A 57,671-nucleotide genomic window follows, 5' to 3' on the forward strand; every position below is an offset into this window, starting at 1 on the left:
CGTGGCTGCGTCTAAGGCACACAACGTTAAGCGCTGGCGGAATGGCCAGCAGGCGTTGCAGTGGGTTGGGGCGGGGCTAATGGAAGCAGAAGGGAAATTCCATCGCATCCGTGGGTATAAGCTTCTGGGCATGCTTCAGGCTGCGATTCGCAAGGAGGTGGGAATGTCAGGGGAGATAGAGGTACCAGCGGAGCCTGACGTCGCTAGAACGTGAAATAATGCGTCCGGGAGCGCTAGCGAAATTCTACGAAGAGTGGGACAAGCTCCAGATCCCTGGCCATAGCCGCAACCTCTATGCTCTTTTCCTCTGACGCTAGGATGAGTAGTGGCGCAAGCGCCCTAAGTTCCCCGCTGATTATATCCTCCACATGATCCCATAGTTTGATAACCCGGTAACTAAATGCATTGTATCCTCTCCCGCCAAATCTCGCCACATACTCTGCGGGAAGTCTCCTGTAATGTCGCCTCTCAAGATATAATACTGCTGAAATTGTAGGAAGATCATAAGTCACTGAATAAAATGCATTATACGCAAATACTCTCCTTGGTATAGCCTTAAGGTGCGCGAGCTGGAACTCTGCATGTAATATGGCCCTTTCCTCCCCCCGCTTGATCACCCAGATAAAATCTCCTCTTCTTTGCGGTATATTAACCTCTGGGTTCTCGATGATCTCCGCGGTAATTCCTTCGCTATCTCCCAGCAAGAGTCCTGCAAAATCTCTTGGATAGCGCCTTGCCAGCACCTTCACGCTACGGTCTATCGCGTCCTTTTCCAAACTGTCCTCCACCCCCAATGGTAATGTGCATGGATGATAAGATAGAGGTACCATGGACAAAATCATCCCCATCCTTGGGGAATGATGTGGAAAGGCATTTATCATTGTAGGGCATATACACTTCTGCCTGATGCCTTCCTGAGCCATATTATCCTATATTAACCATGGGATCAAATGCCATAGATCAGTGACAGAGCTGCTCCAGGATTTGTAATAGGTATTTGGGTGGTGGAATCTGGGATATACTGGTTGATGGTCCAAATATCGCCTTCGATCTAATGCGGGGCCATAGGGGGTTGCTATGATATAAGGAATGGACTGGCGCGAAGATTTGGCCACTTTCCGACCAAACATGGCGAATCTTTCGGCACCTCAGACCATGGGTGGCGACTGCTTAGGCAGGTCTTACGTGAAGGTGACGAGGATCTTGTCAGTCTCCCTGCCAAGGTGCCGAAACAGTCGTCAGATTGGGTCCATTTTGGCAAGTTCTGGATCAGTCTCACCAGCAGGTGGCAGAGATTTAGGCGTGTCTTGCTGAGAAGTGGCGGCAGCATCGCCAGTCTTCGCCTTCAGGTGGCAAAATTCCAGTCACCTCATCCTGCAATTGGAATGTCCTAGGAGACGATTATCCAAAATAATGAAGTTTATGGTATATAATGGGTCAGGGTGGCGATATTTCGGCCAGTCTGAGCATGAAGGTGGCGATAGCCTAGTCAGCCTTCGCGCCAAGGTGACGAGAAATCCACCAGCTGCCTCACCCCCTGGCAGTACTTGGAACATCGCCTCCTGTGGCATTCTCTTCCCATCGAGCCATTAGCACGATCTGAAAAGGGAAGGAGCCAGAAGAGGCAAAGCGAAGGCTACATACAACATCATAGGGGCGCGGCCTCATCAAAAATCTATTCCTAAATAAGAAGGAGAATAAGATGGCCATGCGAATTTATCAAACAGTGCGCTTTTCCAGCAGTGCGCTTTCCCAGGACATCATAGAAATGTCCCAGGCGCGAATATCTCCCGCTCTTAGTCTTTCTCTGAATTCGCCTGCAGGATTCTGGGCTGGGAAAGGCTTTTAGACGAGCCTGGGACCGGGAATCCTATGCTTTCTCGCGGAGTGCCATCAGTATTTCATATCTGGGGGGATGGAACTTGGAAAGGGTAAAGACCGCCTTTGTAGGCTGCGGCGGCATAGCCGGAGCTCATGTGAGAGGACTCAAGATTCTATGGGATGCTGGCATCAAGACTTTTGAGGTGATTGCAACCTGTGACGTAGACCTGCAGCGCGCCATCAACATGTCGCAGGACATAGCGGCGTTTCAGGGCGCTAAACCCCGTGCATACGCGGATCTTGAGGAGATGTTGGCAAGAGAGCCAGAGCTCGAGGCCGTAGATATCTGCGCTCTCCACCGGATCCATCATAATCTGGCTATCACATGCCTCAATGCTGGTAAGCATGTAACCATTGAAAAACCCCTTGGCCTCACCATGCGAGCGGGGCGCGCGATCATTGATGCTGCCCAGCAAAACGGGAGAATACTCCAAGTGGCGGAAAACTACCGGCGGGCGCCTTCCGAGCGGGCTATAAATTGGGCAATAAGGAATGGACGAATCGGCAGACTCCGGATGCTTTACTGGATCGACGTGTCAGAACGTCTCTGGCATTGGGGATGGCGGGATCATAAAGATCAGGCAGGTGGCGGCTGGACTCTGGACGGTGGCGTTCACTTTGCGGATCTCTTCCGGTATCATATCGGCGAGGTGGAGGAACTCTATGCAATCTCCAAGACCTACAACCCCATTCGTTTTAAAGACCGTGAGCGCCTTCAGGATCCTGTGGAGATAACAGTAGAAGATACCACTATGGCCACCATCAAATTTGCGAATGGAGTGACCGGCACATGGGTCGCCACCAACTCTGCGCCTGGCAAGGGCGGCAACTTCCGCGCCATATATGGCGACAAAGGCTGCATCAGGTGGAATGAAGGACTCTTTACCAGGGATGAAAACATCCCGATAGAGCAACTCGAAAAAGAATTCATGGATTCTCTTTCTGAACAGGAAAGGGAACGCCTTTTCCCGCGTGGAGTAACCGACACTATTGCGACCGAGCTCAAGGAGTTCTGTGATGCGGTTCGCGGAAAGGGAACTGTGGAGATAACAGGGCTCGAAGGTTTCAAGGACGAAGCCATATGCATGGCGGTCTATGAATCTGCGTGGCTGGACGCGCCAGTAAGGATCGAGGACATCGAAGGGCTCAAGATCGAAAACTACCAGGCCGAATTGAATGAGGATGTAAGGCTTATGTGAAAGGATGACTCATGGGTTCTTTTTATATCTTTGAGATGCATACCAGCCCGAAATGGATTTCGGGGATTTTGCCTGGATTCTGTGCAAGCATGGCATGGGGGGAAGCTTATGAAAAAGGTATTGATCGTCCGAGGTGGATGGGAAGGCCACCAGCCTGTGGAGGTTTCGGAGGTTTTCCGGAAGATCTTGGTTGATTGCGGTTTTGACGTCGAGATATCCGAAACCCTGGATGCTTTCTTGGATGCAGAGAAGCTCAGATCCCTTAAACTCATAATACCTGTCTGGACAATGGGCAAGATAACGGGGGAACAGGTCAAACCCGTCCTGGAGGCTGTAGCTGGCGGGGTGGGTATAGCAGGGTGTCACGGCGGGATGTGTGATGCGTTCCGGGATAATGTCGACTGGCAATTCATGACCGGCGGCCAATGGGTGGCACACCCCGGCGGGGCTGATGTTGAATACATGGTGAATATCAGGAGGAGCTCAAGCCCGATAGTAGAGGGCATCGAGGATTTCTCTGTAAAAAGCGAACAATACTACATGCAAGTCGACCCGGCAATTGAGGTCTTGGCTACTACCCGCTTCCCGACAGCGGATGGCCCCCATTCCTCCAATGGTCAGGTGGATGTGCCTGTAGTCTGGACCAAGAGATGGGGTAAGGGTCGTGTATTCTACTGCTCGTTGGGCCACCAAGCTGATATCCTGGAGATGGAGCCTGTGCGCACCCTGATGCGGCGTGGCCTGCTCTGGGCAGCGGGTGAGGAGGAGGTCAAATAGGGGTTTCCTCTGACAGCATCGCCCCGGCTATAGCTGGGGCTATCTTAGTCTCGGAGAGGGGGATTCAAATAAGATGAAGGGAATACTTGCTTGTCGTACCGCTATCTATGGAAAGTATCAAGATGGCGCATTCGAGCACCTGAGTAGATTGGGAGTGAAGGGCGTGGAGATCGCATGTCCGCCGCCAGATGAGGCCGGTCGGGTAATGGATGAAATAGCCTCTCATGGATTGCAGGTAACTAGTGTCACGCTGAGCTTAAACTGGAAAGAGATGGACATACCTGGATTTGTCTCGGGCCTGGAAGCCATAAAACAACTAGGCGCAAAGGTGATCTTCACTAGTATCAACACCGGAGGATTTGACCGCCAGGAAGTCTACCGCCGGCTCCGCCAGTTCGGTGACAAGGCGGCAGAATACGGGGTCGTTATAGCCATGGAAACCCATCCAGACCTTGTCACAAATGGCGATGTAGCAGTAGAGACTATGAAAGGCATAGACCATCCAAATGTGCGCATCAATTTCGATACCGCTAACGTCTATTTTTACAACCATGATGTGGATGCGGTTTCCGAACTTAGAAAGGTAATCCCTTATGTAGCCAGCATACACCTCAAGGATACCAATGGTGAATATCAGGCCTTTCACTTCGGGGCTCTGGGAGAAGGAGTAGTAGATTTCCCAGGGATACTAAAAATCCTTGAGGATAATAACTTCGCAGGGCCGCTGACTATGGAGATGGAGGGCATTGCTGGCGAAGAATTGTCGAGGGAAGAGATGTATAAGCGGGTTGAAGATTCAGTCGCATATCTGAAGCGGATAGGTCTTGCTTAGACTGCCCTGTCGGGGGTGCCATAAAGCCAGCCCTCTGGCGGAAGACACGATCACAGCCAGTCAGCTATCCCACGGCCAAAGCCGGGAGCCTGGGATGACGAGACCCAATTGGCAATGCTGGGGTGCGGCAGCATGGCCGCATCCCAACTCAGACAAAACCGGCCTCGGTCCGATTCAAATGGAGCCGCCGGCGGCTCGCCACGATCATCTCTCGAGCCTCTAGCATGATCCATGCGTCGGCGCTGGCTCGCTACAGGACCATTTGTCATTATCTCTTTACAAAAAATTCACATCTCCCCCATTGCATTTCCTCAAATACCGATGTATAAATAAATTGGATGGGACATAAAAAGGCCATGTGGGACAAAATAAGTCCCAGGCCTTCTTCAACCCCACCCAACGATCAAAACCAAATTGTCAGGAGGTGAAAATGATGATTACATTGAAGATCGGCCCCGGGTCGCGCGGTAAGATACGCTCCTTTGAGGAAGAACGAAAGCGATATGGACAGTTGAATCAGTGGCCGGTAGGGGTAAAGCCCATCGAGGTTGACAAGATCATAGGGAGCGTAGGGCGTTCGGCAGACTTCGATGATCATTTCCGGTGGAAGAGAACATCAAAGGATGACCGGACAAAGGCCATCGAGCGTGCCATTGAAAGGGGTGAGGCACTCCCCCCTATCGATGTGTATGAACTAGATGGAAAATATTACGTCATAGACGGCCATCACAGAGTAGATGCAGCAAAAAGACAGAAGATCGCGTTTCTGGACGCCGATGTCATCAAGTTGATCCCAGGCTCACGCCCTTCTTCCCAGCCAGCTAAAGCGTAGATCTGCTGACCGGAGCCAAAGATCCGGCCCGCAGGTCTCGCTCACGCCGGCGAGCCCTCCGTTGGCCCCCGATATACGGCAATTCGACCGAACCCTCTTTCTGGCCAAAATATAAGCTAGACTCAGCAGCAGGAATTCATCTGCAAATAGGGAATAAAAGGATTATCATGACATGCAGGAAAAGTCAGGATGCAGATGGAGACTCAATCTCGTGCCCCAGCCAGATCTCATATGTCATCTAGCCCATATGGGAGTTGATTTCGATGAGGAGATCAGTGCATTTCGGTGCAGGAAAGATCGGGAGAGGTCTCATAGGGCGGCTTCTGCTTGCAGGAGGATACAAAGTAGCGTTCGTGGATGCCAACATCGAACTTGTAAATCTCCTCCGCGAAGAAGGAAGCTATCTGGTCAAGACTATCGGAGAGGAAAGGCGAACCCACACTGTCACGGGGTTTGAGGTGTTCCACGTCTCTGATGAAGATGAAATCGTAGCCCGCATAGTAGAGTGCGATCTTATTACCACATCAGTGGGTCCGAGAGCGTTTCACGCTGTTGCGCCCACCATCAGGCGAGGGCTTGAAGCTCGGGTGGACGCCGGGAATCTTGAGCCAGTGGACATAGTAGCCTGTGAGAATATGGCCGGAGCTTCAAATCACCTAAGAAGCCTCATTTTAGATGGCTCTTCCCCGAAATGTAGGAGATTTGTGGAAGAAAAGGTGGGATTTCCAGAATCACAGATAGGTACCATTGCCCCGACCTCCTACGAGAATCTCCCGACAGAACACCCCTTGACGGTGTTCACCGAATCCAACGAAGAATTCTATATAGACCGGAAGGCTCTCCGCGGCAATTACGAGAAAGTGCCGGGGATACAATTCGTAGACAATATTGCCGCCTTTGTGGATAGAAAAGTATTTACTGTGAATACAGGCCATGCAGTAGGAGGCTACATTGGATATCTTCATGGTTATACATACATTCATGAAGTGATGGCTGACCCTAACATAAGAGGGGTGGTGGTGGGAGCGCTAGATGAAATAGACTATGTACTCGTGAAAGAGCATGGCTTTGATCCCAATGAGCAAGGGCTCTACACCCGCCGGGTGATAAGACGATTTGAGAACCCCGAGATGAAAGATCCTATTTCACGCGTCGCGCGAGATCCTGCCCGCAAACTCGGCCCACAGGACAGGCTAATAAGACCGGCAAGGCTCGCCATAAAGCACGGGCTGACGCCGGCGAACATAATTCTCGGGATCGCAGCTGCATTCTTCTACGATGCCCCAGAGGGTCCTCAAGCCGTCAAGTTCTCTGAGAGGGTGAGGAACAACGGCCCTGAAGCAATATTACGAGAGATCTGCGGTCTTTCCCGGGATGAAGAGCTGTGGTCGCTGATCATGGCAGCCTACGAAAGAATCAGGCGCGAAAAGAAAACATGGAGGTCAAGCCCATAGCTCCCTGAGGATCAATTCCTTCACCCTGGCACGCGCATCAGTCTTGGACGGGAATTGATCGAGGTCGACCCAGATGATGCCGGGCTCTCGCTTGAACCATGTTATCTGTCTTTTTGCATAGCGCTGGTTATTGCGTTTCATGAGACGAATGGCTTCTTCAAGCGTGGATTTGCCATATAAGAAATCTACAGATTCCTTGTAGCAGATGGCCTGGCTCGATGTGAGGCGCCTCTCGTATCCCATCCGCAGAAGGTGCCTTGTCTCGTCTATGAGCCCGGCTGCGATCTGGTCCTCCACGCGATCCTGTATGCGTTTATAGAGGCTTGGCCTGGGCCGGATGAACCCGATAAGGGCAAGATGGTAAATCGCCTTTTCTCCTGTATGGTCGCGCTGGAGTTCGGAGATTGGCATTCCTGTGAGATGATAGACCTCAAGGGCCCGGATGAGCCGCCTTGTGTCATTCGGATGAAGGCGGCTGGCCGATGCTGGGTCAATTTCCATTAGCCGGGCAAAAAGATACCCTGGCCCATTTTCTCGAGCTTTCTGCTCCAACTCTTTGCGAAATTCCCAGTCGGCTCGAGGGGCTGGAAATAGATAATCCCTCACGGCAGCCCTGAGATAGAGCCCTGTCCCGCCAACCAGCATAGGAAGCTTTCCCCTCGAATGGATTTCCGCAATGGTGGCCCGGGCCAGCTCTTGATATCTCGCCACATGGAAATCCTCTGAAGGGTCAACGATATCGATAAGATGGTGAGGGATCCTGGCCCTCTCTTCAGCTGATGGTTTGGCAGTTCCTATATCCATGTGCCGGTAGATCTGCATCGAGTCGCAAGATATGATCTCAGCGCCCAGCTCTTCAGCAAGGAGTATCGAGAGCTCGGTCTTGCCGACTGCAGTAGGGCCCACTATCGCGGCGACTTTTGGCCCTTCCTGGGACTTCAACCTTTCTTGGGACGTCTGAACCACCCCTCGATCTCACGAAGGTCTATATGCACCAGTGTTGGCCTGCCATGGGGACACAAAAGAGGCTCGTCGGTCTTGAAAAGATCCGAGAGCAGCCGCTCCATCTCTGGATGACTGAGTTTCTCGCCTGCCTTAATAGCGCCCTTGCAGGCAAGGACAGCCGCAAGGCCATGAAGATCAAGCCTCAATCCGTCGCCGCCGCGCTCTGTAGTTTGGGTTATTGCATCCAATAATAGATCCTCCGGAGAGATCTTTGGCCTTTCCGCAATTATGGCAGGAATGGCCCTCACCAAAAAGGTGTCTTTCCCAAAAGGCTCTATCTCAAATCCAATTCCCTCAAAGAGGTAGAGCTTACCTTCCATTTCTGCCGCGAATCTTGGCCCTGGTTGAATGGTAACGGGCGCCAGAAGCTTCTGTTTGATTTGTGCCTTGCTATTGAATGACCTTATGAGGTTTTCATAGAGAATCCTCTCATGGGCCGCATGCTGGTCGAGCAGATAAAGACATTCCTCTGCCTCAAGGATCAGGTAGGTATCATGAAACTGGCCGATCACAGTAAAATCCCGGGATAATGTGGGGATCTGCGCCTGCGGCGGCTCAGCTGACGGCTTAACTGCTTCTGCAGATTCATAGTCATCTGGCGCCTCGCCCGGCCTGTCAATACTGAGTGCCGCCGGCCCGTCAATACTGGCTGCCGCTGGCCGCGTCACATATGACTCGAATAGCATGTTCCCGCGAGCTGCATATGAGGCGCGCGATAGATTCTCTCGAGCTATATATGGCATAGACGATCTATTCACATGGGCCATATATGATGTAGCTGATGTCTCACTCACATCCGGCGGTTTTGCGCCCGGCAATTGTCTCAAGGCTTGCTTTGCCGCATCAAAAGTCAGTTTATAGATGGTGTCCTCTCTGGCAAACCTTACTTCCCGTTTCGTAGGATGCACGTTTACATCAAGAGTCTCCGGGTCCATAGAAAACCAGATAAATGCTACAGGATGCTTACCCCGGGGTATCGAGCCTCCAAAAGCATTCTCTAGCGCCGCATACATGGTCCTGTTTTGTACAACACGCCCATTGACGAAGAAGCGCTCACCATCACGCCCTGTTCTGCTTAAATCAGGTTTTCCTATCAGCCCAAGCAGGCTGATGCCTTCAAGGGCCATGGATACCGAGATAAGTTCCCTGGATACTGAAGGGCCGTAAATGCCTGAAACCGCCCCCGAATAATCGCCGCTCCCGTCAGTGGAAATCACCAGCCTGTCATCCCTGTAGAGAAGGAATGAGATCTCTGGATGGGAGAGGCTGATGGCGCCGACTATGTCATAGATATGCCCACATTCCGTATTGACACTCCTGAGATATTTACGACGAGCCGGAGTATTATAGAATAGATCCCGCACGATGACACTGGTGCCTTCGGGGCCGCCGGATTCCCCAACTGAGAGGACCTGACCGCCCTTCAGTTCGATCTTGGTGGCGACTCCCCCACCCTTTGGCCTGGTTATCATTGTAACGGACGACACCGCCGCTATGCTGGGTAGAGCTTCCCCACGAAAACCCAGAGAATCGATCCTGAATATATCTTCTGCAGAATGAATCTTGCTTGTGGCATGTCGCTCAAAAGCAAGAGGAACGTCCTCTGGCTCGATTCCGAAGCCATCATCAGTCACCTGTATATACTCTACAGGATCTCTCCCTATCTGGATGACGATCCTCTTGGCCCCGGCATCTATGGCGTTTTCAACTAGCTCCTTGACCACAGAGGCCGGCCTCTCTATCACTTCGCCTGCGGCTATCTTATTGATGACTTCCTCCGTGAGGACAGCGATCTTCCCCGGCTGTCGATCCGGATCGCCCTTTTTAATCATTTTTATCATTTCGCGCCTTCACCAAGCTTCTGTCGTGGCGTAACCCTGACCCCAAGCTCACGCTCTCTGAGTCTATCCTGAAATTCCTTCAATTTCATCAGCGCGTCAAGAGGAGTCAATCTCTCTATATCAAGCTCCTCCAGTTCCCGTAAAATCGTGTCTTCCACTGGCACAAACAAGGCAAGCTGATTTGTGGCAAGGTTTGCGGCGTTACCCCCGACAATGCCCCTGCGCCCCGACTTCTGAATGCCACCAGGCTCTCCAGGCAGGCTATCCTTCAGTTCCTGCAATATCTCCCTTGCCCTTTCTATGACTTGGGATGGCAGGCCGGCAAGCCGGGCCACGTCTATGCCATAGCTCTCTGAGGTGCCACCGCGCTCGATCTTATGGAGGAACACGATATCCTGTCCCTCTTGCTTTGCAGTCATGCAATAATTCTTTACCCTGGGCAAGGTCTTCTCTAACCGGGTCAACTGGTGGAAATGTGTGGCAAACAAAGTCTTGGCCCCTACCCTACGCTTGTCGTGAATGTATTCGATTGTTGCGGTAGCTATACTGAGACCATCCAATGTCCCTGTCCCGCGGCCAATTTCATCGAGGAGGATCAGGCTGCGCCTCCCTGCGTTGGCCAGGATGCGTGAAAGCTCCAGCATCTCAACCATGAATGTTGAAAGGCCAAGAGCTACATCATCTGTAGCGCCTATCCTCGTCATTATCCTGTCCACAAGACCGATCCTGGCTTTTCTGGCAGCAACAAAGCTCCCCATCTGCGCCATTATGACAGCCAGAGCCACTGAACGCATGTAAGTAGATTTACCGGCCATATTAGGCCCTGTTATTATGGCTATCTGGTTTTCCGCTGTATCGAGCATCACATCGTTGGGGACATATACAGAATCCTTTAAGAAATGCTCCACAACAGGATGTCTTGCGCCGCATATTACGATCTCATCGCCATCGGTAACATCGGGCCTTGTGTAATCGTTGACGCGTGCAACCTCTGCCAGAGATGACACCACATCGATCTCCGCCACTATACCAGCGGTCTCCTGCAAACGAGGCGCCTGTGACGCGACCTCATCTCTGAGCGTGGAGAAAAGCTCAGATTCCAGTTTGAGCTCCTGTTCCTCGGCATTGGTTATCGAGACCTCTATCTCTTTGAGCTCTGGGGTAATGAAACGCTCAGCCGAGGATAGCGTCTGCTTACGTATATAATTCTCTGGGACGAGGTGGAGATTGGGCTTGGTGACCTCGATATAGTAACCAAAGACCTGATTATATCCGACCTTCAGAGATTTGATGCCCGTCCTCTCCTTCTCGCTAGCCTCCAGCCTGGCAATCCATGATTTGCCTTGGGTCCTGGCATCCCTAAACTGATCGAGTCTCTCATTGAACCCAGGCCGGATAATGCCGCCTTCGTTCAAGCTGGCTGGGGGATCATCCACCAGACATTGTCGTATCTTGTCAGCCACATCCTCAAGGCAGTCAAATCTTATGGAAACATCTGCTAGGAGACGCGCAAGCTCGGGCAACCTCCCAAGAGATGCGCCAAGGAACCAGAGCTCACGAGGGTTAGCGAGCCCGGCAGATGCCCTGGCAGTGAGACGCTCCAGGTCATAGATCCCCTTGAGAATTTCTCTCACATTATTCCTCAGCGCCTGGTCGTCAAAGAAGATCTGAACCAGGTCTTGCCGCCTCTTGATCTCATCCAGGTCAAGCGATGGCTCTTGCAACCATCTTCTCATCAGCCGACCGCCCATGGCTGTCACGGTACGGTCCAGCACACCTAGAAGGCTTCCCTTCTTGGATCCACCTCTCAGGGCGCTGTAGAGCTCCAGGTTGCGTCCGGTATCCTGGTCGAGGATCATGGACTTCTGGATGGAATATGTCTGCAACCGGTTTATATAACTGAGACGGGATTTCTGGGTTTCAAACAGATAATTCAGACATGCCCCGGCGGCGCTCAAGGCAAGGGGCATTTCCTCGCATCCGAACACATTCAGAGAAACGACCTTGAAATGCGAGAGTAATTCCTTCCTGGCCCTGGACACCTCGAAAGACCCCGTATCCCGGTATGTCAGCGTTATTTGTCCGGCTGCCATGATAGCTCTAACGATCGGATGGTCAGCCTCCATATCTACAGGCACAAGACATTCCCTGGCCCCTTTTTTCAATATCTCAGACACTGCCTGTTCATAGGCGCGATCCCCGCGGATCTCTGTCACGAGGAATTCTCCCGTAGAGGGGTCGCAAAAGGCCAAGCCTGCCGCCAGCGCTTTGCCAGATCTTTGCTCACATGAGACAGCTGCAAGATAATTATTAGATTTTTCATCTAAGAGGGAAGGCTCGAGGACTGTCCCCGGCGTCACGACACGGATGACCTCTCTCCGGACAAGCCCCTTTGCAAGCCTCGGGTCCTCCACCTGCTCACATATGGCGACTTTATAACCCCTTGACACCAGGCGCCCAATGTATGTGTCGGCAGCATGGTATGGAACCCCGCACATGGGAATGCGGCCAGCCTTCCCGGCATCTCTGGATGTCAGAGTAATCTCCAGTTCCCTTGCAGCAATCTCCGCGTCTTGGCCGAAAAGCTCATAAAAATCCCCTAGACGGAACAAAAGCAGCTTGTCCTGATGTTCCGCCTTGATGTATTCATATTGCTGCAGCATTGGAGTCAATGAGGTATCTGGCATTATATCACCTGGTCCTGGATGCGACTACTTCTCCCTGGAGAGTCCATGTCCTCGCCTCGGTGATCCTGACATCCACCAGCTTACCGGCAAGATCCGCTGTATTTCCTGGGATATGGACCAGCTTATTTGTGCGAGTCCGGCCCTCAAGGAAGTCTGGGTCAGTCTCACTCTGCCCCTCTACCAACACCTCTTGAACGCTGCCCAACAATGCCTGATTCTTCTTCAGACTTATGGCGTTCTGAGCTTCGATGAGGCGATAGATTCTCTCGTGCTTGACATCCTCGGGCACCTGTTCCGGCAGGCTCGCGGCCTTCGTCCCTCTGCGGGGCGAAAAGATAAAAGTGAAGGCTGAATCGAACTCTATCTCCCGCACCGCGTCTAGCGTCGCCTCGAAATCAGTGTCAGTCTCACTAGGGAAACCCACAATCAGGTCTGTCGTGATGGCTGAATGAGGAATCCTGCTGCGAATCTTGTTCACCAATGTCTTGTAGCCATCAATGGTATAACCCCTTCCCATGAGCTTCAGGATCCTATCAGAGCCCGCCTGGAGCGGCAGGTGGAAATTCTCGCAGACCTTGTCAGCTGTCGCTACCACATCAATGAGTCTATCAGAAAAATCTCTGGGGTGGCTTGTGGTATACCGGATCCTCGCTATGCCTTCCACATCGTTCAACATAAGCAAGAGGTCCGGGAAATCCACCCGGGGGGAAAGCCCTTTCCCATAGGAATTCACGTTCTGGCCCAGGAGGGTCACTTCCTTATAGCCTTCCTGGGCTAGTTCCTTCACTTCCGTCAAGATATCCTCCGGCCGCCTTGAACGCTCCCTGCCCCGGACATACGGAACGATGCAGTATGAGCAAAAGTTATTGCAACCATACATGATAGTGACCCAGGCCTTGAGCCTGCCCTGCCGTCTCACTGGCAGGCCTTCGATGATCTCCTGCTCCTTTTCCCATATTTCAAACGCCCGGCGGCCGGCCTGCACCTCCTTGAGAAGATCGGGCAAGCGGTGAATGTTGTGAGGCCCAAACACCAGATCCACGTGAGGCAGCTTTTTTCGAATTTCCTCCGCCTCGCCGGGCTGCTGGACCATACAGCCGGCAATGCCAATTATGACGTCAGGATTCTTCTTCTTGAGTGCCTTAAGGTCTCCAACCTGTCCATAGACCTTTCGCTCGGGGTTCTCCCGGACACAACAGGTGTTATATAGTATAACATCTGCAGAGTGAGGATCATCAACAGGCCTGTACCCTTCCTTTTCAAGAAGCCCTGCCATGACCTCGGAATCATGCTCGTTCATCTGGCACCCGAAGGTTACTATATGGTAATATTTCTGGGTTCCATTATTCATAAAAGTGCCGCAAAACCCCCGTAAGTCCTTCAATGAAGGAGGACGAAGGAAATTGCGGCTTCTCTCCCTCTCATATGTGTCATCAATAACCATTCTACCGTCGAACGAGGGACATGTCAATCGTTGTAGACCGCGGCGCACCACTTGCGATATCTTGCCACTCTTCCATGCACCACGTCATTATACAGCTCCTGAAGCTTTCTCGTGATAGGCCCTACCTCTCCAGTTCCCACCGGGCGGTGGTCCACTTCTATGACGGGCGATATCTGAGCTCCTGTGCCGCAGAGGAAACACTCGTCCGTTGTGTATAACTCTGTCCTGTCGATCCGGCGTTCCACGGTCTCGATGCCGAGCTCATCTTTTGCAAGCTCTATGATGGTGTTACGAGTGATGCCCTCCAGAATGTCTTCTGTAGAAGGCGTGGTAACAAGCTTCCCACATTTGACCAGGAAGAGATTCTCAGCGCTCCCCTCGGAGAGATGCCCGTCTCCTGACAGGAATATGGCCTCATCATAGCCATTCTGCAAAGCTTCGGATTTGGCGAGGGCAGCGTTCACATATGCTCCATTGACTTTGGCCCGGGGCGGGATTATATTGTCTTCCAAGTGCCTCCAGGTGGAGACCTGTACCCTTATGCCTTTATTTACGTCGAGATAATCACCAAAAGGCACTCCAAATACCAGGAAATCATCGTCCAGCCCCACGAGTTTCACGCCGATGGCCTTCGAACTCTTGTAAGCGATCGGCCTTATATAGACGTCTTCACGGAATTCGCTCCGCCGGAGAGCCTCCAGGGTGACCTCACACATCCCGTCAACTGACAGGACCGGTTTGATTTGAAGGATCTTACACGAATTTACCAGCCTCTCATAGTGTTCTTTCATACGGAATACAAAAAGCTGGTTTTCTTCCGGCGAATAGTAGGCCCTGATGCCCTCGAAACAGGCAGTCCCGTACATAAATGCATGGGTCATTACACTGATCTTTGCATCTTCTAGCGGCACATAGTTGCCTTCAAAGTAAGCATATGACTTTGGCATAACCACTCCATCTCCTTATATCTCATGAAATTCATCTTAGAAGCAGCCTGATGGCACTTTCACGCTCCTGATTGTGCCACCTAGGCTTCCATAGAGGCACATCCCTTGGGTCTTACAGGCGGCGACTCATAGCCCTATGATTCTATGCCTTTGAGGATAGCGCCTTTGCTTCCGGACTCCACTGATATTGAATATCTGGCTAGGTATCCTTCGCGGACTTTTGGAGCCGGTGGCTTCCATTCACTCAGCCTGCGTTCTATTTCATCATTGGATACCATCAACTCGAGACGCCTTCCTGGTATGTCTATTACTATTTCGTCGCCATCCCGCACCGCGGCGATGGGCCCGCCGACCGCGGCCTCAGGTGAAACATGGCCTATGGCAGCCCCTCTTGTGGCCCCAGAGAATCTCCCATCTGTAATGAGACCGACCTTACTATCCAGCCCCATTCCCGCAAGAGCGGATGTAGGAGTGAGCATTTCTCTCATGCCCGGTCCGCCTCGAGGTCCCTCGTATCGAATTACGACAACATCCCCTGGCTTGATAGCCCCAGTAAAGATAGCAGATGTGGCCTCATCCTCAGAGTCAAAAACTCTGGCCTTGCCCGTATATTTCATCATCTCGGGAAGCACTGCGGACTGTTTGACAACGGCCCCACCCGGGGCTAGATTGCCTTTTAGAATCGCAAGCCCTCCCTGGGCGTGATATGGTCGATCTAGCGGGCGAATGACCTCTTCGTCAAGAATGCGGGCGCCCATTATGTTTTCCTTCGCCAATCGGCCGGTGCATGTGAGATGGTCCCCTTCCAGAAGCCCTCCATCCAGCAGGATCTTCATGACCGCCTGAATGCCTCCTGCATAGAAAAGATCCTGAATATGATAGGGCCCGCCTGGGCTCATGTTGCAAATATGGGGCGTCCGCCGGCTGATATCATCGAAGGTCTCCAAACTCAAATCAACTCCGGCCTCGTGGGCGACTGCAGTGAGATGCAGCACCGTATTTGTGGATCCACCTAGGGCGACGTCAACTGTTATGGCACTCCTGAAGGCCGCCTCGGTCATTATATCACGGGGTCTGATATCTTTCCGGAGAAGATCCATCACCTGCCGCCCGGCCTGGCGAGCAAGGGCTATCCTCGCTCCCATGACTGCAGGTATCGTACCGTTTCCTGGCAATCCCATGCCCAAGGCTTCAACAAGGCAATTCATGGTGTTCGCCGTGAACATGCCTGCACATGAGCCGCATCCAGGACAGGCGGAGTTTTCTATCTCAAGGAGTTCTTCCTGAGACATTCGACCAGACTTGACTGCGCCAACGGCTTCGAAGACCGTGTTCAAGTCTATATCCCTTCCGGCTAGCTTCCCTGTAAGCATAGGCCCGCCACTTACAATGATGCTCGGGATATTCAATCTGGCAGCTGCCATCAGCATTGCAGGCACCGTCTTATCACAATTGCATATCATAACCAGCGCATCAAATTGATGGGCCTTTGCCATGAGCTCTATACTGTCGGTTATGAGCTCCCTGCTCGGCAGCGAATACTTCATTCCCTCATGGTTCATGGCTATTCCATCGCACACGCCTATTGTGGAGAAAACAACGGGGGTGCCCCCTTCGGAAGCGACGCCAAGCCTTGCAGCGTCCACCAACCTCCCCAGGTGGACATGCCCGGGAATGATCTCATTTTCAGTGCTCACTATACCCACCCAGGGCCTAGATATATCACTATCACCATAGCCTATGGCCTTCAACAAAGATCTATGGGGGGCTCTCTCTACCCCTTCCTTTGCAGCTTCACTTGGCACTCTTCTCACCTTCTCTGCTCTTCTCTATCAGTCCTCGGGTCCGCAGTAGATCGACTTTATGAATGGGCTCATTGCTTCGCCCGGGTGATGCCTGCAAGTCTATGGGCAGTATAAGGCACAAGGCCCCCGGCCCGAATGATCTCCTCCATAAATGGCGGGAAGCCCACAAACCTGTAGGTCTCGCCCGTGGTCTCATTCCTTATGATGCCGGCCGCTTCATCTACCTCGACTAGATCTCCTTCCCGGATCTTCTCCGACGCCTCCTGTGACTCAAAGACAGGCAAGCCGATGTTTATTGCATTTCTAAAGAAGATCCGCGCAAATGATGCGGCTATGACACAGGAGACTCCGCATGCCTTTATGGCGATAGGAGCATGTTCACGGGAACTCCCGCAGCCAAAGTTGCTCCCGGCGACAATTATATCGCCGGGCTTGACCTTGCCCGAAAACCCAGGATCCGCATCTTCCATACAGTGCCCGGCTAGTTCTGCGGGATCCGAGGTATTGAGGTAGCGAGCGGGTATAATAAGATCGGTGTCTATATTGTTGCCAAACTTCCAGACTCTCCCGGTTATCATTATGGTTGCACCCCCAGTTCTTCCGGACTCCCAATCCTGCCCAGGACAGCAGATGCCGCGGCTATTGCAGGATTTGCCAGGTAGACTTCGCTCTTCGGATGACCCATACGTCCTACAAAATTACGGTTGGTTGTAGAGATCGCTCGTTCACCTTCGGCAAGTATTCCCATATGCCCACCGAGACATGGCCCACATGTTGGAGTGCTGACAGCCGCCCCCGCCTCTATGAAAACCATTATGATGCCTTCTTGAAGAGCCTTTGCATAGATCTCTTGCGTCCCAGGGATCACGATGAGCCTTACATCAGGATGTACCTTTTTCCCCTGCAGGACCTTGGCAGCAATCCTCAGGTCCTCCAGGCGCCCGTTTGTGCAGGATCCTATTACGGCCTGATCAATGGGGATGTTCCCGACCTCGCTTATGGGCTTTGAATTCTCTGGAAGGTGAGGGAAAGCGACCTGAGGCTCAATAGTTCCCACATCGAATTCAAATATGTCAGCATAACTGGCATCAGGATCTGATCTTACGATCTCAAATTCCCTTTTGAGGCGACCTTTCAGGTATTCCAGGGTCTTTTCGTCAGGCTCGAAGATACCATTTTTTGCCCCGGCCTCGATGGCCATATTTGCCATGGTGAAACGGTCGCTCATCTGGAGGTCTGCTACAGCCTCTCCGGTGAACTCCATAGCCTTGTACAGAGCGCCATCAACGCCTATGTGGGCTATTGTGCGAAGGATCAGATCCTTGCCGCTGACCCAGGGGCGGCGTTTTCCAAAATAAATGAATTTGAGGGTTTCTGGAACCCTGAGCCAAACCTCCCCTGTAGCCATGGCACAAGCCATATCAGTACTCCCCACGCCGGTGGCGAAAGCTCCAAGCGCCCCATAGGTGCATGTATGGGAGTCGGCGCCTATGATGAGATCCCCTGGAGCTATAAGCCCTTGATCCGGCAAAAGGACATGCTCGATTCCCATTCGTCCCACTTCAAAATAATGGACAAGGCCTTGCTCTCTGGCAAAAAGCCGGACAGCTCTAGCCTGTTCTGCGGATTTTATATCTTTATTAGGAGTGAAATGGTCCGGCACTATGACTATCTTTTCCTTATCGAAAACGGATTTCGCGCCGATCTTCTTAAACTCCTTGAGGGCCGCAGGGGTGGTCACATCGTTGCCGAGGACGAGATCGACCCTGCAGTTGGCAAATTCACCTGCCCTGATCTCACCTGTGGATGAATGCGCTCCCAGGATCTTCTCTGTGATTGTGAATGGCACTTTGCTTCATCCTCTCCCTTCACCGAATTATACGGCGTCGGAAATGGGCTTTCCCGCCGGATACTTATTGAGCGGCCAAGACTCTTCTGTTGTCATTTGAATGAACATACAATATTTATGGTAAATCTATCACTGCGCCAGAATGATGTCAACAGGATGACGGAAAAACGGAAAGATATGTGTGACCCCCGCGGGGAGTTGGCGGCATCAACCATCATGTCGATGCATCTACCGCAGGATCCTATTTATGATCCAGCCCGCGTATGGTAACCTTCTGCACTCGTCGACGGTGACCTCGCGGATCAGGAGCAAAGCCATGAGATAGATGGGGATGGTCATAAAGATACAGGCTATGGTAGCAAGGCTGGATGACGGCAGGATCAAAAGCAAGAAACCATAGGCATAGCGAATGAGGGGCCCTAGAATGAGACTTATGGCCGTTACCCTCAATGCAGAGGCAATGTCCAGTATATCTCCAAGGACCTGCGCCGCCGCCGCGAAATTGAAGAAAGCAACTATGGCGAAGCCGGTGATGGTTCCGAAGGCTGCGCCTCTGATTCCAAGGCCGGGTATACCAGCAAGATAATAGTTGAGGCCAGCTCCTGTGCCGATCCCTATCAAGAGGTTACGCGCCGTGACAAGCGGCATCCCAAGACCATGGAGCAGGCCAGAGATAGTCTGCTGCAGGCACAGGAAGATTACGCCCGCGGCCAGAACACTGAGCGGGTTCCCCGCCTCACGACAGCCAAAGAGCAAGTCACATATAGGCCAGGCCAGCTCCCGCAGCCCCACAAAGGCGGGCAAGGCAATAATCAGGGTGAATCTGATGGCCTCCCTTGCCCTAGCCCGTGCGCCTGCAAGATTTCCCTTGCTCATGCTCGCCGATATTATAGGGACGAGGCTGGTGGCAAAGGCGGTAGTGAAAACTGTAGGAAGGGCGATGAGGCTCATGCCCATTGCGGACAGCTGACCATATAATGCGGTAGCCTCCGCCATAGATTTGCCGGAAAGCCTCAGCCTGGCCGGGATGATGGCTGCATTGGCCAGATCACCGAGGGGCGCTATCAATGACCCTATTGTGAGGGGAATTGCGAAAGAAACGAGCTCTCCAAGAATTGAAAGATAATCTTCGTTGGAATCAATATGAGATGACAGTGCCGGCCGCTTGCCAGCCCGTTCATAGATGTAAATAGCAATGAGAACAAGGAGACCTGCAAATGCCCCCCCTACGGCACCCATGGCTGAACCGGCTGCTGAGAATTCCACCCCTCTCGGCAGCAAAATGTAAGCCAGAAATAGAGCCAGGCTCACCCTTACCACTTGTTCCGAGAGCTGGGAGAGAGCTGTGGGCAACATGATCTGCCGTCCCTGGAAATACCCACGGAATGCCGACATCACCGCCACCAGAAACACCGCCGGGGCTATATTCTTGACGGTATAATATGAACGGGGATCGCCAAGGAAGCGTCTGGCAATCGTAGACGCTCCCAGAGAGAGAAAAACAGAGAATGCTATTCCGGTTACCAGAAGGAAAATGAGGGATACCCGGAAGACCCTCAGTGCATTTGTCTCCTCACCACGCGCCAATCTTTCCGAAACCAACTTGGAGATGGCAATGGGAAGGCCTGAAGACGAGACTACGAGGATAGTCCCATAGACTGAATAAGCCATCTGGTAAAGGCCAATGCCTTCGGCTCCGATGAGACGCGTGAGAGGAATAAGATAGATGGCCCCTAAGGCCTTGTTGATGAGACCGGTAATGGTAAGCAGCATCGCTCCCTGAAGAAAGGATTGACGTCTCATGTCCCGCATAATTTCCTTCGCCTCTTATGTGGCTGAAAGGAGTCCCCTGAGTATTACGATAGGCGTTTTCTGATCATCATTTCCAAAAGGATTATCACTCAAGACCTGAGCCAGGACTTCATCTGAGACGGGAGCAGTGGAGCCAATGATATCTACAAACCCCTTATCATTTACGTCAGCAATGACTGCATGAGCTTTGACAGCCTCTTTTATCTTCTTGACCACCTCACTGGAATTGACCGGACCCAATACCACATGTTTATCAAAAGGAGGCATGGTACCAGCGATATCATCTATCAATGCCAGTGACTTTCCAGCCACCCGGTAGAAATCCCCCTTTCTCCCCACCACACGCCCAAGACCGGCTGCCAGGGTTCCCAAAAGAATGCGAGGGACGCCTACTTCCTGGATGGCAAGCTGCATGGCCGGCGGAGTGGCAAGACTCCCGTCTTTTCCGGGGAAACGACACAGAAAACGCGCAAGCAAGGAAGGGTTTACATCCTTTGGCAATACGGCTCTTCCCTGGGTAATTGCCGCGACACTCTCTGCGATACAGATGATGTCACCAGGGCGAACAATGTCTCCTGCATATCTGAGAATGATCTGGACTAGATCATCTTCCTCGGAGATGATATGAGTCCTGAGGGGAATCTTTTCCAGTCGGCCATATGATGGCGGCGATTTGGTCTGGGAGAAATAATCCGCAAGGCCGCAGAGGATGCCCTCGGCAGCTCGTTCATGGAAGACGGGACTCCTCAGCAACCCTTCTTCCACCCAGTTGGTGATGGTCACGACCTCAACCTGGCACATAGGGATCTCTAAGCCCGAAATGAAACCAGCCGGGGTTTCGCTGATGCCTCTATCAGGTATATTCAATCTGTTCAAAAGACCACGTTGAATAAAGGCGGCAAGGTCCTTGCTCCCCTTCGCCCTGGGATTGTATAGGGTGCGCGCGCCACATACCTCATGATCGGCTGATGAGCCCATGTGAAGACTGATTACCGCCTCAGCCCGATAAGCCCTGGCCATTTTGGCCTTGCGGGCGGCCGGAACAAGATAATCTCCTTGCCTTGCGAGAACCGGCAGCGCCTTGGACTGTCTCAAGAGCTTTTGAAGGCAACCGGCAATATGCATCACCACGTCCTTTTCCAGGAGGTTTACAGGGCCACGGGCGCCTTTATCAATGCCCCCGTGGCCAGGATCGATCAACAATGAACGTCCTTTCAAGACTTGCTCTATGGAATCATGAAACACTTCTATGACACATCGCTCAGGGCTTCCGGGGGATTTCGTCACCTTCATGGTCGAAGGGCGAAGGTAGTTTATGGTGAGGAGGACGGAACCTAAAGGAAGTTCCTTTATCTCCAGGTCCTTTATCACTCCATCATGAATTTTCAGATTCTCGTCCAGGGTATTGAGTCGGGAAGAAGGAAATTCTATATCAACATGAAATCTATCTTCTTTTAGCACCCGCCATGTAAGTGGGCCCAAAGACTCGACAGCTATCTGAGATGCCGTGTTCCTCAGGGCGGGGTTATGTAATTTGAGGATGCGGATATTGGTGATTATGCTCTTCATAGACCCCTTCCCCTTTCGCCAGGGTAACACTCTCACAAGGAACTTATGCTCATGCACCTGCAGATAGACATCAAAAGGCACACAATATAGCATATTCACGTCAAAGCCGAAAGCTACCCGGCGATGTAGGGGCCTACCATGTAAAGGTCAATTTGCTCTTTTTACTCTTTCACCATCCCTTGCCATCCTGGCGTTTTCCAGAATCTCGCGGGCATGTCTCAAGGTGATCTCGCTAGTTTCATTTCCAGAGAGCATTCGAGCTAGTTCCACCACCCTTTCTTGGTCCTCGAGTTTAGCCACATTGGACCTGGTGCGTCCACCTATCACCTCCTTGGAAATATAAAAATGCGAGTCGCCTGCTCCAGCTATTTGCGCTAGATGAGTCACGCAAAGCACCTGCCTGACCTTGCCGATGGACGCCAATTTCTGCGCGACCTTAGCAGCGGCCCTCCCTCCAATTCCGGCGTCTATTTCATCAAAGATCAGCGTAAGGATTTCATCTGCTTCTGCAAGGACCGTCCTGATGGCCAGCATGATACGAGAAAGCTCGCCCCCGCTGGCGACCCTCGAAAGGGGCTTTGGCTCCTCACCAGGGTTGGCTGATATCAAGAATTCGACCTGATCTACGCCCTTCGGCCCGAGATCGAGCAGTTTCCCATTTACCGGTATTCCATCCGGGCTTTCCCTCGAAGTAAAATTGATCTCGAAAACAGCGTCCTGCATTGCCAGGTCGTTTAATTCTCGTGAGATGCGATTTGATAATTCTTTGGCGACCTCCTTGCGCATCCTGGATAACGAACCACAAAGCTCTCCAAGCTCCCCTTTGATCTTGTCTATTTCCTTCTTTAAGAGAGATGCGCGTTCACTGCTGTTGGATATGCGGCTCAATTCAGACTCGATTTTTTCCGCATACTCCATGAGTTCGGCCACAGTCTTCCCGTATTTCCGCCTGAGTCTCTGTATGAGGGCCAGCCTGCTCTCGACCTCAGCCAAACGATCAGGCCGGAATTCTATACGGTCTGCGTAGCCCCTGACATCACGCGACACCTCGGAGATTTGGGTCAAAGCACCCTCTAAAGCTTCACATAGCGGCTGAAGGCTCGGATCTAAAGCCAACGCGGCCTGGAGCTCGGATAGCGATAGTGCGAGGAGATCTTGCGCCGCCATGTGTTCGCCATCACCTGAGTAGAGTAAAGAATATGCTTTTGTGGCATGGGAGTACAGCTTCTCGCTGTTGGCTAGGATCGTCCTCTCCGAAGAGAGCTTTTCTTCTTCATCTGCCGTGAGCTTGGCGGATCGTATCTCGTCCAGTTCAAAACGCAGAAGTTCTACCTTGCTGGCAAGCTGCTTCCCATCGGCTGTGACGGTTTCGAGTTCCTTCGTCAAATCTCTTAGCTTCTTGACAAGGTCTTCCACCCTTCCCCGCAACAGCAGAATCTCTGGGCCGGCGAATGCGTCGAGAAGCTCCAGCTGCTTGTCAGGCCGCAAGAGAGATTGATGTTCATGTTGGCCATGGATGTCAACCAGGTAACTTCCTATCTGGCTCATCACTCCTGCAGTGGTGAGGTTACCATTTACCTTGCATCTTGAACGGCCCGAAGATGTGATTTCCCGCGAAAAGACCAAAAGCCCATCGGCGTCCGGGGGAAATCCAGCGTCCGTAAGCTGCTTTGCCGTCTGGGATCCGGGCGGTACATAAAAAGAACACTCGATAAATGCGCTATCAGAGCCTTGACGGATCATTTCAGAAGATCCTCGGCCTCCCAGCAGTAGACTGATTGCATCGACAATCATAGTCTTTCCGGCGCCTGTCTCCCCGGTCAGCACATTGAGGCCCCGATCAAACATGATGGTAAGGTCTTCGATCAGGCCAAAATTGGACACATGAAGATCCTGAAGCATTTGGCCAACCCAGCCTCCCCTTTCGAGCTAGCTTCTCATTTTGCTGAACTTCTCGAAAAGCTCTTCCACCCGGGATTTCGATTTTACGACGATCAAGATCGTATCGTCCCCCGCTATTGTGCCGATGATCCCATCCCATGCTACAGCATCAATGGCAGCAGCCACGGCATGGGCGTTCCCGGTCAAGGTACGTATCACAATGAGATTCTCGCTGAAATCCAGGCTGATGACAGATTCCTTGAACACCTGCGCCAAACGCCTGTGCAGATCACCGGCGGCACGCTCGTGCGGTATGGCATACCGGTAACGTCCCTCTCTCGTTGGGAGTTTCACAAGATGGAGTTCCTTTATGTCTCGCGAAATGGTGGCCTGAGTCACGTCGAAACCATAGTTGCTGAGTTCTTGCACAAGTTCCTCCTGGGTCTCTATTTCCTTCTCCTTGATCAACTCCAGGATCTTGGCATGACGCGCTAACTTCACCCCATCTATACACCTCCAAAGAAACTTGCAGGATTTTACACCCTTCCTTCTGCCAGTCGCGCGCGGAGCACCTCATAGAAATTCCACTCGCCCAGCCGGACCAGCTTTGTTATAGCAGCGGCTCTGCGCACTACGACTTCATCTTTATTGGCCAATTTAAAACCAACCTGGCCATCCATTGTCAGCATGACCTCTTCATGGGTAGCGGAAACCACCACCCGCACGCTCTCATCCTCGGCTGCCACAATTGACCTTGCGAAAAGGGTATGCGGGCAAATGAAAGTCACGATCAGGGTGCGCACACATGGGTTTACGATAGGCCCACCGGCTGACAGGGAATAAGCGGTGGATCCCGTCGGAGTTGCCACTATGACGCCGTCTGCCGGGTATGTTCCAATATAATGGGCATCAATATAGGTTTCGAGCCTGATCATCCTGGCAAAAGCACCTTTGGTGATTACCGCGTCATTCAGTCCTATGAACCTCTCGATCTCCTCGCCGTCCCTGATGACACCAGCCTCTAACATCATCCTGTCCTCAACGGAATAACGGCCAGACAAGAGCTTCGATAGAGCATCCTTGAGACCCGACAGATCTACCTCCGTCAAGAACCCAAGGTGCCCGACATTCACCCCGAGTATTGGCACGCCAGTTCCGGCAAGATCTCTAGAAGCTGCTAGAAGAGCCCCATCACCACCCAGCACGATGGCGAGGTCGATTTTCTTTCCAACATCCTTGGTCCCGAAGGAAAGCTCCCTCATTCCGAAAAACTCGGCAGTCTGTGGATCTACAAGGGCCTGGCCACCCATCTCGCTGATCCACTCCATGAGCTTTCGAGTGGTTGAAAGTGCGTCCTTCTTGCCAAGATGAGGTATCAAACCGATCTTAGTCATGAAAATGCCCCCACTTGTGCCTTCGCGACGACCTCACTTATCTGGGCCTGAAGTTCATCTCGCGAGGTGGTCCCATCTTCCTCTGGCTTAGGTCCCAAGAGAAGAAAGAACTCAATATTGCCCTTAGGCCCCTTGATCTTTGAATAAGTCAACCCTCGATACCCAAAACCATGAGAGAGAGCAAAATCTATTATACTATTTATCACTTCTCTGTGGACCCTGGGGTCCTTCACCACTCCGCCCTTGCCGACTTTCTCGCGACCAGCTTCAAACTGGGGCTTTATCAATATGAGGATTTGGCCCGATGGTTTCACAAATTCTCTCAATAGGTCAAGAAATTTGGTGACTGAGATAAAAGAAACGTCAACAGTGATGATATCTGCCTTCTCCGGGAAGATGTCAGGGCTGGCATGACGGATATTGACGCCTTCCAGGGTGACCACTCTCGGGTCTTCTCTCAACTTCCAGATGAGCTGTCCTTTTCCTACATCCACAGCGTATACTTTCCGGGCTCCATGCCTGAGGAGGCAGTCAGTAAAACCGCCTGTAGAGGCGCCGATGTCGATAGCGACCTTATCCCGAACATCGATATCAAGGTCAATGAGGGCCCCTTCCAGCTTGATCCCACCGCGACTCACATAACGATCCGAAAGGGCTCTTACCTCAACCTGTGAAGATATCGCCACCATGGTCCCTGGCTTATCCTCAACCATCCCATTTACTGACACTTCCCTGGCCATTATCGAGCGCCTTGCTTTTTCTCTCGTCTCGAAAAATCCAAGCCGGACAAGTAACATGTCCAGCCGCATCTTTTCATCGGCTTTACCCGGACACATCAGAATCATGCCTCAACATACGAGATTCTATCTGGGAAAGAATATGCGCTGCGATTCTATCAGCGCGGAGTCCACACCTCTCGAGAAGTAGATCACGATCGCCATGCTCTACGAATCTGTCAGGTAGCCCAAAATGAATGATAGGAATGGAACCCAAACCGCGCTCATAAAGGGCATGGGTCACTCCTTCACCAAAACCTCCCGTCAGAATGTTCTCCTCTATGGTCGCAACCAGACGCGTCCTGCTTGCAAAGCGCTCTATAGTCTTCACGTCAATTGGTTTCGCTGCCCTTGAATTAATAACTGAAGCTCTAACTCCATTTTTGGATAAAAACCTAGCGCAGTCAAGGGCGACCGTCACCATGCTGCCGATGGCTATCAAGGCAACATCATCGCCTTCCTTAACGACCTCACAAGATAAGGGATCCAAAGATGCCGATGCCCGTTTGCCCACAGTGAAAATAGGCCGCGCCGCGCTGCGTGGGTATCTTATTGCAACGGGTCCTCTTGCCAGAACCGCCCACCTCAACATATCCCGGAGCTCATTGCCATCAGCTGGCGCGAGAATCGTCATGCCTGGTATGGACCTCATATAAGAAATATCAAAAGCTCCGTGATGAGTGGGGCCATCCTCGCCAACCAGCCCCGCTCTATCTATGGCAAAGACAACATGTAGTTTTTGGAGCGCTACATCGTGTATAATTTGGTCATATGCTCTCTGGAGGAAGGTGGAATAAATGGCCACGATAGGGACCATCCCCATGGATGCGAGGCCGGCCGCAAGGGTGACGGCGTGCTGCTCAGCTATCCCAACGTCGAAGAACCGATCAGGAAAACGGCTTGCGAATTGAGCGAGACCACTGCCATCAGTCATGGCGGCAGTGATAGCCACTATCCGCTGATCCTGCGATCCCAGCTCAACGACGGCATCACTAAAGAAATCAGTAAACCATGGTCCCGAAGTCGATTTGGGTCGCCCTGATGCAACATCGAACGGCCCGACTCCGTGGAATTTTCTTGGATCTTCCTCGCTCGGTCCATATCCTTTGCCTTTCTTGGTTATCACATGGATGAGGACTGGACCGCCCTTTTCCCTGGCATCTTTGATGGTCCGCTCAATGGCAATGATGTCATGTCCATCGATGGGTCCAAGGTAGGTAAATCCTAAATCCTCAAATAACATCCCCGGTATAATGAGGTATTTGATGCTGCCTTTGACACGCTTCACCGCGTATGACAGCCTATCTCCAACAGCTGGAATGCTCCCTACCAGCCGCTCCACATCTCCCTTTACTTGCCTTATCCTAGGATGCAGTCGTATCCGAGCCAGATAGGATTGAAGGGCGCCTACATTTTTTGAAATCGACATTTCATTGTCATTCAGTATAACGATCAGATCTTTCCCGATGTGCCCAGCATGATTGAGAGCCTCAAAAGCCATTCCCCCAGTCAAGGACCCATCGCCGATAATTGCGATCACCGTGAACCTATCGCCTGCCAGATCTCTGGCAATGCACATGCCAAGGGCAGCGGAAATGGATGTACTGGAATGCCCTGTAGCAAATTGATCGTGTGGACTCTCATCAGGCCTGGGGAATCCGCTGATTCCGCCATATTTCCTAATTGTCTTGAACTCTTTGAGCCTGCCGGTCAGAATCTTGTGGGCATAGCTCTGATGACCAACATCCCAGATTATCTTGTCATATGGGCTGTCTAGAGCCCGATGGACAGCGATGGCAAGCTCTACGGTTCCGAGACTCGGGGCAAGATGGCCGCCATTTTGTGATATAACTTCAACAATCTCCTCCCGTATTTCTTGGGCAAGCTGCTCCAATTCATGTATATTGAGATTCTTCAAATCCCGCGGCAGGTCAAGCGTATCAAGCAGCCTTGGCTGCGTCACTCATCTCGCCCCCTCCTTATACGGTTACCATTAGAATCGTTATTACCCCCACCAGATCTATTGTTTCTTCTCTCGTTGTTTTTAAATTTGCGCCTGCGTGATGCTTTGAGGTCATTTTCGAAAAATCTCAATCCCGTGACTCTCTCGAGCCATTCCAACTGTCTCCCGATGAAAACCACGATGCCAGTAGCCTCATCCATGGCAAATCCCTTGCCGAAGGCCTTCCCGCTTACTGTCAAGGCAGCTACCAGAGCGGTCATAAGTATGGCGGAAATGTCTTCATCCAGATGCCTGTAAATGGTTAGTAGGCGGAAAACTATGCCCGCTCCGATAGCTCCACTGAGAGTACCACAAATGTCCCCGACGACATCGTTGCAGAAATTCGCCACGCGATCTGCATTTCTCACTATTTGGATGGCTTTGCGGGAACCGGGGACCTTCTTGGTTGCCATCGCGTGGAAAGGGCGTTCGTTTGCTTTCGTAGCCGCAACCCCAACGATGTCGAAAGCTATTCCCGTTATCACGATCACCGCCAGGACGATCAACCCAGGGATGATCCCGATATGGCCTAATGCAATTTGGGAAATAAAAGCGAAGGTTATAGAAAGTGAAAAAGTCAGGATCCAGACACGTAGAGTCTGCCCCAACCTGCTTCGCAAGCTGTCATGTCACCTCAACTTAATAAAAGACCCCGGCGCGTTTTCCCACGCTCGGGGCGGCGGGTGGCATCACGTTGAGTAAATATTGTGCCTTCAGGTCTAGCTAGTTTTCCTAGCGATACACCACAGCGTTACCGCCATGGCGGTTTCCCTTTACGATCGCTCCCTGATGTCGCCAGTCAGAGGGCTAGATTGCCACTTAGTGCACACCGCAATCCCCAACGTGGCCCGATAGCGAACAGCCTAGGAGTTTTCCTCAACGGCGCCTTCCGACCTCTAGCCTCTTTTGCGATCAGGCTTTCAGACACCCCCAAAATCCCCGGATATCAAATCCGGATAGCTCTAGGATATCATCCCGCGCTGACCGCGCAAGGCAGGCTACACTGCACCCAGCACAGCCTAGGACAATCGCTCCTGGTATAGCACCGAGTGCAGGTTTTATCCCAAGCCGTAATGCGTTCACTGAGCCAGGAGCACCACGTACTTGGGTCTCCGCGAAGACAGGGTCCACGCCCGCATGCCATTGCGGATCGCCCAATCTTCTTAACCCCCAGCACCAACCCCCGACTGGGCGTCGGAAGCCAGCACCAGGGACTTCATCGATGTGCCCTTGACGGATTTTTAGGCCCGTCCTTGAGATCGGTGGCACCGACTAGGATACTGCGCCACCCACCCATGCAGGTGATATTATACCATATGGCGGCGACAGTATCAAGTTCAGCTGGATCTTTTAACCAATATCTGCGCCAGCTCCGCAAGGGGGGCTGCTGGAGGCCCCAAAATCTCCAGGTCGTCGAGCCCTTCTTTAGTCAATTCGTCGACTCTGGCGAGGGCATCCTTTGCAGACATGTAATCGAGAAAGGAAGTTCCAACCCTGACCCCTGCATTCCTTTTTGCTCGCAAATCCTCAGAGGCCCAGCATGAGCGGGAAAGAGACTTGACCCGGTCCTGTTGCCCGTCCAAGACGTCATCAACTATCTGAAAGGCCAGGCCAACCTTTTCTGCAAAGGAGGTCACGGCCATTAGCTCCTTTTCCCCCGCCTCTGCAGCAATGGCCCCGGAGCGCACAGCCGCTGTAAACAGCGCTCCTGTCTTATGTCTTGCAAGAGATATAACCCAGGCAGAGTCATAGCCGGATTTTGCGGCATGGTCCGTTGAACGCCATGTATCAACTTCCATCCCCTGACCGCCGACCATACCCAGGCTCCCGCAAGCGAAGGCGAGCTCATTCGCTATCTGCGTACATGCGCGGTAGCCAAGGAGTTCAACGGCTTCCCTCGCGGTGATCACCTCAAAGGCCAGGGAGAGCAAGGCATCTCCGGCCAGGAGGGCCATCGGGGAGCCGAATACACGGTGCACGGTAGGCCGCCCACGACGTTCATCGTCATCATCCATGCATGGCAGGTCATCGTGAATGAGCGAATAACTATGAATGAGTTCAATGGCGCATGCGGGCCGGATCGCCTTGTGATATGGCAGGCCTAGAGCCTCAGCAGTAAGCAATGTAAATATGGGCCGAAGCCTCTTACCTCCGGGAAACATAGCATATCGCATCGCCTTATGTAACGTGCAAGAGGGTCCATGATCTTCCCCCGGCATGATTTTGTCAAGGGTATCATCAATGAAATCCCTGAATCTGGAGATCTTCTCTTCGATCAACTGGCATCCCCTTCAGCTTTGAAAGGAACCTCAATTGGCTCTCCATCTTTGCCCTTCATCAAGAGAGATATCTTCATTTCAGCTTCATCGAGCCTCCTGGCGCATATCCTGAGGAGACCCATCCCCTCCTCGAAGAGAGTCAAAGACTCATCCAGGGTGAGATCCCCACCCTCCAGGGCCCGGACGATCTCTTCCAACCTAGCAAGGGCTTCCTCAAACCCCGGGGTCTTATCATTCTTGACTTTCTGCGCTATCTTCGTCATATATCCTGGCCTCCACCAATTTTCTGATATCGCACTCGATGGCGCCATCATTCACAATTACCTCAACATGGTCCCCTACATCTACTTGAAATATGCTCTTGACTACCCTGCGCTCCGGCAGGAGCCTGCATATGGAATAGCCCCTCTTGAGGGTCGCAAGAGGGCTCAAGGCCTCGAGCCGACCTGCAATGGCGGCCACCCGGTCCTTTGCCCTTTCCAGAATCCGGAGGATGTCGTCCTGGATCTCCCTGGCGGCATCATCAATCTGCTGCCTTTTGTCGCGAAGGCCCTCTTGAGGAGAGCGAAGCGCACGGGAATCAGCCAGTTCCTTAAGCCTTCTCCGGGAGGAATTTATCAAATTGGCCATCACCACATTCATGCGGGCAAAATACGAAGCCAGGGTAGATGATAGCTGCGCGCAATCGGGTACGGCCAATTCTGCCGCCGCTGATGGAGTAGGAGCTCTCCGGTCAGCGACAAAGTCGGCTATCGTGAAATCCGTCTCATGCCCTACAGCTGAGATCACCGGTACAGGACTGGCCGCTATGGCCCTTGCCACGCGCTCATCATTGAAAGCCCAGAGTTCCTCCATAGCGCCTCCGCCCCGACCTACGATGATCACATCAACATCCTTATAGCTATAAAGATGTTCGAGGGCGCTTACAATGCTGCCAGGAGCCTCATCTCCCTGAACCAGAGCGGGAGAAATCACGATATGAATCCCTCTGGCTCTCCGGGTTATGATGCTTATGATATCCCTGATGGCAGCTCCTGTAGGAGACGTGACTACCCCTACCGTGCGTGGAAATGCGGGAAGCGGGCGCTTGCGGGAGTCATCCAGCAGGCCCTCTTTAGCCAGTTTGTCCCTTAGCTCGAGAAATGCCAGGTACATGGCTCCTATGCCCGCCGGCTCCACCATCTCCACATAAAGCTGGTATTCTCCGCCCTTTTCATAAACGCCAACTGTCCCATAGGCAAAGACCGTCATACCATCTCGAATGGCGCATGTGAGCTTGCTATTCTGACTTCTGAACATTACGCACCTGAGGCGGGAAGATTCGTCCTTGAGGCTGAAATACATATGCCCAGAGGAATGGTGGTTAAAATTGATCACCTCGCCCCTCACCCAAATCCCTACGAGGGTGGGATCTCCCTCTATAAGCTCTTTCAGATATCGCGTAAGCTCGCTGACGCCGAAGACTCTAGGCTCAAGCAAGATAAACACCTCGAGACATGACTCTGCGCTGGCAATTATTCAGGCTGTTGGGATGAGTCCCTGCCAATCTCTTTGACTATCCTCGCTAGGACCCCGTTGACAAATCTTCCAGACTCATCGTCGCCGAATTTCTTTGCTATCTCTACCGCCTCATTTATCGTAACCCGAGGCGGGATATCTTTCATATATAGAAGCTCAAATATGGCGAGCCGGAGCACATTTAGATCCACAGCCGCTATTCTATCGAGCCTCCAGCCCTGCAGGTGACGAGAAATCAAATCATCAATGGCCTTCAGTTCCCGTTCAGTACCTGTTGCCAATTCTCTTAGAAATACTTCTTGGGAGGGAGGGATGGCGTGCTCTCTGATCTCGTTCGCAAGCCCCACTGCCACCGGGACCCTGCCCCGATCAAATTGGAACAGGACCCGCAAGGCACATTCCCGAAGTTCCCGTCGGGTCAAGAATCTCACCTCTCCCTGGGCGGTAAGACACGATCAAGAAATTCTTTTAGAGTCTCCCTACGGTCTACCTGCCGTCCAATGAAGTAGCCTGTACCTACGCAAATTGCCAAAGAAATCGCGTCAAACCATCCGAAAAATATCACTACAATGCCGATTATGAAGCCGAAAAATCCCCCAAGCACCTTCCCCGGATGCTCACTCAGGATACGCCATAGTTCTTCCTTCGGTGTCCGCATGCTGGTTCCCCCCTGGACTTGAGCTGAGAGGGCCCGCTACTCGACCCTGGCTCTCGATTCAGCGCCGGAAATGTTCTTGACGCTGATCCTGGTACTCAGGGTGTTTACCCCAACGGTATCTCGCATATAGTGCTCGATCCGTGATTGAAGCTCCTCACATATCGCGGGGATATTCGTATCCGGGGCGACCATTATAGAGAGTGAAGCCTGGATCCCTTCCTCGCCTAAATTGACGGTAGTCTCAACTTCCCTTACCCCTGATACCTGACGGGCCACCCGGCGTATCAAGTTCTCTATGGCAATCAGCGATATCCTCACCTCTCCAAGGCTTGTCCCTCTGACAATGGCTCTATCGTCCTGAAACCTACCGGCCCCGAGCCTGAGCAGGAGGAACGCCAGGAAGAGAATGGCGCAAATGACCAGGATTATGCCCGGACGTGCTCCGAGTGCTTCCTGTTCAAGGAGTCTTTCCAACCAGTATAGGGCCTCATGCCTTATAAGGGCCGCTGCCAGGACAAAACCCTCGGCGAACAGCAGGACAGACACTATGACAATGAGTAGCCTGTCCAATGAAGTCATGATAGTTTGCTCCTTTCGAGATAAATAACATATGACCAGATATAATCCGCCCGCCAACTCATTTTATTATCTCACTCGCGGCGCTTCCTGCTTTTCCTCTTGTGGGAAATGAACTCCCTGGACGTGAACGTTTATTTCCACAACGCTGCGGCCAGTCATGCTCTCGATGGCCTTTTTGACATTCTGCTGCACAGCCCACGCCACTTCAGGGATCCTTACGCCATATTCTACAATGATGAATAGATCCACCGCCACTTCCCGCTCGCCAACCTCCACCTTGACACCCTTGGCAAGATTGCGGCGTCCTAGGACCTCTGCGATGCCGCCGGCGATGCCCCCGCTCATTCCCGCAACGCCTTCCACCTCAGTGGCCGCAAGCCCTGCTATTATGCCCACTACTTCATTGGCGATCCTGATTGCGCCGAGACTTTCCTCATTTACTCGGTCTGTCCTCTCCACAATGCCACCCCCATCCCAGAAGGGGGTAATAATCCCCCTGCAACTATACTATACCAATATGACCGAATTATAACAGATCTTGCCGAAGATATTCAGCTCCAATGCAGCTTATTACATCATCGTCAGAATGAATCTCAGCGCGACGGAATGCGTCACACCTCATGATCCCGCGATGCATATTCACATTCGTGGAAATACCCTCCACTATCAATTCATCGAGGGCGCGCTCCATACGCGCGATGGCCTCACTGCGATCCCTTCCCCATGCTATGACCTTCGCAACCAGGGAATCATAGTTGGGCGGGACAGATGCCCCGCGATAGAGGGCCGTATCTACCCTGATCCCGGGGCCACCTGGCAGGTGCAGGTCTGTAACCGTTCCGGGCGAAGGAGCGAAATTCCGGGCGGGATCCTCGGCGCAAATACGGCATTCAATGGAATGCCCTTTGATCTGAATATCATCCTGGCGGATGGACAAGGCTTCTCCCGATGCGATGAGAATCTGCTCCTTGACTAGATCTACCCCTGTAACCATTTCAGTAACCGGATGCTCAACCTGAATCCTGGTATTCATCTCCATAAAATAGAAATTCCCATCCCCATCCACCAAAAATTCCATGGTCCCTACACTTGTATATCCAACCGCCATTACCCCGCGCATAGCCGCCTGCCCCATCTTTTCCCTGAGATCGGGCGTGACACAGGGTGACGGAGCTTCCTCCACAATTTTCTGATGCTTCCTTTGAAGGGAGCAGTCCCTCTCTCCGAGGTATGCACAATTGCCTTTCTCATCAGCAATTACTTGTATCTCCACATGGCGTGGATGCTCGATGAACTTTTCTACATAGAGGGCAGGAGTCCCAAACGCCGCCTGGGCCTCTGCCGCCGCAAACTTTACCGCCTTTTTGAGTTCGGCTTCGCTCCGCGCTATTCGCATACCTTTGCCACCGCCACCGCCTGCAGCCTTCACAATGACAGGATAACCGGATTTCGCAGCAAATCTCAAAGCATCAATCTCATTGGATATTGCCCCATCCGTCCCAGGGATGACAGGAAGGCCAGCCCGAACCATGGTGGCTTTCGCCTGAGCCTTATCACCCATGCGAGAAATGGCTTCCGGTGTTGGCCCGATGAATTTTATCCCATGAGCCTGACAAACTTCTGCAAAAAATGAACTCTCCGCGAGGAAACCATACCCCGGGTGTATGGCATCTGCCCCAGTGACCAGAGCAGCGCTTATGATGTTTTGTATATTCAGATAGCTTTTGGAGGCCGGAGCAGGACCCACACATACAGCTTCATCTGCTAATTGAACAGGCAGGGAATCCACATCGACGTCTGAATAGATGGCTACTGTCGATATTCCGAGCTCGCTGGCCGCGCGAATCACCCGCAATGCGATTTCCCCTCTATTTGCCACGAGTATCTTACGAAACACCTGCTTCACCCCGCACAACATCTCGGCCGACCGTTCTGAAAATGCGGATTGTCCCGCAAATAAAAGGATTCTCTAAATCCTTTCAAGGACGAAAAGGACTTGTCCATATTCAACAGGCTGGGAATTTTCCGCCAGGATTTCGACTACCCTGCCCTTGACTTCAGAAACGATCTCGTTCATGACCTTCATTGCTTCGATTATGCATACCGGCTGGCCGGCTTCCACCACATCGCCTATTTCTACATAAGGATCAGCGCCAGGCGATGGTGAGCGATAAAAAGTCCCTACCATGGGGGCCGTGATAGTCATAAGATCTTCCCTGGTCATCTGCCTGACGGATTTCTTGCCATCGGCAGGAACGCTCACAGAGGCCGCCGGTATCGCGTCTTCGATGACTCTCTCCGCGACATTCACCGCATGATTCACGCCGGGAGCCCGCTTTATGCGGAGTTTTATCTTACCATCCTCGATCTCAATCTCGGCAATGTCTGTATCCTTTATCGCTTCAATGAGCTCAACAATCCCTTGTCGCATCTCTTTCAAATCCATAAACGGCGATCGTCAAGGCGACGATCAACACCCCCTTTGCCACAGCTGGCTTTCTTAGTATTCACCGTAAAATGATTATTTCCTTCTTCCATTATCTGATGCCAGCCGGGGAAAGAGAAACCAGTCGATGCTGCGGCTATAGCTGCGGGTCTTGCTGACCATGATCTATAACCATGATCCATATCATCATGATTTATGCTCAATTATTGAGATTCTGTCCAGCGGAATTCCAGCGACACGCGATACTATATCGCCTATCTGGCTAGCAACCGCTGCCGTCAATCCACTGGTGGCCACGATTACATCGCAGGAGTTATCATTTATATAGACTAATGCATCTTTAAACCCCTTCGCACGGAGCAAGGACTCTACTCTGGCTTCCTTTTCCATCCTACTCGTAAGGGACGCGAGATCCTGTTCTGCTCTGGTCCTTGACTCCTGCGTGGACTCCTGACTGTGCGAGATCTCTTCAAGCAGTTCTATCCGCCTGGACCTCACTCTATCGCGCTCGAGACGGGCTTCGGCAAAGAAATCTTGCTCAATCCCCCCGGAGAGCGCTTCTTGTGCAGGCAGCGATGCAGGCTCGCTCTCTTCCTGTGGAGAAGGCGTTCTGGAAAGATACATCCTTGCGGCGACAACCACGGCTAAGAAGATCAAGCAAGTCCATATAAGGATCTTCTGCGAAAGGTTCATGCGATCCATACCTACTTCCCCCTCGGAAAGACGATTACTTTATGCTCAGGGATCCCCAGCGCCGTTGAAGTGGCTTGAGTAAGGGCGAATTTCACCCTGGAAATAGTGGCGCCTTCTGCCACCACTAATACACCCCGAATCCGTGGGGTAATGCTCTTTTTGACCACCGGTTGGTCGGGATTGCTTGACTGTCCTCGCGAAAGCACTAGCTCGCGGGATACCCTGGTTTCAGTATTTGTCCGCGCAATGCCCTTTTCATCTCTGTCCTCTGTCATCCTCCTTTCTTCCTCGGTATTATCCGCAAAGACTTTTTCCCCATCATCCTCGAGAAGAATGAATACATCAACCTTTCCCGCCCCTGCCATCCTGGACAGCATGGAGGACAATTTGGCCTCGAGATCTCCCGTGGAGCGGGTGAGATTCCCTGAAATGACAGGCGTCTCCTCGCTGGCCTTGTCTATAGCCGCCACCCCTCCCGTCGGATGGATACGGGAATCCCGGCTCCTATTTTGCGGACCTCCTGCGATCAAAAGATAAAGCCCGAGGAGCCCGAGCAGGGCGAGCCAGGAGAATTTCTTCAGATCGGCCTCGTTCAACGATCCCAGCTGTCCCCCCTTTAGCCTTTCAATGAGCTTCTGAGTCAACGTTGGTCTTTTGCTCTCCATACCTTATGCCTCCCGATGGAGAAAATCTAGCAGCGACCTTGACTAGGCTAGGATCGATAGAATAGAAATCTGAGATGGCCATTGCTACATTGGATATGGTTTGCGCTCCTCTGTCATTGCCTTCGCCGTCGAAGGGCGAAAAAAGAATCACTTTAATGCCATGTATTTCGCCCCGTGGTGAGACTTCAACCGAGACCCGGGCATCTCGGGGCCTTGATGCTAGAAGGGCTATTGCCCTCGCCTGACGCTCAACTTGCTCTTTGAATCCTGAGCGAATACGTTCCGTGCCAGCCTGGGCGACCTTTGCACCGCGCTCGACATAGGATTGTACATCGCCCAGATGCTGAAAGGTGGAGGCTGCTCGGCCTTCGATAAAATCTGTCGAAAGGAAATCCGATCGAGAAAGATCAGCCGCGGATCGGAAAATGGCGGCTTGAATGTCAGGTATCGGGCTTAGAATGGCGCCCATGATGGAAATTCCGACGACGACACGGACTACACGCCTCAGGCCCCCGTATGGAAGCATCGTTTCAATGAATCCGAGGCAGACGACAAGTATTATGATATCTTTCACCCATTCTTTGATAGCATCTGCCATATGAACACACCCAGCCTTCTCGCCGTGCTCATGGTCATGAGCGCGAATATGCTGTAACAGATGCAAAACCTGAAAGCATCCCGATAATGACGAAGAACATCAATGCAACCAGTCCCACGACTACCGCTACCATGGTAAGGCTATTGCCCAGTGCCCCCAGGGATTTGGCAATACGCTCATCTCCAAGGGGTTCCACCAACGCGGCCGCCAACCTGTACATCACTACTACAGCAAGGATCTTGACGATGGGTTCGAAACAAATGACAAATACACTGAGCAGCCCAATGACCTTGAGACTATTTTGAATCAAAAGGGAACAACTGGCAGCCACACTGACTGCATCAGAGAATAGCTTGCCGATGACCGGAATGAAAGTGCTTGCCAGAAATTTAGCAGATCGAACTGCGACTCCATCTACCGCCGAGGCCCCAGCCTCCTGGACCGTGGCTATGCCAAGAAAGATGGCAAAAGATAATCCCAAAACCATCGCCGCAGCTGCACGGAATAAACCGGCCAGCTGGCTTACATGCACACGGTCTGATGTCATTCCTAGCACCTCGAAGAGGCCCGAAGTGAAAATGGCAGGAAAGGCAAATCTGCTTACAATATTGGCAACCATATTTGTCGAAGCCAGAAGAAGTGGGCTCAAAACGCCCACCTGGGCAATGCCTCCAACGGCTGCCAGCAGGGAAAACATTGAAGGAAGAAGCACGTACATAAGAGATGTCATGCTAAAGATGGCGCCTCTCGCTATGCTGATAGTTATTCGAAAGCTATTCAAGCCTATCAGAGCCAGTACCAGGAACGAAACCCATCGCGCGACATTGGTGACACCCTCGGAGCCAATCCCGGCCACAAGCGCCGTAAGAAAGTTGCATAGGACTGCAAGGCAGACTAGTTGGCCAAGAAGGTGCATGTTCGCCCTCAACTCACGAAAGATAATAGCAATTATGCCTGTCCCCACGTTTGAAGGTCTCATCCTGGGAGCGAGACCCGGACGCCTTAAGATCTCAACCAGGCTTACCTCGGGAAGATATTGTTTGACGCTCTGGTCAACCTCTCTCAAAAAGCCTTCCAGTTCTGATGTGTCAAGAGCCTTGAGCTGCTCCTCGAGGATATCCTGGACCGCGGATTGAGGCGTTTCCTGAGCGTATGTCGCCCCAGCCATAGCCGGGCTGATGAACAAAATGATCAATGAGACCATGATACTGCGCCTGCAGCGCATGAAGAACCTGGCACTGAAGGTTGCAATAAAAGCGCAGCGGAGCAAAACTGCAATAAAAGCGCAGCGGAGCTCTGTATTTGGGCTTCTGTTTATTTGTATCATAGCCCCTGCACTTTCACTTAGACTCATATAAGCCGCCTCAGTCTAGGAATTTCACCACAGTATCGAGAATTGCCGCCATAACTGGCAAGGCCACTAGCATAATTGCCACTTTACCAGCGAACTCTATCTTCGCGGCGATAGCATGTTCGCCGGCATCCCTCGAGATCTCCGCGCCAAATCCCGCAACATAGGCGATCCCAACAGCCTTCAACACGCTTGCGAGATAAACGTTGCCCATCCTGGTCCCGCTGACAAAATCGCTTACAACGGAGATCAAATGTGTGATATACGGGATCATATACATGAATATTGAGATGCCAACCATGACACTGAGGGCCATGGCAATCTCCGGTCTTTGAAGCCGAATGAGGACGATGAGCACCGCTGCCACGAGACATACGCCTATTACTCTGATGACATCCATGTGCCCACCCCCGGCTACCATAACCTGAACACTGCAGTTACGGTGTCAAAGAGTTCGCCGATCTTCTGAATTATCATGAGCAGAACGACCACGGTGCCGGCAAGAGTAGCGATAAAAGCATAGTCCTTCTTGCCGACTTGTTCTAAAATCATGTTTATCACGGCCACAAGTATGCCGATACCCGTTATCTTGAAAATCAAATCGATTCCCGGCATCGCAGCACCCCCAGATCATGCCTGGTTTTGACAGAATACGCCTGGCCCAGGCCGAGCTCATCCAGATCCAGCAGTACATATCCGGATTCGACAGTATATGTGCGATCTTGGCATTGCATGTTTGATCCTGGCAACGCACGTCCAGTGTCAGAAGCGCATGTCCCGCCTTAGTAAAAGAGGAGCACGACTATTAATCCTGCACAAATCCCGAAGTATTGATAGAGCCGGGAATTCTTATCCAGGTCCTCCACAGCGAATTCTTCACGTTCCTCCAGCAAGTTTTGTATATACCTGAAATGCTTTTCCTGATCTTCGCGGGATACTGAGCTGAATAGATCTCCTAATTCCTCCAGGATTTCTAAATCCTCTTTTTTCAAGCGCATATTAACCGATTGACCTCTCAATGCCAAATGCCAGGCCTCTTCCGGGGCAAGTCCGGACATCGAGGCGAGATGATCAGCCGTTCTTTTGAAGATAATCCCGGTGCCGGGGGGAAGCAGTGTAGAGACTCGTTCTAAAGCAGATGGCAAGAGAGAGGCAGAATATAACATCTCTGTCTCCAAGAGCTTCAGGCCTCGCCGGATTTCTCTGAGCTGCGAGACTCTCAACATTAAGGTTCTAGATAGCATAAAACCGGTCAGACTGGAGGCCATTATTGTAAGCAGAGCCCCGATGAATCTTGCCATTTTCCTCCCTCCCTGTCCTATTCCCCTTTCGCTGACCATCTGTCACCGTGCTATGCCCCATTTTCCTGAAACCTGAACCTCCCCTCCGACTCCTCGGTCCGTCATAGCTCTTTCTATTTCCCCGTCAAGATCGCTGAGACACCGCCCGGAATTGTCATATATACCTGATATCGTGCCCGGAGACGGTACCCTGCTTAAGAGCACTATGCGTGGAAATGCCCCTTCTTCCAGTAACTCCATAAAGCCCCGGCGGATGCACAGTTCCTTTAAGCTCCCCGCATGAGCTGTGGCAAGTACGCTGACACCGGCATTCAATGCCTCCCTCAAAGCCTCCAAATCCTCCCGGCCACCAATCTCGTCCGTGGCAATGACAGAAGGGGAAAGGGTCCTGAGGGCCATTATCAAACCTCGGGCCTTGGGGCACCTATCCAACACTACTGTGGTAGGACCTACGTCTAGTTGTGGTTCCCCCTCATGGCATGCAGCAATCTCATTTCTTTCATCTATGACAGCTATATTCGAACCAGGAAATCCTAAACGTGAAATGCCGTAGCTTGCCTGCCTGATCATATCTCGCAATATCGTAGTCTTGCCAGCCCCTGGAGGAGAGATGATAAGCGTTGATAGCAGTGATAGACCATCCTGCGAAATGCAATAGGGCATGATGGCATCCGCGCATCCTTTTATCTCCCTTGAAACACGGAAAATGAAGCCGGTCACCTCTCTGAGGGTGAATCCACCATCACGCCCTAACGCCATTTTTCCGGCAAGTCCGACTCGGTGCCCTCCTTTGAGAGTGATGAATCCATTTCTGAGTTCCTCTTCCAATGCATAGGTTGATCCGAAGGTCACAATTTGAAAAGTCTTTCTGGCAGTATCATGATCAAAAACAAATGCCTCATCAGGCCGCTGCACGATGCTGCCATGTTTCCCAAGAAACCATCGGCCCTGCGGAGTTACTAGGGTCACAGGCCTACCTGCTAGCGCCCTGATATCCAATATTTGACCCAGGGTTGCATCGGGCAGCGATAGAAGCTTCTCCCGGACTGGTGAAGCAATATATGGCGCAATCTCCTTTCTTATGCGGATCGAGGCTGCGATCTCGACCTTCACTATCTCCCACCCCTGCCAGGGCATGCATCTCCTATTGTTTCCTTGCAGATCACAATAGACCCTTCTTAAGGCATATTTAAGATGCTCCTTCTCCATTCCTCTTAATTTGGACAAATGAGTTGCGCAAAATATCGACGCTCTTCTCGGTGTCGCGGCGAGGTCTTCGACAGGTCGGGCCGGTTTTGATAGATCTTCGGTCGATTTCACCACCACCAGTGTGACGAAGATTTGGGCAGGTCTCGCTGAAAAGTGACGATATTTTCGCCAGTGTAGGCGAAAAGGTGGAAATATATCAGCCACCCTGAACCGAAAGGTGACGATCATCCAGCCAGCCTTCGCTCGATGCTCACGCGATCTTCGCCATCTCAGAGAAATGGCCCTAATCCTTAGCATATATAGAAGATATTTGAAGCGGTGACTAGCATATCTCAGGTTCTACCAGATAAATGGCTACTATGGATTTCAGGGTGGATCTATCCTTGATTTATGGGATTTGATTCCATGGACACCATTAGATAGTATGGCTATGAGAAGGCATCAAGCAGAAGTACATATGCCCATGATAATGAATATCCTTCCACATCGTTACCCTGGAGCTTGAGATAGGTGGTCCCTTGTGACATCCGCCCATGCATTTCAGGTGCATCGCCCTTGGAGGTGGAGGATAGTTTGGACAACAGCGCGATAGATCGTAGCGTAAAGGTACTGGCAAGGCGTTATCCAAGAGATTTTGCAGGACTTTTGCTAGGGAGTAGCGAAGGAATTGACGCAGAGATCATTGAGAACCCGGAGGTAAACATACCCCAAAGGAGGGGAGACTTTATCTGGGTAGTCAAGCGGGGGAAGGAAAGGGCCATATTACATGCAGAGTTCCAGCTTAGACATAATAAAGCCATACCAAAGAGGCTATTTGCGTATAATGCATTTTACTCAGTGACCTATGATCTTCCTGTGATTTAGCAGTATTATATCTTGAGAAGAAAGACTATGAAAGGCTTCCCACGGAGTACATGGCGAGATTTGGCGGGAGAGGATATAATGCATTCAGTTACCGGGTCATCAAACTATGGGATCATGTGGAGGATATAGTGAGAGGGGATCTGAGGGCGCTTGCGCCGCTTCTTATCTTGGCATCGGAAGAGAGGAGCATTGAGGTTGTTGAATAGCCAAGGAGCTCATTAGTCAGGAGAAAGATATAAAGAGACGTGCGGATGCATTGTCAGTGACTATGATGGTGGCAGAGAGGTATCTTGATAGAGACGTATTGCTGAGACTCTTCAGGGGGGATTTAGCCATGCTAGTGAAGGAATCAAGCTTTGTGCAGGATTGGATTAATGAGGGGAGACGGAGAGGTCTGGCTGAGGGAATAAGGAAAGGCGTTGAACAAGGGATTGAAAAGGGAATTGAGAAGGGGATTGAGAAGGGTGAAATCCTGGCTTTGCAAAATGCCATATTAGATGTACTTGAGGAGCGGTTTGGGATGGTGGATGAAGGTTTAGGGAGACAATTGCGAGCTGTTGATGACTTAAAACTTTTGAAATCTCTGCACAGGATGAGCATCAAGGCCTTGAGCGTAGACGACTTTCGGGCGGAGATAGCAAAGACCCTGCCCATTCAATGACCACCTGGCCCATTCGACATGGAGGAGCGTAAGAGACTCTCAAAGCCGGGCAACCAGCAGCGCAATATTTGGGCACTCCGCCAATTGAAGGCCCCTTTCAGCATTGATCAGGGAAGACTAGTATGGAGGGGTTGGGATACTCCTCCCGGCGGCATTGGTCCGAGGCCTTATAGCCTGAGGGCCGAGGACCACTGAGCAGCCCCGCAGCAGGGCTGCGTCCGACGGGAGGAGTATCCATCCCCTCCGCCACCTCGGATCACAGAGCGACCTGCAGCAAGGTCGCGTCCGATGGGACAATACCACCATCACCTAGCCACGCCGCGTCCATCAGGGAAACATCGCTGACCCGAAGCTGCTGGCTAACACCATAAAAGAGGGACAGGCATCGCTAGAGTCTCTCGAGATACTGGTCCGTCCTGGTATCCACCCGGATCAAGTCCCCGGTATTAATGAAAAGTGGCACCTGCACAACCGCTCCTGTTTCGAGACGTGCTGGCTTTGAGCCTCCCTGCGCAGTATCTCCCCTTACGCCTGGATCAGTTTCTACTACTTTGAGATCGACGAAATTCGGAAGCTCAACCCCTATAGGAGCGCCTTCATACATGAGAATGCCGAGTACCATGTTTTCCTTGAGATACTTAACAGCATCGCCCAGCTTTTCTTTGTTCAGCGTCATCTGTTCGTATGTCGCTGTATCCATAAAATAGTAATCATCATCTGAACTGTACAGATATTGCATCTCCCTGTAATCTATATGGGCCCTCGGAAGCTTCTCCCCCGCCCTGAAGGTTCTCTCGATCACATGCCCGGTTTTTACATTCTTGAGTCTGGACCTCACAAAAGCTGATCCTTTTCCTGGCTTGACATGCTGGAAATCAACTACCTGATAGACTTCACCTTCCACTTCTATGGTGACACCCGTCTTGAAGTCATTTGTGCTTATCATATATTACCACCTCGCAGCTGAATCAGTCGCTATAAATCCCTGATGCGTCACCAGGCACATCGCCGTCGGACGCGAAGTCCGACCAACATTGACACCAGACGCGGGGCTTAGCCAATTTCTATGAGATCCTTCGTTGAATGTGTAAGGATTTCAGGGCCATCTCCATGGACGACTACAAGATCCTCTATTCGTACCCCTACCCAATCTGGAATATAGATCCCGGGTTCCACGGTGACTACTGTCCCTTCAGGCAAGGCGACAGGATATGACTCAGATAACCGCGGAAGCTCATGTACGGCCAACCCGACTCCATGACCGAGAGCATGACCGAAATAATCACCATATCCAGCTTCAATGATGACCTTTCGTGAAGCCTGATCGGCCTCCTGTCCTGTAAGACCTGCCTTCAAGGCATCAAGCCCGGCCTGCTGCGCCTTACGCACAATATCGTATATTTCCTTCGCCCTGGCGTCAATCTTGCCAATACCCACTGTCCTGGTCATATCAGCGCAATATCCGTCCATCATAGCGCCAAAATCCATTACCACCAAATCGCCGGGAACCAATTTCTTGGTGGATGGTTTGCCATGGGGCAGCGCGCCTCTATGCCCGGAAGCCACTATCACGTCGAACCCCATCTTGTCGGCACCATTCTTGCGCATGAACCATTCTAGCTCCAGCGCAACATCGATTTCGGACATACCCGGCCTCATAAAGCCAAGGATATGTGAAAATGCCTCGTCTCCGAGCCTAGCCGCCCTAGATATTCTCTCGATCTCGGATTGATCTTTCACAATGCGAAGGGATTCAACAAGCCCCTCTCTGGGCAAAAGCTGTATCTCGGCGCCTAATTCGGATGCCAGCTTCTCGTGAAGGTTCCATGTGAGATAATCCGACTCAAACCCAACAGTCTTCGCGCCAAGGCCCTTCACCACCCCGGCAATAGCGGGCGCTATCTCCTTTTCGTGTTTTTCGACTCGAAACCCTGGGCGCAACTCCTCTTTTGCCTGAGTCATATATCTAAAATCAGTCACCAGAGCGGCATCCTCATGGCCAATGACCAATATGCCCGACGAGCCAGTGAAACCGCTCAGATAACGTCGGTTCTCCGGCTTCAAGACAATATAAGCGTCAAGGCTTTGTTCCTTTAGCAGGGCACGAAATCTCTTCAAGCGACTGTCCATTGAAAACTAACCTTCTTTCTCAGGAAGGAGCTTTGCAATTTCAGCTATGATCTGCCGGGCGATATATATCTTCGGCATTCTGCCGCTGGAAATTGTGCTTCCGTCACGGAAAATCATAATTACTTCGTTGAAATCAGACTCAAAACCCGAATCTCGCCGACTGACATCATTTGCCACTATGATGTCAAGGTTCTTCTCCCTCAGTTTTCTCATGGCATATTCCACGACATTTTCAGTTTCTGCGGCAAAGCCCACCAGCAATTGATTCTTTTTCCTAGCCCCAAGATCTCGAAGGATGTCAACGGTGGGGGAAAGCCTTATGGTGAGCTCTCCTCCGGTCTTCTTGATTTTACTGGCAGCATAATCTGCCGGAGTGTAGTCTGCAACCGCCGCTGCCATTACCACACAATCACTCTGCCCAAAGTATTCCAAGACTGCTCTATGCATTTCCTCGGCGCGCTCCACCTTTACGACCTGACATCCAGGAGGATCAGGAAGCGCGACAGGACCCGTCACCAAGATCACACGTGCTCCAGCCTCAGAAGATGCGTTCGCCAGGGCATATCCCATCTTTCCGGAAGAACGATTGCTTATGTATCTCACAGGATCTATGGGTTCTCTTGTTGGCCCGGCCGTCACAAGGATGGTCCGTCCAGAGAGAATCCCATCTTTCCGGTCGCCCATGCTGAGAACTTTCTCGACCTCTTGTAATATTCTGTCGGGATCGGGCATACGCCCGATCCCGACATCCCCGCAAGCAAGATGGCCTGTATCTGGCGTCATGAAGAAATACCCCAAGGCCTCCAGCTTAGCCTTGTTAGCCTGGAAAATGGGGTTGAGATACATGGCCTCATTCATGGCGGGAACGATCAGCACAGGGGCACGGGTAGCCATTACCGTAGTCGTCAGCAGGTCATCCGCAATGCCCGATGCCAGTTTGCCCACCAGATTAGCTGTGGCCGGCGCTATCAGGACTAGAGAGGCAGCCTTAGCTAGGGAGACATGCCTCACATCCCATTCATCCGGCTCCACAAACATATCATACGCCACAGGATTCCCAGACAAGGTGCGGAAAGTGAGCGGAGCCACGAATCTAGTGGCAGCCTCCGTCATCACCACGCGGACACTTGCACCAGATCTGCGAAGGTGGCTCACTATTTCACAGGTTTTATATGCTGCTATACCCCCTGTAACCCCTACCAGGATGGTCTTGCCTTCTAGATTCATGGCAATAGGCCTCCCTACACAACAAAACCGCAAAATAAATGGCCCTGACCTATAAAAGGCGCCTTCCAGGCGCCGCCATAGCCTTTACTTAATAGATGGCTTTGGTTTTTCGATCCTCACTTTACCATCATATATTTCATTGATAGCCCGGACCACAGGCTTGTCCATGACTTCGTCGAATGGCCTGGTTGGGCTGCTCATCAATTGCCGGGCACGCTTTGCCGCCGCGACCACCAGGGCATAACGGCTTCCTACCCTGTCAATGAGTTCGTCAAGCGTAGGACCCTGCATATCACCTGAAACCTCCATTTGGACGTGCTTACCTTCTGAGATCATCAATAAATTCCCTGCATTCACACCTCTTTACCCTGCACCTCTCTGCATAGATGATATTCATCAAGGCGGATACTGCCTTTTCCTTATCATCATTAACAATAACATAATCATAATCAAAAACCGCCTCGAGCTCCTCCCTGGCACAAGAAAGCCGGTGCCTTACGACCTCCTCAGTGTCAGAACCCCGCAAGATAAGCCTCTTTTCCAGCTCAGAGAGACTGGGAGGCAAAAGAAAGACGAAAACCGCGTCTTCCCATGTCTTCTTTATCTTCATCGCTCCCTGGATGTCTATGTCTAGTATGACATCCTGACCTGACGCCGTCATCTTTTCTATGTACTTCCTCGGGGTTCCATATCGATGCCCATATACGGTAGCCCATTCAAGAAAGTCCCCCGATTTGACCCTCTGCTCGAACTCCTTCTCAGATAAAAAAAAGTAGTTCACACCATCAACCTCACCAGGACGGGGCGGCCGAGTGGAGGCAGAAATTGAATACCTCAAATCTGGCACTCTGCCGAGAACCTCACCTACGATCGTATTCTTGCCTGCCCCTGAGGGACCCGACAGCACTATCAAGAAACCGCGGCTCCGTCTGAGAACCAGTGGATTTGCCGGGGCTGGATCCGATCCCTGCCCAATATGAAAATCGCCGCTCATTCTACCCCGAATCTCCATCCTTTGAAGGAAGTCGGTGTGCCACTGTCTCCGGTTGGACAGCTGAGAGGATCACATGATTGGAATCAGTCAAAACCACGGCTCTGGTTCGCCGGCCATAAGTCGCGTCAATCAACATCCCGCGGTCACGCGCCTCCTGAATTATGCGCTTTATGGGGGCTGATTCTGGACTTACGATAGCTATAATTCTATTGGCTGCAACAATGTTGCCGAAACCTATATTGACGAGTCTAATCTCCATTCCCGTCACCTCTCGATCTACTTTGCCAGTCTTTTCAGGAGGGCTTCTCTTTGCCTGACCCCAAGGCCCTGGATTCGACGGGATTCATGAATTCCGACCTCAGCCATTATCCTACGGGTCTTCACCCTTCCAATCCCGGGCAGTGATTCGAGCAGGTATGTAACTCGCATACCTGAGATAACATCATCATAGGGAGCACTGAGTATGGCCTGTAGAGAAAGCTCGCCATCTTTGAGACATTCTCGGATCCTGGCTCTTCTGGATCTCATCTCCTGAGCCTTTTTGAGACCCAATAGCTTTTGCTCAGAAGTCAAAACCGGCAGCGGCACCATCAATCACCCCCTTATTCGATATTCTGTACCTGCTCCCGCATCTTCTCAAGCTCAGCCTTCACCTCGACTACTAGCTGGGCAATGGGCGCATCCAGGGACTTTGCCGCGATGGTATTGACCTCACGGTTGAGCTCCTGGAGCAGGAAGTCCATTTTCCTGCCGACAGGCTCCTTTAGATCCAAGACCTTCTTCAGTTCAAACAGATGGCTCCCCGAACGAACTAGTTCTTCCGTAATATTGCTCCTCTCCGCGAAAAGAGCGACCTCCATCGCCATCCTAGCCTCATCTAATGGCGTATCTCTGACAAGCTCAGCCATTCGCTGCTGTATTCTGACACGATAGGCCCCGATGACCTCAGGCGCGCGTTCCGCGATTCTCTTTATAACTTGCTCGATCCTATCTATTCTATGTATGATATCTTCCTGCAGTCGCTTGCCCTCCGACATTCTCATTTCTATCATAATCTCTATAGCCTGCGCAAGACATTCCTTCACAGCGGGCCAGAGGATTTCCGTATCTATGGTTTCCGGTTCAATTGATACAATGCCCGGAATCGACATCAGGGCATCGACGGCGAGGTCAGCATCATCACGCCCGAGGAAAGCGGAAAGGTCTCTGAAGGCGTCAAGGTATGCTCGGGCCAACGCCTTGTTGACCCTGACAATTGCTGGGGCGCCAGCCGCATCCGAGATGGATATGAAGACTTCCACATGCCCGCGGGAAACCCGACGGGCTACTTCGGACCTGATCTTTTCTTCAAGAGGGGCAAGTTCATGGGGAGCCTTTATACATATGTCTAGATAACGGTGATTCACCGATCGCACTTCCACTGCGATAGTCCGATCTTTGAGCGATAGATGAGCTGAACCGTAACCCGTCATACTAGAAAGCATGCCATATCTTCACTCCCTGGCCACTATTCTACTACAATGAGTTCCGATGATACAAGTAGCTTAGAGAATCGGATACCCTGAAACTTCCGAAAACCCTACCCTGGATCTCTCCGCGGCCGAAGCTGTGAACGCGCGACTACGCGCGATTGGTAGAAACTAGACCCTGACCATGGAAAAACGTCGGACAACTGCTCGTTTTATTTGCTGCGCTACAAGAGTGAGAGCGCCAGACCAACCCGAGAAGATGAAAATTATGATCCAATCCAATATCTCAAGGGGACAGGTGTAGAAAAGCTTTTGCAGATAAGGGATATACATGACAACCAGCTGCATCGAAACTGATATCATGACAGCACCGATAAGATAAGGATTGGATGTCAAGGATAGATCTCTAGGGACGTAGGCATCTGATCGGCAGTAGAAAACATAAAGCAGCTGTGAGAAGACCAAAGTAGCAAAGGTGGCAGTCCTGGCCCTCGTCAAATCGCCACCGGTCACAAAGAGTTCCAAGATGAACACCGCGATTGCGGATAGCCCTATAAAAGCACCTTGGGTCAAGATCTTGAGGCCAAGTCCCCTGGCGAAGATGCCCTCTTCGGGATCCCTGGGCGGTCTCAGCATAGTGGTTTTATCCTTGGGTTCAAGCCCCAAAGCAATAGCAGGCAGACCATCTGTTACCAGGTTCATCCATAGGATCTGCGCGGGCACGAGAGGAATGGGAAGACCAAGAATTCCGCCAAGTATCATGGCAAGGAGCTCTCCTGTGTTGCATCCAAGCAAGTACCTTATGAACTTGCGTATGTTATCATATATGGCCCTACCCTCTTCAATGGCCGCTACAATGGTCGCATAATTATCATCGGCTAATACCATGCTGGCCGCTTCCCTCGTGACATCAGTGCCGGAGAGCCCCATAGCTATTCCGATATCTGCCTCCCGTACAGCAGGCGCATCGTTGACGCCATCACCGGTTACGGCTACGATATGCCCTTTTCTTTTGAGGCTCTTCACGATGCGAAGTTTATGGTGGGGTGAAACACGTGCAAAAACTGAGATCGACTCGACTCCCGTATCCAACGCTCTGTCAGACATTGCATCAAGAACTTCACCGGTTACGACTCTTTGCCCCGAGCTCAAGATCCCCAAAGATTGGGCGACGTTCCTGGCGGTGCCCTCATGATCCCCAGTTATAATTACTGTGCTGATCCCTGCGAGGCTGGCAAGGGTGATAGAGCGTTTCACCTCATCCCTAGGAGGATCCTCCATTCCCATGACGCCGGTAAAGATCAGATCTGTTTCTATAAGAGATTCGTCCTCAAAGGAGGCGATCTCACCCTTCAATTCGCGATAGGCAAATCCCAAGACCCGAAGCCCTTTTCTAGCCAATCTATCACATGCATCAGCGATCTCTCGCTTCCTATCGTTCGTGAGAGGGAATACCTTTGGAAGGCTGCCTGGCCTACTTACAAGAACCGAACCGGATAACCTCAACAGGACATCCGGTGCACCTTTCACGAAGGCGATCGGCCCGGATTTCCCTTTCACAATGACGGTCATGCGTTTCCTTTCCGACTCAAAAGGTATCTCATGGAGCCAGGGCTGGGAGAGAGAAAGCTCCTCCTGCCAAAGTCCAGCTTTGGCCCCGGCTACCACCAAAGCCCCTTCTGTCGGATCTCCTATGATACTCCAGGTTCCTTTCCCATGGCTTCGAGTACGGATTCGTATATTATCTCGCATGGCCCCCTTTCGCCCAGATCCTCTCCAAGACGGACCAATAACTATGCCATCCCTTGCCAGCTTTGCATTGTTGCATCTCACTCCGATCTCCAGGAGCAGTCTCAGATGTGAATCATCAATGGGATCGATGACCCTACCCCCTTCCCAGAATTCCCCCTTTGGATCATAGCCTGTTCCTGTAACTTGAATCTCCCTGCCGGGGAGGTAGATTTCCGTCACAGTCATTTCATTCTTTGTCAGAGTCCCAGTTTTATCCGAACAGATCACCGTCGTGCAACCTAATGTCTCGACGCTCGCTAGTTTTCTCATTATCGCCTTACGTCTGGCCATCCTTTCAACTCCAAGGGCGAGACAGATGGTAACTATGGCAGGCAACCCTTCGGGAATCGCCGCGACCGCCAGTGTGACTCCGGCGAGGAGCATAGGCAGGAGGCTCTCGCCCCGGAGAACGCCCAGAAGCACAATGACAGCGCACAATGCCAGGCAGATGAAGACCAGATGTTTACCAAGCTCACTTAATCGACGCTGGAGCGGGGTCTCCTCACTTCTGATCGACTGAATGAGCCCGGCTATCTTCCCCATCTCCGTAGCCATTCCAGTTGCAACGACTATCCCCTGCCCTCTTCCCCTGGTGACACGGGTACCCATATATACCATGTTTCTACGATCCCCCAGCTGGGAAGATGGTGGCAACATGTCAAGGGCCCGCTTCTTTACGGGGATGGACTCTCCCGTGAGAGTGGATTCCTCCACCTCAAGACTTACTGCTTCTATGATTCGCGCATCAGCCGCGATTCTGTCACCGGCTTCGAAAACTAATATGTCCCCCACCGCGACCTCTCTTGCGGGAACTTGTTGAATACGACCATCGCGTTTTACATGACATGTGGGCGCGGCAAGCTCCTTGAGGGCCTGCATGGTCCTTTCAGCCTTCCGCTCCTGTATGAAACCCAGGATACCATTCAGGAGAACTATGGCGATGATAGTCATGGCATCAGTCAGCTCCCCAAGGTATCCCGAGATCAGCGCACTCGCAATGAGGACCAGGATCATGAAATCAGTAAACTGCATGATGAATTCTTTGATTGCAGAGGTCCGCCTTACCTCTTTTAATGTATTAGGCCCATTATGCGCGATGCGCCTGTGCGCGTCTCTCGTTCCTAGGCCCTTAGAAATGCTTGTCTTTGTGATCTTTTCTATATCAGCGATTCTCATCGAATGCCATGGCTTCTGGGACTGAGCCAAGAGATCACCCCCGCAGAGGTTTTGTCCTGTATGAATCCTATGCCAGCGCAACTTGTGGTATACTTTCCATGAGGTGATTTCCGTGTCTTTTGACGGGGTCATGATGAGAGCAATAAGAAATGAACTAGGCAATTTTATCGTTGGATCTCGCGTAGATCGGGTGGACCAACCTTCGAAATATGAGGTAATGCTCACCCTTCGAAGTCCCCGTGAGAAGCGTTTGCTTTTCATCTCTTCGATAGACGGTCTTGCGAGAATTCATCTTTCTCAGATACCAAAAGAAAGGCCAGCAGAACCTCCGGCATTTTGTATGTTGCTGAGAAAGCATCTAGAGGGCGGCGAAATAATGGATGTAAGTCAGGAAGACACGGATAGGATACTCAGGATCACCATCTCTTCACCCCTGGAAGAGGAACGCAAGCCCACCGTCATTGTGGCGGAGCTCACCGGGAAACACAGCAACATAATTCTCCTCGACAGGAATTCTAGCACGATCCTGGGCGCCATAAAGCCCACCCCGCCACAGGTGGAGACCAGGCGCTTGATACTGCCGGGGGAGCCATACACCTCGCTGCCTGTAGCCAGCAAATTGGATCCCACAACAGCAGACGAAAATGATTTTTGGGACGCGCTGGAGGAAGGCCGGGAGACGGGAATTCGTTCCCCGAAGGAGTTTCTCCTCAGGACATACCAGGGTTTTGGTCCGACGATATGCAGGGAGATCTGCCATAGAGCCTCTATCTCTGCCGACGCCAGATTATCCGGCCTTTGCCGGGAAGATGGCGTAAGGTTGTTTCTTGCCCTGGCCGAGATCATATCCATAGTCAAAGATGCGAATTTCATCCCTACGCTATACACGAATGATGAGACAGGAGAAATCATTGATTTCTCCTGGACAGAATTGAGAATGTTCAGGTCAATGGAGACTATTTCTCGCAAGGACTTCCCAAGCTTTGGAGAACTCCTCGACTATGTCTTTGGGCGGCTGGACGAGGAAAAGGAAATCGAAAACCTGCGGGCGACCCTGGCGAGGGTTGTGCGGGAAAACCTGGCGAGAGTGGAGAAAAAGATCGAGGCACGAGAGGAATCATTGAGGAAATCGGAGAAGGCTGAAGATTATAGGATCGCTGGCGAACTCATTCTTGCTAATCTTCACGCCATACCCGCCGGGGCAGAGGAAGTTACTCTCCCGAACTACTATGACCCACAGGGCGCTCCTGTGACTATAAAACTCGACCCTCGTGTAGCCCCGGCCCGATGTGCCCAGAGCTATTTCAACCAGTATCGGAAAGCCAAGAACGGCATGGAAGTGACTTCTAAACTTCTCGATGAGGCAAAGGAGGAAAGAGACTATTTGGAACAGGTCTCCCTCACCATATCTGAGGCCGATTCCCGAGAAGTGCTGGAGGAGATCAAACAGGAGCTCATTGATTCTGAGTATATACGTCCCAGGCGCCATAGCGGCCATTCAAAAAGTGATAGAATGCGGGCTCCCAGGAATAAGGGGGAAATGGCCGATCCGCTGGAATTTCAGGCGCCAGACGGTACAAGGATACTTGTTGGCCGTAATAATGTCCAGAATGATCGTCTCACCATGAAAATCGCAAGACCAGATGATATCTGGCTCCATGCCCATCAGATACCAGGGGCGCACGTGATCGTCATAGCTGACGATCGAGGCGAGGTTTCAGAAGAAGCGCTCCTCATGGGCGCTCGGCTCGCCGCTAGGTTCAGCAAGGCGAAGATGTCGGAAAAAGTCCCTGTAGACTTTACAAAAAGGCGATTTGTAAAAAAACCAAAATCCGCACGGCCCGGCATGGTCATATATAGAAATGAAAACACGATCCTGGTGGAGCCTCTAGAACAATAACACCCGGAACAACCGATTGCGTCAAGGCCCTACCGCCGCGGCGGCAGCATCCAGGCAAATTCGGAAACGCTTTTGCATAGTGATGATAGAGGGTATCATGGCATGTTTTCATGGGAAGGAGCAGAGGCATACCGCCAGCCGATATGATGAGAATCAGGGCAAAAATGTCTATTCTCTCTTTCGTGGCATTGCTATTCCTACTATCCGCGGCGCCGGCCGATTCATTCGCGAATGCTGTGGAAGCCCTCAGTTACGCACATTTCAGGCCTTGTCCGTTTAGATGCGAAGTGGAAAGAACTCTTGTCCCCAAATCCCCGCCCATGTCAGGAAGTGATGTAGCTGACCTGCAGCTGAGACTCCAGCAATTGGGCATATTCAAGGGCAAAATCGATGGAATCTATGGGGCATCCACAGTATCAGCTGTCAAACTCTTTCAGAGACGAAGTGGCCTTAGGGAGAATGGAATAGTTGATAATGGTATGTGGGCGAGGCTGGCGGCCGGAGTTTTAGCCACTTCTGGCCCGCCTTCACCCAAGCCCGAGGGGAAGATAAGGCTTGTGGTAAATCTCGATAGACTGACCCTCGTGGTCTATGCAGACGACCGTCCATATAAAACTTACCCGATTGCCATTGGGCGCTGGGATACCCCCACCCAGATAGGAGAATTCGTCATAATCGACAAAGGGGTCAACCCCGGGGGGCCGTTTGGATCACGCTGGATCGGACTCAATGTGCCATGGGGAGCATATGGTATCCATGGCACAGACAGGCCGTGGACGATCGGTTATTCGGCAAGCGCGGGGTGTATACGAATGTTCAACCAGGATGTGGAGGAGCTCTTTGAATGGGTGGACATCGGCACTAGGGTGATCATTCAGGGAAGCGAAGGTGAGTATCAATTAGTGACAGAGGTAGAAAGACCTCTCAAGGAGGGAGATACCGGGAAAGATGTCCGGTTCGTCCAGTGGCGGCTTCGGGAAGCAGGCTTTGATCCAGGCCCTCTCGATGGATGGTTCGGGGACGCCATGAAACAGGCTGTGATGAACTTGCAGAAGTTTTATGGCCTCCCTATAACAGGCATCATCGGTAAGGATGAATTGTACGTTCTTTCTATCATCTAGGAGACATATTATTGGGATGAGATCGCTCCCCAACCTATCCCGTGGTGAGGAGCGCTCATTTCCATCACCGCGGACCATTGCGTCGTTCGGCACGGGAGGCAGAATAAAACCTTGAGTCTCAAGAGAATTCTCATCTTAAGGATGAAAGCGCTGATTGTCTTCGCCGCGACCTTGATGGTCGCCCTTTCAGCTCTGGCGCTTTTCTTTTGGAGATCCTATGACCTCATCCCCGAAGGCCGATTCCACCCCTGGGGCCTCTATTACCAGGCCAGAGGACTTCCTGTCCATCCCTTTGTGCCTGTGGACGAGGAACATCCTATAGCCCTAGAAGTCTGGAGCAGTGACCTTCCCATAAGACGTTCTCATGAACTCTCATATGCCGAATCCTTTCAAAAAGTGGCTACCATGTTCCAAAACAAGCATTTCAATGCCAAGATCAAATGCCAGCTCTTTCCTTTCCATGATGATATGGTCGCCCTGGTGAAGGCCAGGCTTGGGGAGAACTCCTGGCCGGATATATGTATCAGCCCATTTGACCCTGAATTGATAGATCCACAAAGGTCTGTGCCACTCACGGCGTTTTTCCCCCGATTCCCGGTTGATGAAGCGATATCATACGACCCACTGGCGCTCGGAGCGGTGACTTTCGACAGGCAAATATGGGCTTGGCCGATGTGGTTTGAAGTTCCCTGTCTCATCGGGAATGTGAAGATGTTAAGGGAGATCGGACTAGATGCCCACAGAATAGTTGAATCAGGCTGGTCCTGGGATGAATTCATAGCCATGGGAATGAAGATGCGGGGAAAGCAAGAAGAAGGTGTTGGAGTAAAGCCACCTCGAATTGTATCCCTGGCCCTCAACAGCCGGGACCCGGACTACGCAAAATGCCTCCTTGCAACGAGATTCCCCGCTGGGCTGGTCATGCCTGACGGCAAGCCTGGGTGGACGATGCAAGGGCTGGAGGAATTGGCGAATTTCCTTGCCTCCTTGCGAGACCAGGGGCGTATATTCGTGCCGCAAGGAAACGCGCCCGACGGGATCATTAGCCTTTTCTGGGAGGGACGCGCCATCACCATTGGGCCTGCATGGTCGGGCTTGATGAGACACGTGAAGGCCAGGTACAAGCAGAAGAAATCAGAAAGCATACAAACGATATTCCTGCCAATTCCGCACTATCCGGGCATCCCATACCAACTCCCCCTGAGGGTCACGGCCGCCATGGTGTATATGAAGAGAACAAGCGACTGGAAGGAAAGGGCCAGACTCGCTGTGGAATTTATTCAAGAACTCTCAAGAAACGAGACCATTTGGGTTGCGGCAAAATTAAATACAGTGCCCGTCAAGTTCTCAGATAGGCCGGGCTGGCAGGAAGCCATCTCCCTATCATACGAAGAAAATGCGCTCCTCGCCGCCAGCACAAGAGCGCCGCGAGCCGAACACTCAGCCTCAGCGCCTGATATTAGCGGCACAAGGACCGCTAGACTTCTCGAGAAGGATATACTCAACCATGTAGTCATTCCTTCCCTCGAGAAATTCTGGACCGGAGCCCTTTCCGCGCAAAAACTCGCTGCTATCATTGATGAGGAAGCAAGAAAGATGCTCGAATCAAGATAGAGCGGCACTCATCGCTATGTCTTTCCTGTATCTCATGCCAGCGAAATCTATAGATTTGATCCCAGCATAAGCCAGCTCGCGAGCGCGCCCCATTGATAAGGCCACCCCGGTCACGCCGACGACCCGCCCGCCCGAGGTATAAAACTTGCCATCCTTCATGAAAGTCCCAGCGTGAAAGGTATATATCCTCTCGTCCCGGGAAATGGCATTCTTCACGGCGGGATCATCCGTTTTCAAAATGACCATCCCCGAGGAATCAAGGCCATGAATCTCAAATCCCGTCTCATACTGACCAGGATAACCCTTTGAGGCAGCCACAACACACACGGCAAACATATCCTTGACCTTGACAAGGTCGGGATCCATCTCACCGGTGGCAATAGAGACCAGGAGTCCCGCGAAGTCTCCCTCAAGGAGAGGCAGTACGGCCTGTGTCTCAGGATCACCAAAACGGCAATTGAATTCCAGGACTTTGGGGCCATCTTCAGTGAGGATGAGCCCGGCATAGAGGCATCCACGGTAGTTGATCCCTTCAGACGCGAGGCCATTCATAACCGGCCGAAATATCTTCTCGCGGATTTCGTCGAAAAGAGATGGGGCTACCGAAGGGACAGGAGAATATGCCCCCATCCCCCCGGTATTTGGACCCTCATCCCCATCAAATGCGCGCTTGTGGTCTCGAGCCGCCGGAAGCAACATAAACTCCCCATCGCATACCAGAGCCATGACGCTCAGCTCAGGGCCTCTCAAGAATTCTTCTATCACAATCGAATCACCGGCCGAGCCAAAGATCCGTTTTTCCATCATAGTCTCAACAGCGGAAATGGCCTCATCACGGGTTTTCGCTATTATAACGCCCTTACCCGCGGCAAGGCCGTCAGCTTTGATTACCACCGGGAATTCCCGGGCGCTATCAGCCAGGTAGAGCCTGGCCCTGCGGGCATCATCAAATGTCTCAAATCGTCCGGTAGGTACACCATATTTCGCCATGAAATTCTTAGCAAAGACCTTGCTAGACTCAAGCCGGGCCCCATCTCTCCCTGGCCCAAAGACGGCAATTCCCCGTTCCCTGGCCTCACCTGCAAGCCCCATAGCAAGATAGGCCTCAGGCCCCACAACCATAAGATCCACTTCCCGCTCCCACGCAAACGCAACTATCGCCGGGACCCCACCAGAAGCCACGTCCCCGGCGCACTCTGCCACCGAAGTCATGCCCGGATTTCCCGGGGTAGCCAATAAATGAATATCGTCGCGACTTTGCGCAAGCTGCAGGGCCAATGCATGCTCTCTCCCGCCCCCGCCTACGACCAAAACATTCATTGCGATTACCTCCAAAACAAGAGCGTAAAGACCTTCAATATCTTTGGAATCAGATGATCGGCAACGCCGTACCCTTTACTCAGTGTCGGAAATGTCTTCTGCCAGTGAAGATCATGGCGA

At 51.9% G+C, this 57,671-nt stretch carries 56 protein-coding genes and 1 pseudogene (1 of these 57 running past the window's edge); 12 read left to right on the top strand and 45 right to left on the bottom strand.

All coding sequences use genetic code 11. The features are described from left to right. A partial coding sequence (locus HPY52_05690) for a hypothetical protein (GenBank protein ID NPV79753.1) occupies positions 1-214 on the top strand: 214 nt, incomplete at its 5' end. 19 nt (positions 215-233) lie between these two features. On the opposite strand, the gene HPY52_05695 is transcribed toward HPY52_05690, so the two are convergent. Beyond that, a complete protein-coding gene (locus HPY52_05695; protein NPV79754.1) occupies positions 234-776 on the bottom strand; it encodes a hypothetical protein in 543 nt (180 codons plus the stop codon). Between the two features lie 1,146 nt (positions 777-1,922). Here HPY52_05695 and HPY52_05700 point away from each other — a divergent pair. The 5 genes from HPY52_05700 to HPY52_05720 all read left to right on the top strand — a co-directional run bounded on the left by HPY52_05700 (position 1,923) and on the right by HPY52_05720 (position 6,975). Beyond that, on the top strand, positions 1,923-3,080 hold the full coding sequence (locus HPY52_05700) for a Gfo/Idh/MocA family oxidoreductase (protein NPV79755.1): 1,158 nt from the start codon (positions 1,923-1,925) through the stop codon (positions 3,078-3,080). A 108-nt stretch (positions 3,081-3,188) separates the two neighbouring features. Then, the gene (locus HPY52_05705) at positions 3,189-3,857 is read left to right on the top strand and encodes a hypothetical protein (GenBank protein ID NPV79756.1); all 669 of its coding nucleotides are present in this window, start codon (positions 3,189-3,191) and stop codon (positions 3,855-3,857) included. A gap of 73 nt (positions 3,858-3,930) precedes the next feature. Further along, positions 3,931-4,689 carry a sugar phosphate isomerase/epimerase gene (locus tag HPY52_05710; GenBank protein ID NPV79757.1) on the top strand — a complete coding sequence of 253 codons (759 nt, stop codon included), beginning with the start codon at positions 3,931-3,933 and terminating at the stop codon, positions 4,687-4,689. A gap of 433 nt (positions 4,690-5,122) precedes the next feature. Continuing rightward, positions 5,123-5,521 (top strand): ParB N-terminal domain-containing protein, encoded by a 399-nt coding sequence (locus HPY52_05715; GenBank protein ID NPV79758.1) that lies wholly within the window; start codon positions 5,123-5,125, stop codon positions 5,519-5,521. Positions 5,522-5,784: 263 nt separating this feature from the next. Next, a complete protein-coding gene (locus HPY52_05720; protein ID NPV79759.1) occupies positions 5,785-6,975 on the top strand; it encodes a mannitol-1-phosphate 5-dehydrogenase in 1,191 nt (396 codons plus the stop codon). Here HPY52_05720 and miaA read toward each other — a convergent pair. The 33 genes and pseudogenes from miaA to spoIIIAA form a co-directional block, all read right to left on the bottom strand. After that, entirely contained in the window at positions 6,964-7,917 is a 954-nt protein-coding gene (gene miaA, locus HPY52_05725; protein ID NPV79760.1) for a tRNA (adenosine(37)-N6)-dimethylallyltransferase MiaA, read from the bottom strand. The two genes, HPY52_05720 and miaA, sit on opposite strands and share 12 nt — an antisense overlap. After that, on the bottom strand, positions 7,914-9,821 hold the full coding sequence (mutL, locus tag HPY52_05730; protein ID NPV79761.1) for a DNA mismatch repair endonuclease MutL: 1,908 nt from the start codon (positions 9,819-9,821) through the stop codon (positions 7,914-7,916). Before mutL ends, miaA begins: the two co-directional genes overlap by 4 nt. Beyond that, positions 9,818-12,508 carry a DNA mismatch repair protein MutS gene (gene mutS, locus HPY52_05735; protein ID NPV79762.1) on the bottom strand — a complete coding sequence of 897 codons (2,691 nt, stop codon included), beginning with the start codon at positions 12,506-12,508 and terminating at the stop codon, positions 9,818-9,820. Before mutS ends, mutL begins: the two co-directional genes overlap by 4 nt. Before the next feature lie 4 nt (positions 12,509-12,512). Next, complete coding sequence (gene miaB / locus HPY52_05740; protein ID NPV79763.1) at positions 12,513-13,859, bottom strand: tRNA (N6-isopentenyl adenosine(37)-C2)-methylthiotransferase MiaB; 1,347 nt, start codon at positions 13,857-13,859, stop codon at positions 12,513-12,515. 116 nt (positions 13,860-13,975) lie between these two features. Continuing rightward, the gene (locus HPY52_05745) at positions 13,976-14,899 is read right to left on the bottom strand and encodes a branched-chain amino acid transaminase (protein ID NPV79764.1); all 924 of its coding nucleotides are present in this window, start codon (positions 14,897-14,899) and stop codon (positions 13,976-13,978) included. A gap of 134 nt (positions 14,900-15,033) precedes the next feature. Then, on the bottom strand, positions 15,034-16,704 hold the full coding sequence (ilvD, locus tag HPY52_05750; protein NPV79765.1) for a dihydroxy-acid dehydratase: 1,671 nt from the start codon (positions 16,702-16,704) through the stop codon (positions 15,034-15,036). Positions 16,705-16,772: 68 nt separating this feature from the next. Then, complete coding sequence (gene leuD / locus HPY52_05755; protein NPV79766.1) at positions 16,773-17,285, bottom strand: 3-isopropylmalate dehydratase small subunit; 513 nt, start codon at positions 17,283-17,285, stop codon at positions 16,773-16,775. After that, positions 17,282-18,553: a 3-isopropylmalate dehydratase large subunit gene (gene leuC / locus HPY52_05760; protein NPV79767.1), complete on the bottom strand. Its 1,272-nt coding sequence runs from the start codon at positions 18,551-18,553 to the stop codon at positions 17,282-17,284. The genes leuD and leuC overlap by 4 nt, the downstream gene beginning before the upstream one ends. Positions 18,554-18,781: 228 nt before the next feature. Next, positions 18,782-20,365 (bottom strand): oligosaccharide flippase family protein, encoded by a 1,584-nt coding sequence (locus HPY52_05765; protein ID NPV79768.1) that lies wholly within the window; start codon positions 20,363-20,365, stop codon positions 18,782-18,784. Between the two features lie 15 nt (positions 20,366-20,380). Then, complete coding sequence (locus tag HPY52_05770; GenBank protein NPV79769.1) at positions 20,381-21,166, bottom strand: F420-0:Gamma-glutamyl ligase; 786 nt, start codon at positions 21,164-21,166, stop codon at positions 20,381-20,383. 915 nt (positions 21,167-22,081) lie between these two features. Further along, positions 22,082-23,836 carry a DNA repair protein RecN gene (gene recN, locus HPY52_05775; GenBank protein NPV79770.1) on the bottom strand — a complete coding sequence of 585 codons (1,755 nt, stop codon included), beginning with the start codon at positions 23,834-23,836 and terminating at the stop codon, positions 22,082-22,084. A gap of 27 nt (positions 23,837-23,863) precedes the next feature. Further along, positions 23,864-24,316, bottom strand: coding sequence for an arginine repressor (locus HPY52_05780; protein NPV79771.1), 453 nt, complete (start codon positions 24,314-24,316; stop codon positions 23,864-23,866). 35 nt (positions 24,317-24,351) lie between these two features. Further along, positions 24,352-25,209, bottom strand: coding sequence for an NAD(+)/NADH kinase (locus HPY52_05785; GenBank protein NPV79772.1), 858 nt, complete (start codon positions 25,207-25,209; stop codon positions 24,352-24,354). Further along, positions 25,206-26,045, bottom strand: coding sequence for a TlyA family RNA methyltransferase (locus HPY52_05790; GenBank protein ID NPV79773.1), 840 nt, complete (start codon positions 26,043-26,045; stop codon positions 25,206-25,208). The genes HPY52_05785 and HPY52_05790 overlap by 4 nt, the downstream gene beginning before the upstream one ends. Continuing rightward, complete coding sequence (locus HPY52_05795) at positions 26,032-27,948, bottom strand: 1-deoxy-D-xylulose-5-phosphate synthase (protein ID NPV79774.1); 1,917 nt, start codon at positions 27,946-27,948, stop codon at positions 26,032-26,034. The genes HPY52_05790 and HPY52_05795 overlap by 14 nt, the downstream gene beginning before the upstream one ends. A gap of 128 nt (positions 27,949-28,076) precedes the next feature. Next, a pseudogene (locus tag HPY52_05800) lies at positions 28,077-28,607 on the bottom strand (hypothetical protein). A 717-nt stretch (positions 28,608-29,324) separates the two neighbouring features. Then, positions 29,325-30,266 carry a polyprenyl synthetase family protein gene (locus tag HPY52_05805; GenBank protein ID NPV79775.1) on the bottom strand — a complete coding sequence of 314 codons (942 nt, stop codon included), beginning with the start codon at positions 30,264-30,266 and terminating at the stop codon, positions 29,325-29,327. Next, complete coding sequence (gene xseB, locus HPY52_05810; protein NPV79776.1) at positions 30,263-30,529, bottom strand: exodeoxyribonuclease VII small subunit; 267 nt, start codon at positions 30,527-30,529, stop codon at positions 30,263-30,265. Before xseB ends, HPY52_05805 begins: the two co-directional genes overlap by 4 nt. Next, the gene (gene xseA / locus HPY52_05815; protein NPV79777.1) at positions 30,498-31,745 is read right to left on the bottom strand and encodes an exodeoxyribonuclease VII large subunit; all 1,248 of its coding nucleotides are present in this window, start codon (positions 31,743-31,745) and stop codon (positions 30,498-30,500) included. The genes xseB and xseA overlap by 32 nt, the downstream gene beginning before the upstream one ends. Positions 31,746-31,780: 35 nt before the next feature. Continuing rightward, positions 31,781-32,206: a transcription antitermination factor NusB gene (nusB, locus tag HPY52_05820; protein NPV79778.1), complete on the bottom strand. Its 426-nt coding sequence runs from the start codon at positions 32,204-32,206 to the stop codon at positions 31,781-31,783. Positions 32,207-32,211: 5 nt separating this feature from the next. Next, positions 32,212-32,442 (bottom strand): DUF2273 domain-containing protein, encoded by a 231-nt coding sequence (locus tag HPY52_05825; GenBank protein NPV79779.1) that lies wholly within the window; start codon positions 32,440-32,442, stop codon positions 32,212-32,214. A 36-nt stretch (positions 32,443-32,478) separates the two neighbouring features. Beyond that, positions 32,479-33,021, bottom strand: a complete 543-nt coding sequence (gene amaP, locus HPY52_05830; GenBank protein ID NPV79780.1) for an alkaline shock response membrane anchor protein AmaP — start codon at positions 33,019-33,021, stop codon at positions 32,479-32,481. A gap of 66 nt (positions 33,022-33,087) precedes the next feature. Continuing rightward, complete coding sequence (locus HPY52_05835) at positions 33,088-33,483, bottom strand: Asp23/Gls24 family envelope stress response protein (GenBank protein NPV79781.1); 396 nt, start codon at positions 33,481-33,483, stop codon at positions 33,088-33,090. 64 nt (positions 33,484-33,547) lie between these two features. After that, positions 33,548-34,918, bottom strand: a complete 1,371-nt coding sequence (accC, locus tag HPY52_05840; protein ID NPV79782.1) for an acetyl-CoA carboxylase biotin carboxylase subunit — start codon at positions 34,916-34,918, stop codon at positions 33,548-33,550. Positions 34,919-34,990: 72 nt separating this feature from the next. Then, complete coding sequence (gene accB / locus HPY52_05845) at positions 34,991-35,467, bottom strand: acetyl-CoA carboxylase biotin carboxyl carrier protein (protein ID NPV79783.1); 477 nt, start codon at positions 35,465-35,467, stop codon at positions 34,991-34,993. Between the two features lie 186 nt (positions 35,468-35,653). Further along, positions 35,654-36,169, bottom strand: coding sequence for a SpoIIIAH-like family protein (locus HPY52_05850; protein NPV79784.1), 516 nt, complete (start codon positions 36,167-36,169; stop codon positions 35,654-35,656). 2 nt (positions 36,170-36,171) lie between these two features. After that, positions 36,172-36,825, bottom strand: a complete 654-nt coding sequence (locus HPY52_05855) for a hypothetical protein (protein NPV79785.1) — start codon at positions 36,823-36,825, stop codon at positions 36,172-36,174. Continuing rightward, positions 36,785-37,423: a hypothetical protein gene (locus tag HPY52_05860; GenBank protein NPV79786.1), complete on the bottom strand. Its 639-nt coding sequence runs from the start codon at positions 37,421-37,423 to the stop codon at positions 36,785-36,787. Before HPY52_05860 ends, HPY52_05855 begins: the two co-directional genes overlap by 41 nt. Positions 37,424-37,457: 34 nt before the next feature. After that, complete coding sequence (spoIIIAE, locus tag HPY52_05865) at positions 37,458-38,777, bottom strand: stage III sporulation protein AE (GenBank protein NPV79787.1); 1,320 nt, start codon at positions 38,775-38,777, stop codon at positions 37,458-37,460. 10 nt (positions 38,778-38,787) lie between these two features. Then, a complete protein-coding gene (gene spoIIIAD, locus HPY52_05870; GenBank protein NPV79788.1) occupies positions 38,788-39,174 on the bottom strand; it encodes a stage III sporulation protein AD in 387 nt (128 codons plus the stop codon). A gap of 14 nt (positions 39,175-39,188) precedes the next feature. Then, on the bottom strand, positions 39,189-39,389 hold the full coding sequence (gene spoIIIAC / locus HPY52_05875) for a stage III sporulation protein AC (GenBank protein NPV79789.1): 201 nt from the start codon (positions 39,387-39,389) through the stop codon (positions 39,189-39,191). Between the two features lie 167 nt (positions 39,390-39,556). After that, entirely contained in the window at positions 39,557-40,075 is a 519-nt protein-coding gene (locus HPY52_05880) for a hypothetical protein (GenBank protein NPV79790.1), read from the bottom strand. Positions 40,076-40,117: 42 nt separating this feature from the next. After that, positions 40,118-41,188, bottom strand: coding sequence for a stage III sporulation protein AA (gene spoIIIAA / locus HPY52_05885; protein ID NPV79791.1), 1,071 nt, complete (start codon positions 41,186-41,188; stop codon positions 40,118-40,120). Positions 41,189-41,857: 669 nt separating this feature from the next. Here spoIIIAA and HPY52_05890 point away from each other — a divergent pair. From HPY52_05890 to HPY52_05900, 3 genes are read left to right on the top strand one after another with little or no spacing between them, the layout of a single operon-like run. Beyond that, entirely contained in the window at positions 41,858-42,148 is a 291-nt protein-coding gene (locus HPY52_05890) for a hypothetical protein (GenBank protein NPV79792.1), read from the top strand. Between the two features lie 50 nt (positions 42,149-42,198). Further along, positions 42,199-42,354 carry a hypothetical protein gene (locus HPY52_05895; protein ID NPV79793.1) on the top strand — a complete coding sequence of 52 codons (156 nt, stop codon included), beginning with the start codon at positions 42,199-42,201 and terminating at the stop codon, positions 42,352-42,354. Between the two features lie 50 nt (positions 42,355-42,404). Beyond that, the gene (locus HPY52_05900) at positions 42,405-42,809 is read left to right on the top strand and encodes a hypothetical protein (GenBank protein NPV79794.1); all 405 of its coding nucleotides are present in this window, start codon (positions 42,405-42,407) and stop codon (positions 42,807-42,809) included. A gap of 388 nt (positions 42,810-43,197) precedes the next feature. On the opposite strand, the gene efp is transcribed toward HPY52_05900, so the two are convergent. The 9 genes from efp to HPY52_05945 all read right to left on the bottom strand — a co-directional run bounded on the left by efp (position 43,198) and on the right by HPY52_05945 (position 51,626). After that, positions 43,198-43,755 carry an elongation factor P gene (gene efp / locus HPY52_05905; GenBank protein ID NPV79795.1) on the bottom strand — a complete coding sequence of 186 codons (558 nt, stop codon included), beginning with the start codon at positions 43,753-43,755 and terminating at the stop codon, positions 43,198-43,200. Between the two features lie 107 nt (positions 43,756-43,862). Next, positions 43,863-44,939 carry an aminopeptidase P family protein gene (locus tag HPY52_05910; protein ID NPV79796.1) on the bottom strand — a complete coding sequence of 359 codons (1,077 nt, stop codon included), beginning with the start codon at positions 44,937-44,939 and terminating at the stop codon, positions 43,863-43,865. Positions 44,940-44,945: 6 nt separating this feature from the next. Then, positions 44,946-46,166, bottom strand: a complete 1,221-nt coding sequence (coaBC, locus tag HPY52_05915) for a bifunctional phosphopantothenoylcysteine decarboxylase/phosphopantothenate--cysteine ligase CoaBC (protein ID NPV79797.1) — start codon at positions 46,164-46,166, stop codon at positions 44,946-44,948. Positions 46,167-46,250: 84 nt separating this feature from the next. After that, positions 46,251-46,457, bottom strand: coding sequence for a DNA-directed RNA polymerase subunit omega (gene rpoZ, locus HPY52_05920; GenBank protein ID NPV79798.1), 207 nt, complete (start codon positions 46,455-46,457; stop codon positions 46,251-46,253). 28 nt (positions 46,458-46,485) lie between these two features. After that, positions 46,486-47,106, bottom strand: a complete 621-nt coding sequence (gene gmk / locus HPY52_05925; GenBank protein ID NPV79799.1) for a guanylate kinase — start codon at positions 47,104-47,106, stop codon at positions 46,486-46,488. A 55-nt stretch (positions 47,107-47,161) separates the two neighbouring features. Next, positions 47,162-47,419 (bottom strand): DUF370 domain-containing protein, encoded by a 258-nt coding sequence (locus HPY52_05930; protein NPV79800.1) that lies wholly within the window; start codon positions 47,417-47,419, stop codon positions 47,162-47,164. Positions 47,420-47,436: 17 nt separating this feature from the next. Then, complete coding sequence (locus tag HPY52_05935; protein NPV79801.1) at positions 47,437-47,748, bottom strand: integration host factor; 312 nt, start codon at positions 47,746-47,748, stop codon at positions 47,437-47,439. Positions 47,749-47,762: 14 nt separating this feature from the next. After that, the gene (locus tag HPY52_05940) at positions 47,763-48,644 is read right to left on the bottom strand and encodes a YicC family protein (GenBank protein NPV79802.1); all 882 of its coding nucleotides are present in this window, start codon (positions 48,642-48,644) and stop codon (positions 47,763-47,765) included. A 156-nt stretch (positions 48,645-48,800) separates the two neighbouring features. Further along, entirely contained in the window at positions 48,801-51,626 is a 2,826-nt protein-coding gene (locus tag HPY52_05945; GenBank protein NPV79803.1) for a cation-translocating P-type ATPase, read from the bottom strand. A gap of 100 nt (positions 51,627-51,726) precedes the next feature. On the opposite strand from HPY52_05945, the gene HPY52_05950 reads away from it, so the two are divergent. The 3 genes from HPY52_05950 (at position 51,727) to HPY52_05960 (ending at position 56,231) form a co-directional block, all read left to right on the top strand. Next, positions 51,727-53,496 (top strand): fibronectin/fibrinogen-binding protein, encoded by a 1,770-nt coding sequence (locus tag HPY52_05950; GenBank protein NPV79804.1) that lies wholly within the window; start codon positions 51,727-51,729, stop codon positions 53,494-53,496. Positions 53,497-53,816: 320 nt separating this feature from the next. Then, the gene (locus tag HPY52_05955; GenBank protein ID NPV79805.1) at positions 53,817-54,617 is read left to right on the top strand and encodes a L,D-transpeptidase family protein; all 801 of its coding nucleotides are present in this window, start codon (positions 53,817-53,819) and stop codon (positions 54,615-54,617) included. Positions 54,618-54,728: 111 nt separating this feature from the next. Continuing rightward, positions 54,729-56,231 (top strand): extracellular solute-binding protein, encoded by a 1,503-nt coding sequence (locus tag HPY52_05960; protein NPV79806.1) that lies wholly within the window; start codon positions 54,729-54,731, stop codon positions 56,229-56,231. Here the strand turns inward: HPY52_05960 and purD are convergent. Further along, complete coding sequence (gene purD, locus HPY52_05965; protein NPV79807.1) at positions 56,223-57,551, bottom strand: phosphoribosylamine--glycine ligase; 1,329 nt, start codon at positions 57,549-57,551, stop codon at positions 56,223-56,225. The two genes, HPY52_05960 and purD, sit on opposite strands and share 9 nt — an antisense overlap. A 79-nt stretch (positions 57,552-57,630) precedes the next feature. Further along, a protein-coding gene (gene purH, locus HPY52_05970) for a bifunctional phosphoribosylaminoimidazolecarboxamide formyltransferase/IMP cyclohydrolase (GenBank protein NPV79808.1) crosses the window boundary here: on the bottom strand, positions 57,631-57,671 show its end. 1,537 nt of this gene lie beyond the right edge of the window; only the last 41 of its 1,578 coding nucleotides appear in the window; the start codon falls outside the window, past its right edge — the gene reads right to left on this strand; its stop codon occupies positions 57,631-57,633.

Source organism: Bacillota bacterium, assembly GCA_013178415.1.
Classification (GTDB): Bacteria; Bacillota; SHA-98; order Ch115; family Ch115; genus Ch115.

Bases quoted from the DNA above. Each gene is read 5' to 3' on its own strand.
- HPY52_05940 (NPV79802.1), bottom strand. From the start codon at position 48,644: ATGCTTTCTAGTATGACGGGTTACGGTTCAGCTCATCTATCGCTCAAA.
- HPY52_05910 (NPV79796.1), bottom strand. From the start codon at position 44,939: ATGGACAGTCGCTTGAAGAGATTTCGTGCCCTGCTAAAGGAACAAAGC.
- HPY52_05785 (NPV79772.1), bottom strand. From the start codon at position 25,209: ATGACTAAGATCGGTTTGATACCTCATCTTGGCAAGAAGGACGCACTT.
- xseB (NPV79776.1), bottom strand. From the start codon at position 30,529: ATGACGAAGATAGCGCAGAAAGTCAAGAATGATAAGACCCCGGGGTTT.
- accB (NPV79783.1), bottom strand. From the start codon at position 35,467: ATGGATTTGAAAGAGATGCGACAAGGGATTGTTGAGCTCATTGAAGCG.
- HPY52_05855 (NPV79785.1), bottom strand. From the start codon at position 36,825: ATGGAGAGCAAAAGACCAACGTTGACTCAGAAGCTCATTGAAAGGCTA.
- mutS (NPV79762.1), bottom strand. From the start codon at position 12,508: ATGCCAGATACCTCATTGACTCCAATGCTGCAGCAATATGAATACATC.
- HPY52_05790 (NPV79773.1), bottom strand. From the start codon at position 26,045: ATGTGTCCGGGTAAAGCCGATGAAAAGATGCGGCTGGACATGTTACTT.
- spoIIIAC (NPV79789.1), bottom strand. From the start codon at position 39,389: ATGCCGGGAATCGATTTGATTTTCAAGATAACGGGTATCGGCATACTT.
- HPY52_05825 (NPV79779.1), bottom strand. From the start codon at position 32,442: ATGCGGACACCGAAGGAAGAACTATGGCGTATCCTGAGTGAGCATCCG.
- HPY52_05930 (NPV79800.1), bottom strand. From the start codon at position 47,419: ATGGAGATTAGACTCGTCAATATAGGTTTCGGCAACATTGTTGCAGCC.
- mutL (NPV79761.1), bottom strand. From the start codon at position 9,821: ATGATAAAAATGATTAAAAAGGGCGATCCGGATCGACAGCCGGGGAAG.
- recN (NPV79770.1), bottom strand. From the start codon at position 23,836: ATGCTTCAGGATCTTCATGTGTCCAATTTTGGCCTGATCGAAGACCTT.
- HPY52_05955 (NPV79805.1), top strand. From the start codon at position 53,817: ATGTCAGGAAGTGATGTAGCTGACCTGCAGCTGAGACTCCAGCAATTG.
- HPY52_05765 (NPV79768.1), bottom strand. From the start codon at position 20,365: ATGCGGGACATGAGACGTCAATCCTTTCTTCAGGGAGCGATGCTGCTT.
- HPY52_05895 (NPV79793.1), top strand. From the start codon at position 42,199: ATGGCGAGATTTGGCGGGAGAGGATATAATGCATTCAGTTACCGGGTC.
- HPY52_05880 (NPV79790.1), bottom strand. From the start codon at position 40,075: ATGGCAAGATTCATCGGGGCTCTGCTTACAATAATGGCCTCCAGTCTG.
- spoIIIAE (NPV79787.1), bottom strand. From the start codon at position 38,777: ATGAGTCTAAGTGAAAGTGCAGGGGCTATGATACAAATAAACAGAAGC.
- HPY52_05715 (NPV79758.1), top strand. From the start codon at position 5,123: ATGATTACATTGAAGATCGGCCCCGGGTCGCGCGGTAAGATACGCTCC.
- HPY52_05950 (NPV79804.1), top strand. From the start codon at position 51,727: ATGATGAGAGCAATAAGAAATGAACTAGGCAATTTTATCGTTGGATCT.
- HPY52_05850 (NPV79784.1), bottom strand. From the start codon at position 36,169: ATGGATCGCATGAACCTTTCGCAGAAGATCCTTATATGGACTTGCTTG.
- miaB (NPV79763.1), bottom strand. From the start codon at position 13,859: ATGAATAATGGAACCCAGAAATATTACCATATAGTAACCTTCGGGTGC.
- HPY52_05770 (NPV79769.1), bottom strand. From the start codon at position 21,166: ATGTGCCAGGTTGAGGTCGTGACCATCACCAACTGGGTGGAAGAAGGG.
- spoIIIAD (NPV79788.1), bottom strand. From the start codon at position 39,174: ATGGATGTCATCAGAGTAATAGGCGTATGTCTCGTGGCAGCGGTGCTC.
- amaP (NPV79780.1), bottom strand. From the start codon at position 33,021: ATGACTTCATTGGACAGGCTACTCATTGTCATAGTGTCTGTCCTGCTG.
- HPY52_05710 (NPV79757.1), top strand. From the start codon at position 3,931: ATGAAGGGAATACTTGCTTGTCGTACCGCTATCTATGGAAAGTATCAA.
- HPY52_05860 (NPV79786.1), bottom strand. From the start codon at position 37,423: ATGGCAGATGCTATCAAAGAATGGGTGAAAGATATCATAATACTTGTC.
- HPY52_05745 (NPV79764.1), bottom strand. From the start codon at position 14,899: ATGCCAAAGTCATATGCTTACTTTGAAGGCAACTATGTGCCGCTAGAA.
- efp (NPV79795.1), bottom strand. From the start codon at position 43,755: ATGATAAGCACAAATGACTTCAAGACGGGTGTCACCATAGAAGTGGAA.
- HPY52_05720 (NPV79759.1), top strand. From the start codon at position 5,785: ATGAGGAGATCAGTGCATTTCGGTGCAGGAAAGATCGGGAGAGGTCTC.
- purD (NPV79807.1), bottom strand. From the start codon at position 57,551: ATGAATGTTTTGGTCGTAGGCGGGGGCGGGAGAGAGCATGCATTGGCC.
- rpoZ (NPV79798.1), bottom strand. From the start codon at position 46,457: ATGCAGGGTCCTACGCTTGACGAACTCATTGACAGGGTAGGAAGCCGT.
- coaBC (NPV79797.1), bottom strand. From the start codon at position 46,166: ATGAATCTAGAAGGCAAGACCATCCTGGTAGGGGTTACAGGGGGTATA.
- HPY52_05705 (NPV79756.1), top strand. From the start codon at position 3,189: ATGAAAAAGGTATTGATCGTCCGAGGTGGATGGGAAGGCCACCAGCCT.